The organism is Pseudanabaena sp. UWO310 (assembly GCF_006861605.1).
Taxonomy (GTDB): domain Bacteria; phylum Cyanobacteriota; class Cyanobacteriia; order Pseudanabaenales; family Pseudanabaenaceae; genus Pseudanabaena.
This window is the reverse complement of sequence record NZ_SELU01000033.1, coordinates 1-56643: the sequence shown is the minus strand read 5'-3', so window position 1 is coordinate 56643 and position 56643 is coordinate 1. Positions and strand designations below refer to the sequence as shown.

The window sequence follows — 56643 nt, the reverse complement described above, 5'->3', positions numbered from 1 at the left end:
TCTATAAGGCTTTTACTCATTTTCTACTTCATTTACTGATTTTGCTTCAATTATGCCTTGATTTCGGTTTATATGACTTAATTAATATCCTTAGTATCTACTTACTCTTTCTTGAAATAGCCCTGCCCTTAAAAAGGGGGGAGAATTAAATTCTTCCCCCTTTTTAAGGGGGATTGAGGGGGATCTCTTAGAGCTTTTGACCGCAGAAAGTAATTCTTAAATGGTTTCTTATATACCTCTAAATTTATATACCTCTAAATTTATATACCTCTAAATCTATATATCTCTAAATCTATATATCTCTAACAAGTTGCTAAACATCAGTAAGCTCAAAACCAATAAGAGATGACTACCCGCTACGTGGTCGGTACGCACTTATTCGTTTCTAATTATACTGGACTACTTATAATCACTTAATTCATCTAGTCTTTAAGATACGGTTGAGATACATTACTTGCAGCAGTATCTATAGCTATATAATATTCAAAAACATACTGAATTAACCCATGTCGATCGCGTTTAGTAAATATCACGGATTAGGTAACGATTTTATTTTAATTGATAATCGGCATAGTGCCGAACCAATTTTTACTGCCGAGCAGTCTATCAAATTGTGCGATCGCAATTTTGGTATTGGTGCAGATGGAGTGATTTTTTTGCTAACGGCGGTTGATGGCGGACATCAGATGCGGATTTTTAACTCCGATGGCTCCGAGCCAGAAATGTGTGGCAATGGAATTCGCTGCCTAGCTAAATTTATGGATGATTTAGGTATCCCTACCCTTGAGAGAAAGTATTCTATTCACACGGGAGCAGGGCTAATCGTACCGCAGATGGATGCGGATGGACAGGTCACTGTCGATATGGGTAAACCATTTTTGACTGCTGCCGAGATTCCTACTACTTTGGGAGAAGCAGGCGATCGCAAAGTGATTGATTTTCCTGTCGAAGTGGGCGGCAAGGCTTGGAATGTAACGACCGTAAGTATGGGCAATCCCCATTGCATGATCTTTGTAGATGACGTTGCTAGCATTCCTTTAGCAGAAATTGGTGTTCTCTTTGAACATCATCCCGCATTCCCAAATCGGACTAATACTGAGTTTGTGGAAGTAGTGAATCGTGGCTATGTGAAAATGCGAGTATGGGAACGCGGTGCAGGGGCAACCCTCGCCTGTGGTACTGGAGCCTGCGCGACGGTGGTTGCTGGAGTTCTAAACGATCGATGCGATCGCAATTGCACGGTTAATCTTCCTGGAGGAGATTTACAAATTCATTGGTTGGCAGAGAGCGATCGCGTTTTGATGACAGGTCCCGCTACCCTTGTATTTACAGGTTCCTTAAAACTTTAAAGACTTTAGCTGAAAATGGCTACGCCATTTTTAGCTTGGAAAACCCAGTAGGGTTTTGAGATTCCCAAAATGGCGTTACCATTTTGGGGATTGGTATAAGAATTGTGATTGAAAATCGCAATATTCCTTGCAATATTTATACCAAATCACAAAATGGCGTTACCATTTTGTGATTTTAAAACCCTTACGGGGTTTAGTTTTCAATTCCCAAAAGTGTAGCTACACTTTTGGGAATTGGTATTAGAGATCGATAAAAGCGATCGATAAAAACAAATTTAGAGGTTTAACCATGAGCGAAACTATTTTTAGCAAAATTATCAAACGGGAAATCCCTGCGACTATTCTCTACGAAGACGATCTGGCTCTTGCTTTTCGGGATGTCAATCCCCAAGCTCCCGTCCATTTCTTGGTAATTCCCAAAAAGCCCATTATTAAACTTTCGGAAGCAACTAGTGAGGACGAATCTTTACTTGGACATTTACTGCTAGTTGCCAGTAAGGTGGCAGCCCAAGAGGGACTAACAGGTTTCCGTCTAGTGACTAACAATGGTGCAGAGGCAGGACAAACTGTCTTTCATTTACATATTCACGTCTTAGGTGGACGATCGCTAGATTGGCCCCCAGGTTAATAAATTCAGAAGAGCGTACCGCCCGCTACGCGGGCGGTACGCTCTTCTGGGGTTAAGAAATGGCTACGCCATTTCTTAACTTGGGATAAAGCCTCAATAGGCTGAACTTGCAATAAAAATTCTGTAATTCTAGGGAGAATTATGACTGCGATCGCCATTGACTTTGGGACTAGTAATACCGCGATCGCTATTCTGGAAGTGGATAGCGATATTCATCCGCCAACTCCCAAAACTCTACACTTTGATGAGATTTCCCACGACTTTGCTACGATTGACGGACGGGCTTGGCTAGTGCCAAGTCTAGTTTATGTGCAGAATCAGTCACCTAAATTTTTATTGGGAGCGCAAGCCCGATCGCAGGGGGAATCCAAGCGTCTATTTAGAGGCTTCAAACGTGATATTGTCGCGAGCTTTCGATCGCCAGCCCGTGAGATTGATGGGGAATTTTATGATGCGGAAGCGATCGCTGAAATCTTTTTAACCGAAATTTGGGAACGCTTGCACTTAAAAAATCTGAATCCCAGCCAAATAATTTTTACTGCTCCCGTGGGGGCATTTGCGGGATATCTCCACTGGTTTGCTAATTTGGCGGAGAAACTGCAATTACCAAACTTCCAAGTTATCGATGAGTCCACAGCCGCCGCTTTGGGTTATGCCATTACGAGACCCAATGCCTTGGTATTGGTGATTGACTTTGGGGGCGGTACGTTAGATTTGAGCTTAGTCCGTACTGCGCCGATCGCCAATTCTCGATTGTCAAAATATGCCGCTAAAGCCGAAGTAATCGCCAAATCGGATGCTTATATTGGGGGGATCGATATCGATCGCTGGATTGCCGAACATTTCTTGCGTCAATTAGGAATCCTGCGATCGCAAATGCAGGAAAGTGCTTGGCAGAGCATTTTAGGAATTGCCGAGCAAATCAAGATTAAGTTATCCCTCATTCAAGAAGTCAGGGAAATCTGGGTAGACGAGCAGATGATTTCCCGTCCACTTCAACTCACACAAACCGAATTGACCGAGATTCTCGAACAGAACCAGATGATCGAGCAATTACGAGAAGCTATTGATGAAGTTCTTGCCATCGGACTCAAGCGAGGCATCAGTAAGGCGGCGATCGAACATATTCTGCTAGTTGGTGGTAGTTGTCAGATTGTGGCAATCCAGCAATTAATTACTTCCTATTTTGGGAAAACTAAAGTTAAGTTTGGCAAACCCTTTGAAGCCGTAGTCCATGGCGCGTTAACCCTTGGACAAGAGATGATCGTGGAAGATCATTTGCGTCACAGCTACGCAATTCGGCTGTGGGAACCCTATCTCCAGCAATATTCCTTTTATACTTTGTTTGAGCAGGGGACAAAATATCCCTGTCAGCGCACCGAGCCCTTAATCCTCCAAGCTGCGATCGCAGGGCAAGCAGAGATCTGGCTCGATATTGGCGAAGTTGCCGATATTGCCCAAGCTGAAGTCACCTACGATCGCTCTGGTCGGATGACTAGCAGTCAATTGCTTAAACAATCGGACTTTCGCTCGTTAGTACCGAGAAAGTCCGCCGATCCTGATGCCGATCGCCAATGCATTGCTCGCCTCGAACCCCTCGGTCAGTTAGGAATCGATCGCATTTCTGTAAAGTTTGAAATTGATGATCGGAGGGTGCTAATTGCTACAATTAGAGACTTGCTGACTGATCGGGTACTAATTGATCGCAAGGCAATTGTTAAATTAGAGTGATTTTTCATAGGATTACCAAAAACCAGAAAATGGGTGGCGGCGCAAAGCACCGCCACCCATCTTCTGGTTTTTTAAAGCTTGCATTGCTATATTTACCTTTAAGAAATAGATTTAACCCTCTGAAATTTTGTAGAATCTAGTAAGGAGTATTTCTATATTCTCATGCAAACATTCGGTTGATAGCAGGCTTAACTTGTGACTCATACTCGTTCAAAACATTCTCGACTGATGATTGCGGTCTTACCTGACGAATCCTCAGCATTTGAAGCATATCGCTTACTTCAATGTCATGGCATTTCACCAGAGCATCTGGCTCTAGTTGGCAAAGGCTATAGCAGTCCCGATAGTGTGGGTTTATTCAATCCTACCTACACTACATGGCGCTACGCTAAACGCGGGATGTTTTGGTTAGGTGTAATTAGTACGGTAACGGGGGTAATATTGTATCTAATTTTTAGTATTAAATTGCCAAATTTGGATTGGTATCAGGCTCTATTTACGATCGCCTCTACATCTGGACTGATCGGCTTGGTCATTGGTGGCGCGATCGGGACTTTGTATGGATGGTTTTTTAAAAGTAGTCTGTCAATTTCCTGTCGGGGCTGTTTGGAGCGCGGACAGTATTTACTAATGTTAGAAGGATCTGAAACTTTAACCCGTAAAGGAAGAGAAATTCTTGATAACTACACCGTAAAACCACATTAATTTAGCTAATTGAATTAGGGGAATCGTGATTAGTTGAACTGTAATTAGTTGAATTGTGATTAGTTGGATTGTAATAGTCGAGTTGTAGTTAGTCGAATTGTAAATATTATATAGCAGTCCTAAAATTCATGAGAAATAGGGCTTCGACTTCGCTTAGCCAAAGTATACCGCTCTTTCTACTCCTTTAGAATTGCTATAAATTTACAACATTTCTTATTTACTACCAAAATTTTGTAAAGATTCAGTTTATATCGAGCCATGTCTAACGCTAAAACTATTTTGATTGTTGATGATTCTGAAAGCGATCGCTTACTTTGTCGGAGACATCTTAAGGACGATCTCCAAATTAATTATCTTATTTTAGAAGCATCAACAGCTCAGGCAGGGCTAGAACTATGGCAATCCCAAAATCCTGATGTGGTGATCGTTGATTTAAATTTGCCTGGAGATAGTGGGTTAGATCTCCTAGAAGCTATTCGAGGAAATCTAGAAGCGGATAGCGATCGGGCAATGTCAGATTTGAAGTTGCCCGTAATCATTTTAACGGGGAGTGAAGATGTAAGAGATGCGGTATTTTCCATGAGATTAGGAGCTTTTGACTATTTAGTTAAAAGTGATATCACCAAATTCTCATTACAGCGAAGTATTCATAATTTGCTCGATAGCTTTGCCTTAAGTCACCAGCTAGAGATTGCCCGTAAAAGAGAATTATTGATTTCGCAAACGGCCCTCAATATTCGCCAATATTTAAATCTAAATGACATATGTCGAATAGTTGTTCGGGATGTTCGTAAGGCAATTAAAGCCGATCGCGTCCTGATCTATAAGTTTTCCGCAGATATGACCAGAGAAATTGTTGCCGAGGCAGTAATTCCTCCTTGGCAATCCTGTGTGGATCTCTCGCTTGAGCAAATCTGCACTCCTTCTTTTACCGAGCAAATGCAAGCCCATGCCGATGGACAGGTTTTTGCTCACCCTGATATCTCTAGCGCTAACCTATCCAAATGTCATCGGCAAATGTTATCAGGAGCTCAGGTTCGGGCTAATGTCATTGTCCCGATTTTATTGACAGATAATCCCCTCAGAAGTAGCACCAATCCCAATCATTCCGATCGCAATCATCCCGATCGCAATCATCCCGATCGCAATCCCCATCAGCAAATTCTATGGGGGCAGCTCATTGTGCATCAATGTGCGGCTCCGCGTAATTGGGAAGACCATGAAATTTTGCTCCTTCAGGAATTGTCAATCCAATTAGCGATCGCAATCCAGCAAGCGGAAATCTATCAGGATCTGCAAAATCTAAATATTTCCTTATCGCAGCAGGTGCAGGAACGCACGGCGGAAATAGAGGCGAGCGAGCAAAAGTTACGTTCTCTTGTCGAATCGATTCCTGACATTATTAATCTAGTTAATGTCGATGGCGTTTGTCTTGAGACTAAGTATTGTAAAACTCCATACGATCTTTTCCCAGAGCTTACGAACCCCATCGGCAAGAAATTGGATGAGTTATTACCGCAGCAAGCAGCCACTGAACAATTACGAGCAATTCGGCAGGCGGTCAGAACTGGGGAAATCCAGATTTTCGAGCAGGTAGCGATCGATAACGAACTGCGATACGAAGAGATTCGCGTAGTCCCGGCTCAAGCGGATGCAGCGATCGTCATCGCCCGTGATATCACTGAGCGCCGCCTTGCCGAACAAGCTCTTTTAGCCAGTGAGTCAAGATTTCAGAAAATAGACAGATCCTGTCCTGGAATTATTGAAATTTTTGTGCAGAGGGCAGATGGTTCTGCCTATTTTGAATATCTAAGCTCGGCATTTGAGGTGATTAAGGAACTCAAGGTAGAAGATGTTTTACAAAATCCGCAGCTTGCATTCAATCAAATTCATAATGATGATATCGCCGATCTATGGGAAGCGATCAGACTAAGTTTAGAAAATTCGACTCCCTTGCAGCATGAATGGCGGATCGTAACTCCTTCTGGGAAAATAAAATGGTTGAGATCTAATTTGAGTCCCGAACGGCGGCGTAATGGGGATACGGCTTGGTATGGAGTTGTTTACGATATTAGCGATCGCAAACAGATGGAAATCATATTACAGAAAGAAGTCATCCGCAATAAAACCCTATTGAATGCTTCTTTTGATGGGATTGTGATCCTTGATAGCAAGGGAAATGTAATTGAATCCAATCAGAGTTTTGCTACGATGTTGGGCTATACCCTCGAAGAGATGAGCCAACTCAGCATCTACGATATAGATGTGAAATGGAATCGTGAAGAACTGGAAAAAGGGCTTCAAGAATTTAAACTCAAAAAAAGTCATATGTTTGAGACTCTCCATCGTAGTAAAGATGGCAAGATTTATAATGTGGAAGTTAGTGCAAATTCACTGGAATGGGATAATGATGCCATTCAATTCTGTATTTGTCGTGATGTGACGGAACGCAAATTAGCCGAGCAAGCTTTACTCCGTCAAGAACAGGAGGTGAGAACCCTCATTGAAAATTCTCCAGATGTGATTGCCCGATACGATCGCGATTTTCATCTTACCTATGTCAATTCAGCAATTCGACAATTGTCGGGGAACTCTCCCCAATCATATATCGGTAAGTCTATGGGGGAAGTAAATCTACCCGAATATATCGTAGTACAGTGGGAAGACAGTCTAGAAAAAGTGTTTACCACGGGTTCACCCGTGGTAATAGATACAAAATTGAATGGAACTAACAGGGTTATATATTCGCAATCAAGATTTTTGCCAGAATTTGATGGTAATGGCAATATTGTGTCCGTAATGCTGATCTGGCGCGATTTTACCGAGCAGAAACTGGCGGAAGTAGCCTTAAAACAAAAAATCCAGCAGGAAAAGCTACTCAATCGCTTTATTCAAACAATTCGTGGTTCTCTAGATTTGCAGATGATCTTTGATTCCGCAACTTTTGCGATCGCGCATTTGCTCAATTTAGAACAGGCGACGATCGTTGAGTATATGCCCGAACGTCAAGTTTGGAAACATATTGCGGTATTTAAGGATAGTCCCGAATTATTGGATACATTAGGATTAGAAGTCCCCGATAGAGGTAATCCCTTTGCTGAGAAGCTAAAGGGTGCGGAGATTGTTCAAGTTAATGACTCCGAGCAGATCGAGGATGAAATTAATCGGGAACTAGCCAAAACTAAGTCAGGGGCTTGGTTAATGGTTCCGATCATTACCAACCAAACCGTATGGGGGAGTTTGAGTGTGCAGAGAGCCCACAAGGTTGTGGCTTGGGAGAGTCATGAAATTGACTTAACGAAAACTATCGCCAATCAAATTGCGATCGCCATCCAGCAGGTACATTTGTATCAAAAGCTTCAGTTAGAACTAGCCGAACATAAACAGACGGAAATTGCCCTTGCCCAAGCCAAGGAGCTAGCAGAAGCTGCTAATAAATCTAAGAGTGAATTTCTGGCTAACATGAGCCATGAAATTCGCACGCCGATGAATGGAATCGTTGGCATGGCGCAATTACTAGCTTCTACGCCTTTAAGAAACGATCAAAAAAACTTTATCCAAATTATCCTAGATAGCGGTGATGCCCTACTAAATATTATTAATGATATTCTCGATATATCAAAAATTGAATCTGGAAATTTGCAACTAGAACAAAAAGAATTTAACTTTGAGGATACGATCGCTTCCGTTTGTAAACTCCTAGGCAAACAGGCTTCTGATAAAAATATCAATCTCCAATGTCAAATTAGCAATCATGCTCTAACGACAGTTTTAGGTGACAGTTCACGATTGCGACAGATATTTATTAATTTAATTGGCAATGCGATTAAATTTACCGAACAAGGTCACATCAATATTAGCTATTACCGTAAACCCATTACTAATAACATCTATGAATTTAGATTCTCCATCGTAGATACGGGGATTGGTATCGATAGCGATCGCATTGATAAATTATTCACACCCTTTACTCAAGCTGATGCTTCGATCAATCGTCAGTATGGGGGCACTGGGCTAGGCTTAGCGATTTGCAAACGGATCGTGGAGTTGATGAATGGAACAATCTGGGTAGAAAGTCGGGGTCAAGTGGGCGGCAAGCCTCCATTAGATTGGATGATCGATCCTGCTAGCAGTAATAGGCAGGGTTCCATATTTTATTTTACGGTTGCCTTACCCTTAGCTTCAGACAGTCAGATTTCCACAGGTCAGGAGCATACGAGCCTAAGCAAGCCAGTAAATACCCTCGATCCAGTCCCTCTCAAAATTTTGGTGGTTGAAGATAATATTCTCAATCAAAAAATCGCCGTTCTCATGTTAGAAAAACTCGGATATAAAGTAGATGCGGTGAATAATGGACGCGATTGCCTAGATATGCTCCTCAATCAAGATGCCAAGCCAGCCTATGACATCATATTTATGGATGTAAAAATGCCTGTCATGGGTGGACTGGAAGCAACCCAGTTAATTCGCGAACGTTTATCATCAAGCACTCAGCCTTGGATTGTAGCAATTACTGCTGATGTTCTTCCCCATGATTATGAGGCTTGTATTAATGTGGGAATGAATGACTATATTAGTAAACCCATTACTATTAAAGATATTAAGCGAACTATCTCTCAATATATGAATCAAGTTCCTAAGTAGCTCAGAACCACAGAAATTTTTGAAAGTGTTGCTTCGCAACACTTTCAAAAATTTCTGTGTGGTTCGTTTGATCGATAATTGCTGTAAGTGAATATAGCTATAATATGTATTTCCCAATTCTTTATTCTTTTAGACGATGTCCCTATGCAATTCGCGCCAGAATGGCTCTCGCTTATGCAGGCATCAAGTATGAGTTAAGGGAAGTCTCTTTAAAAAATAAACCTCAGCCCATGCTTGATATTTCCCCAAAAGGAACTACGCCTGTAATGCAGGTGTTTACTGAGACAGGCTTTCAGGTTTTAGAAGAAAGCCTTGATATTATGAATTGGGCAATTCAAAAAAACGATCCCTTCCATTGGCGTGATTTAGCAGATGACGATGTGACGATCGCTAAATATTTAATTGCGACTAATGATCGCGAGTTTAAAATTGCCTTAGATCGCTACAAGTATCCCAATCGATTTCCTGAAAAACCGCAGGAGTTTTATCGCCTCCAAGCTGAGGAGTTTCTGCAAGTTTTAGAGCTGCAACTAAAAAAGCGATCGCCAGAACAAAATAGTAATTTTTTAATTAGCGATCGTCAGACCTTCGCCGATGTTGCCATCTTTCCCTTTATCAGACAATTCGCCTATGTCGATATCGCTTGGTTTCACTCAAGCCCCTATCAATACTTGCAGCGCTGGCTCCAATGGCATGAAACGAGTGCGCTGTTTGAGTTAGTGATGCAAAAGTATCCTGTTTGGATACCTGAGCAAGAAGCAGTCATAATTAATATGAATTAAGAGATAACCCCAAAGATGAGTGGTGGCGCTTTGCGCCGCCACTCATCTTTGATTTTGACAGCAGCTATAGGGTATAAAATGGTGTAGGGAGTTGACACAAATTGCCCTAGGGTAATGCCTTGACCAACTCCCATAATGAATATGGAGCTAATAGTATGAAATCCCTTGCCCTTTTGAGTGTTTCTGACAAAACAGGACTACTTGAGCTTGCCCGCGAACTATCAAATACTTATAATTTTCAGTTAATTAGTAGTGGTGGGACTGCTAAGGCACTCAAGGCGGCAGAACTTGAAGTTACAAAGGTTTCCGACTATACAGGCGCACCTGAAATTTTAGGCGGACGAGTAAAAACCTTACACCCACGTATTCACGGTGGTATTTTAGCCAGACTCGATCTACCTGAACACCAACAGGATCTGGCTGACAATGCGATCCAACCAATTCGGATTGTGGTTGTTAACCTCTATCCATTTGCAGAAACGATCGCTAAGCCCGATGTTACCCTTGAAGATGCGATTGAAAATATTGATATCGGTGGACCAACCTTAATCCGGGCCTCGGCAAAAAATTATCGCCATGTTGCCGTATTATCCAGCCCCAGCCAGTATGCAGAATTCCTTGCCGAACTGAAGGCAAATAATGGGGAAACAACCCTAGAGTTTCGTCAGAAATTAGCGATCGCAGCTTTTCAGCATACCCAGTCCTACGATCAAGCGATCGCCACATATTTAGCCAATCCCCAAAGTACTAATCCAGAACAGGAACCTGCAAATACCCTGTCCTCCTCCTACACCCTACTTTGCAATAATCCTAAGCCTTTGCGCTATGGTGAAAATCCCCACCAACCTGCCACATGGTATCAGGTTGGGGCGACCCCTAAGGGATGGTCAGCCGCACAACAGTTACAAGGCAAAGAACTTAGCTTCAATAATTTATTGGATCTAGAAGCAGCAAGGAGTATTATCGCTGAATTTAGCGATGATCGCCCCTGTGCTGTCATCATCAAACACAATAACCCCTGTGGTGTGGCGATCGCCTCTACTATTGCGGAAGCCTATCAAAAAGCTTTTGATGCGGATGCCACCTCCGCTTTTGGCGGAATTGTCGCTCTCAATCGTCCCATTGACGAAGAAACTGCGAATCTGCTCAATAAAACCTTTCTAGAATGTATTGTTGCTCCAGCCTGCGTCCCAAGCGTAGCAGCGATTTTGAGCAAAAAAACAAATTTACGGGTGCTAGTTCTGTCCGATTTCAAACAAGGTTCCCATGAAACCGTGAAGACGATCGCTGGCGGAATGCTCGTTCAGAGAGCGGATGATGAGCCAGTCAAACCTGAGACATGGCAAGTGGTTACCCAGAAGCAACCTACGTCCGATCAGTTACAAGAGTTGATTTTTGCTTGGAAAGTGAGTCGTCATGTCAAATCCAATGCGATCGCTATTACCAAAAACTTTGCCACCTTGGGTATCGGTGCAGGACAAACGAATCGGATCGCTTCTGCCAAAATTGCGATCGAGCAATCTGGTGAAAATGTAAAGGGAGCTTTCCTTGCTAGTGATGGCTTTTTTCCCTTTGATGACTCGGTACGGACGGCGGCGGCGGCAGGGATTGTCGCGATCGTTCAACCTGGAGGCAGTATGCGGGATGATAGTTCGATTAAAGCCGCTGACGAACTAGGATTGGTTATGGTATTCACTGGCGTTCGCCATTTTCTACATTAAGTAGTTTACGCAATAAAAAATGAGTGGCGGTGCAATGCGCCGCCACTCATTGACTTTAAAATTTTACAAAAAAGGACGCAATGCGCTTTTTTTACGTATAGCTTTGGTGTCAAACCCCAAGAATTGAATGGCGGCGCTTTGCGCCGCCATTCAATTCTTGGGGTTTGATTTTTCCTAAGTCAAATGACTGTAGCTATAATTTGCAATGGGATTTGAGAAAGGGTTTGCTACGCAAACCCTTTCTCAAATCCCAAAAGTAAAAGCCTTGCTTAGCAAGGCTTTTACTTTTGGGATTTTAAAATTTGCTAGCTTAACTAGAACTGATACCAATTCCCAAAATGGCAACGCCATTTTGGGAATCTCAAAACCTTACTGGGTTTGGTGTTTAATTCACAAAAGTGTTGTCACACTTTCGTGAATTGGTATGACGTTTTTTTATAGCTGTCGCCAGTTTTGTTATGACAAAATCAAAACCCGAAAGAGAGTTGCCGCGCTCCGCGCGGCAACTCTCTTTCGGGTTTTATGTCCTAATACAGTTAGCGGCAGTTATACTGACGCTTTTTTACTGTGCAGTTGTTGGTAAGACTGCTACTGATTTCGCGTTCGGTGCTTTAGCTTGGAGAAACTGGGTTTCTTTTACAGCCTGATTGGATAGAGAGAAGAGAGGATTAGAAGCAATACCCGCGATCGCTGTGAAGATCAGCGTAAAGACGATCGCCGCTTGCAGAGGCTTCATACCCACTTGAGTCCAAGTAATAGCTGGATAGTTTTTGACTGAATCAGACATTTCTTGAGGCTCCTTAACTACCATCATCTTGACGACGCGGATGTAGTAATAGAGAGAAACCACACTCATGACCAGCGCCAGCAAAACCAAGCCATAGGCATGGGCCTGCCAACCTGCCCAGAAAATGTAGAGCTTACCAAAGAAGCCTGCGAGGGGAGGAATACCACCGAGCGAAAGGAGGCAAATACTCAAAGCAAGGGTTAGTAAAGGATCTTTTTGGTATAAGCCACTATATTCACTGATCTGGTCAGTTCCCGTGCGTGAAGCAAACAGAATAATGCAAGCAAAGGCTCCCATATTCATAAACAGGTACAGAATCAGGTAAAACACCATACTGGAATAGCCTGCTTCTGAATCGATCGCCATGCCCAACATGACAAATCCCGCTTGTCCGATAGAGGAGTAAGCCAACATCCGCTTCATGCTGGTTTGGGCGATCGCCACCACATTACCCAAGACCATACTCAAAACGGTCAAGACCACGAACACGTAATGCCATTGCAGAGAAGCAAGAGGAAATGCAGTAATCAAAAATCTGAGCGCAAGCCCAAAACCAGCCACCTTAGAGCCGATCGACAAAAAGGCAACTACTGGTGTGGGCGAGCCTTCGTAAACGTCGGGTGTCCATTGGTGGAAAGGGACTGCTGAAAGCTTGAAGGAAATCCCCGCAATTACAAACACCATCGCAATAATCAGCGCCGTATTGCTAACGGTAATTTTTGAAGCGATCGCCGTTAGCGAGGTTTCGCCGCCAGAGAGCCCGTAAAGCAACGACATGCCATAGAGAAAAATTGCCGAACTTGCCGCACCAACCAATAAGTACTTCAGTGCAGCCTCGTTAGAGCGCGGATCGCGTTTGGTGTATCCCGAAAGCAAGTATGACGAAATACTCAAGGTTTCAAGGGCGACAAATACCATCACCATTTCGTCAGCACCCGTTAAGAACATCGCGCCTAACGTGGCACTAAGCAAAATTACCAGATACTCACCTACCACTACCCCCGACTGCTCTAAATAACGAATGGAAACGAGGATCGTTAATAGAGTGGACAGGACGATAACGGCACGAAAAATAATGCTGAGTTTGTCACTATTAAAACTGCCCAAAAAGGCGATCGGATTTTCTAAGCCCGTCCATTGCCATACAAGGGCAGCAGTGGATGCTATTAAACCAGCGATCGCAATATATGGGAGAACATTTGCCGATTTGCGCCCCGATGCAATCAGATCGACGATCAGTACGAGTACTAATGTCCCAATGACAATTAGTTCTGGCAAAATCGCGCCACTATTGAGCAGGGCATTGAGACTTGCTGTATCCATACTTAATTTATGTATTGTTGCTATGGCAATTGTACCTAGATTTTGGTAGCAATTAGTGCTCGTAGATTTTATGGCAAGCATAAATAAAAAGCATAAGTTGCTCAAATAAATCACCCAAATATAGCTGCCGCCAGTTTTGTTAGGACAAAATCAAAACCCCAAAGAGAGTTGCCGCGCTCCGCGCGGCAACTCTCTTTGGGGTTTAAAAACCCTTACTGGGTTTGGTTTTCAATTCCCCAAAGTGTAGCCACACTTTGGGGAATTGGTATTATGGCTCAATCACTTGCAAAACTGCTTTGGGCAAAAGCTTATCCTTAAACCACAATGTCATCCCCGTATTCTCGCTCACCTTTACGCCTGCCTTTTCGAGATTAAGCCGTTCGGAAATCGCCAAAATTAAGTTCTCGCAATTTGCCTGACTTACCTGTGAAAACTTTTTGCGTAAATATTCTGGTCGCCAATAGCCGACGATCTCCAATAAATAACTGCGCCCATCGGGATGGACTAACCGAAAATCAGGAATCATCACGCTTCCAGGAATGGGAATGAGATCGACCTCTCTTTCCAATTTCCATTCCGTTTTTAAATCGACCCACCGCTCCGCAAAGGACGATTCGATCGCACTGTCATACATTTTGCCCGCAGGGTAATGGCTGACTAAACCGCATTCCGAATCAAGGGTGAATAGTCCCGTCCGCTTCTTTTTAGAATAGGGATCTTTTTCCACCAATGTGGCTTGCAGGCTCCATTTCGTAACATGTAACAAGGCAGGAAGAAGTTTGGCGATCGCCAAACCATAGCGAGTACTCGTACCAAATAAACTCGTCGCCCCATCGACGGTAATCGTAAAGCCATAATCCACATCCCCCTCGATATAGGACATTAACTGAAATAGCTTGAGATAGCGAAACAGAAGCTTATACTCTCCTGGATCGTTGCGATGCACCTTGAGAATCATATGACTGGCTCGATAGAAAATTCCTTGCACTTGCGAGAGATTATAACGATGGATTAAATCTTCAGCCGTTGGCTTGTCAAATTGGGTCAGAATGCGGTTCTCGATCAGGTCAGCATAAAGCCCTTGAACGATCTGTGAAGGAAACACTTCCCGATTGAGTTCTTGAGTGAGTTGATCGGCAAGCTTTGCTAAAGTTTCTTCTGTCGCTTGTTGACTGGGAATGACTTGCGTTGCAAGTTCAAATACGCGGCGGCGCAATTCCTGCGGTTCCAAGGGACTAAGGATTTCAAAGGTGCTAAAGCTGGATTTGAGAATATGCGCTAATCCCCGCTTTACCCGATAATCGGGCGTATCTCCTTCCATTTCTTGCAATTGGCGATCGAGTTCGCCTTGTGATTGCCCATTACATGTTTCAAAAATAGCGATTAATTCTGTAGCGATCGCCTGAGTCTTATCATCTAATTTTAATCTCTTAGGAATGACAGTTTCGCCATTCAGCCGATGCATCAAGAGTTCGCTAGGCAACATAAATTTTGGATTTTGCTGGGCAATGCTAAAAGAACAGGATATCTAAGTAGTTCAGCATAATTGAAAAACAAAACTAGAGAGCGTACCGCCCGCGTAGCGGGCGGTACGCTCTGCAAGAGATGTTAAGTACCTCAGCATAATTAAAATCCAAATCTAAAACCTGCGGCGCACGCTGCGCGTGCGCTGCAGGTTTTAGGGTTTTATATTTAATTAAGCCCACTTACTTAGAGAAATATTAACCTTTGACTACTCCCTTCGCACCAAAGAAATAGACATCAAAAAACAATAATTTAGACGTTGCGGCGCGAAGCGCCGCAACGTCTAATTCTTCACTGAGAAGGGAGTAAGATTTCTAAGGTAGTTAGCACAGGAGTAAAAATGATTCGATACTTGCCCCTTGTGGTGGGGACATTGGGCGGAATTGGTTTGTTAGCCAACCGCATGGTGACTTTAAACCTCACCTCTAGCCAGTCTAGGGCTGATGCGTTGGGGGTTTTATTGAGTGCAGTTTTAATTTTGGTCGGACTGCTATGGCAACAGGTGCAGCCAAAGCCTGCCGATGCCGTGACCTTAGTTGGAGAAGAAGGCTTTGAGATGGCGGACTCGTTGACTGATGCGGTCAAAACCGAACTGGCTTGGTCATCGCATATTTTACTGACTAATACCGTGACTAAGACCGTGGTAGTTTATTACGATCGCCAAACCATATTGCGTAGGGGGATTTTGGGCAAGAGCGATCGCGTAAATATTGGCGCGATCGCTGAGCGCGTAATGAAAACCCAAAAGCCCGTTTATCTAGTCAAATTAGAACTTTATCCAGGACGGGTGGAGTTTGACTATCTGCCTGAAAATACGCAGGGAGCGATCGTGCAACCTCTCGGAGAAAAAGGAGTCATGGTTTTAGGCGCAAATATTCCCCGTAGTTATACCAAGCAAGATGAAAATTGGGTTGCGGCGATCGCCGATAAACTAACCTATAATCTCAGCCAACTTAAGTAAGTAACTTAACCAAATTATCGCTATTTACCGCTATTTACCGCTATGCTAAATCGCATTTTCCCGACTATTGCCCTCGCGTCACTGCTTAGCCTCGGCGTATTTACTTCAGCCTATGGGCTGACAGCGATCGCCCAAATTGCTCAGGAGAGCAGTGATAAAGCCCCAGATAAGGCTCCAGATAAAAATCTAGATAAAACTCCAGATAAAAATCCATCAATTCCACCAGACAAATCACCAGAGCTAATTTCATCGGAAAAACGTGCCTTAATTAAAGAATTGCTAGAAATTACCGAATCTAGCAAAACTGCTCAGCAGGTCATGGATAATATGGCGAGAGCGGAGTTGCCAAAACTCATATCCACAGTCATTAAAAAGATCCCCGCTCTCAATAGCGATAGTCCCGAAGTCCAGAAACAATTCAACGACACTGTGTCAAGGATAGCGATCAAATATCGCGATCGGGTGATCAAAAAAATTAATGTCGATCAATTAATTGAGCAGATTTCCTATCCCGTTTACGATAAATATTTTACCGAGTCGGAATTACGCGACATTATCGGTTTTTATAAATCGGAAACAGGCAAAAAAACGATCGGGCTGATGCCACAGATCTTTAGTGAGTCCATGCGCCGCACCAACGAAATTTTGTTGCCCAAAATGTCGAGCATCATGACCGAAATCATTGCGGAAGAGCTATTGAATGCAATACCGCAAAAATGATCGGCTAACTAATCAGGGAAATAATCGGGAAAAGGCAAGAAGGCTCTAGCTCTCTGGGTTTTATATTTTAATCGTCTTAACGGTTGCTATACTGTAATGCTGAGAGCTTTTGTCGCTTCATCACACCTTTAACAATATTTCAACTGTTATATCAGCAAATACGCATGGCAATTTTAGATCGGCAGGGTCGTTTATTTGGCAAACTAAGCATTCTTGACATCGGGGCGATCGCGACGATCCTGATTGTCCTGATCGGCTTACTCCTCGTTCCCGGCAATAGCGGCAACTCGATCGCCCAAATGTTATCTGCCGAAAATAAAACCGTTCAAGTAGATATGAATGTAAGGGGCTTAAGTGCAACCGATCCGCGCAATCTGATCAAAGTTGGCGATAAAGTTAACATTATTATCCGCAACCAACCTAGGGGCGAAGTCACGATCAAAAAAGTTGACATTTCTACGCCCAAAGTGGTCGCGGCGAAAGCCGATGGAACGGCGGTATTTTTTGACGATCCCCGTGCAGTATCCACATCTCAGTCAGATCTCGCCCTCACCCTTGAGGCAACTGCCAGAGTTACCAATGATGGCGTAGTATTTGGCAACGAAAAGGTTAAGGTTGGAACATCCATTGATATTGAAGGTTCTAAATACCTGATTCGTGGGAGTGCGATGGCAGTAAGGTATTAATTTTGTAAATCGTTTACCACCTATCACCAATTACCTATTACCAACAATGCAACCCTCATTTCCTCAAGGTTTTGTTCTTAAAGGTCGCTATGCTATTCGATCGACGATTGGGCAGGGTGGCATGGGGCGCACCTATTTGGCCCAAGACCTAGAGCGCTTTAATGAAACCTGTGTACTCAAAGAATTTATTCCGCCTCAAGATTCGCAAGAGGTAACGGAAAAAGCAAAGGAACTCTTTCGGCGCGAAGCCTCGGTACTTTATCAAATTCGTCATCCCCAAGTGCCAGAGTTTCGCGCTACCTTTGAGTCTGAGGGAAGGTTACTCTTGGTACAGGACTATGTAGAGGGTAAAAATTACCGTAATTTGCTGCTCGAACGGCTCAAGACGGGACAGACATTCTCAGAGAATGAGATATTCGCGCTGATGCAGCAGCTTTTGCCTGTATTGAGCTATTTACATAGCCACAATATTATCCACCGCGATATCTCTCCCGAAAACCTAATGTTGCGATCGCAGGATAATTTGCCCGTGCTGATTGATTTTGGCGTAGTTCAAGAAACCAATGCCAAACTTAACTCACAGATGGGAATTCCTGCCTCAACGGTGGCAGGCAAAGCTGGCTACGCACCGCCCGAACAATTACAGTCGGGGAATGCCTATGCCAATAGCGATCTTTATGCGCTTGCCGTAACTTCCATCGTTCTGATGACGGGACGTGAGCCATCGGAATTGTTTGACAGCATCAATCTGGCTTGGAATTGGCAACAATTTGCGAATGTCAATCCTGCCTTTGCAAGGGTAATTAACCAAATGTTGAGCTATAAACCCACGAATCGCTATCGTTCTGCTGACGAAGTGATACAGGCTCTACAGGTTGCACAAGCATCTTTTTCGGGGGCAAAGACCTATGCGGTGGGGCGACCAGTTCCATCCAAAGTGGCGGCGACCTTGCCCCAAAGAACGGTATTAGCTGGTGCAAATAACCGTAATCCTGACAATAGCTATGGCAACAGTAATACAAATATGTCGAATTCGGGAAATGGTGGTGGAGTTAACTGGTTTTTTGGCATTTTAATAATTCTCGTTGCGGGTATTGGTTCTTGGGCTGTTACCTCATTTTTCTTTGGTCGCAACCGCGTGACGACGACCAATCCCACCGAGTCGGCGATCGCTTCTCCTAATGCCACACCAAGCGCGGTAAATGTAACAAACATCAATACTAGTCTCGATCTTAAGTCGATTAATGACAGCCTCGAACAGGGATTTAGTAGCGAGAAGATCGCATCGGGACAAGTTGTTAATGTCCGTTTTAATGGCGGGAAAGATGAATTACTCACAGTCTCTTTATCGGGAGCCGATCTACAGATGACGATCCAGAGTGACGATCAAGTTGCTCTCGACCGTAAAGCGATCGATAATGCCTCTGGATATTGGCAAGGACGACTAAAAAAGGATGGAGTTTACTATGTCAAAATTAAAACCACGGGCACGAATGAAACTACCTATAGACTTGACGTTAAGTTAGAAGCTCCAGTAAAACCCCAACCAATTCCGACGCGAGTTTCAACTCCCAGCCCCTCAGTTACGCCCACGGATAAACCCACCGCTACACCTAGTACTTCTCCTACCGCCACTCCCATAGAACCAACGCGATCGCCCGAACCATCACCGAGTAGCAGTCCTACTCCATCACCAAAATCGCCCGAACCATCACCAGTGCCAAATCCCAATCAGCCTGCCCCCGAACCATCCAAAACTAATCCCACTCCTAATCTCACTTTCTAATTAATTTCTAATAAATGCAAAATATAAATGCAAAATATAAAAATCAATTTTCAAAAGCTGCATCCAGAGGCACAGATTCCTAGTTACGCTCATCTTGGCGATGCGGGGGCTGATGTTTATACGGTTGCTGAAGTTACGCTCCAACCCCTAGATCGTGCGGCTATTCCGACGGGATTGGCTGTGGATATTCCCCTTGGTTATGAGATCCAAGTGCGTCCTAAGAGTGGTTTGGCTTTGAAACATGGCATTACGGTTCTCAATTCTCCTGGTACCGTTGATGCTGGCTATCGCGGCGAGATTCAAGTGATAGTGGTTAATCTTGGTAAGGAACCTTACACCTTTACTAAAGGGCAAAAGATTGCTCAGTTAGTATTAAAAACGGTAGTACAAGCGCATTATGTTGAAGGTGTCTTAGGATCTAGCGATCGCGGTACTGGCGGTTTTGGCAGTACTGGATTGAAGTAAGCGATCAAAAGGATGGGTGGCGCTTCGCGTCACCCATCCTTTACCGTATGTGGTTCAATATATGAGGCTCATCATCAACTGTAGGAATATTTTTCATCGTGGCGATCGCAAACCAATACGGCTATTACACCAAAGATGATCGGTAGGTGATTATTCATAGTTAGCCAGAATATGGCGAATTTCTGCGGCTGGGATATTTGACTGCTCTGATTTTGAGTAAATCGTAACTAGAATCACCGATGTGGCTGTTTTGACGTAGTAAATGACTCTGTAACCCGCACTTTTACCTTTCTTGTTATCTCGATTCTTAATCCGCAATTTGAAAACTGTATAGCCAACGTTAGCAATTTGATCGCCTTGAAAGTTTCCTGCTTGGAGGTCGTCAAGAACTGGCTGTAAGTCTGCGCGAATATTACGATACTTTTTTGATAAATCGCGAAGTTTATTTTTAAACTCTTCTGAGAATTTAAGCTCAACTAATGGATCAATCGACATCAATCCCATCCCAAAGTTCTGAAATTGGTCTGGTTCTACCATTCATTACGTCATCCCAACCGCGCCGAAAACTTTCCATCGCAGGTTCTAGTTCCTGTGAGGTTTCTTGTGAAGATAGGTTTTGAGATTTTTGTTGAGTTATGGCAATATCTCGATCTAATAGTTCTCGTAGTTTTATTTTCTCTCGCAGTTCTAGGGAACTCATCATTTCTATGAGAGCTTTGAAAGGAAGAGATAGATTTACTTTTACTTGTGTGCGTTTCATATTTGGTTTAGATCCTCATTTTCAACAATTGCGATTTTCTGTTGCAATTTTGCTAACATCCATGCTTCTCCTAGCCATTCATCAAAGTCAAGTCTATGTTGTAGTTGATCGCTGGTAAAGAGATTGATAAATGTTTCAGTTGACCATTGATATTTTGCTTCAAATTGTTCTAGTCGTGTTTGAGTTTTTTGTAGCCCTAATTCAAGGCTTTGTAATCTTTTCGCAAAGTCACTTTGAATCATCTCTTTGATCAATTCTGGATGATTCGATCGCAGTTTGATGATGTTTGTAATTTTGGCATTCATAGACTATTTAGACTTAAACAATGAATAATTTTATAAATGATCTCTGACTCTAGGTTAACTCTAGTGCTGCCTTTAAACAGTCGTTGACTTTTTGGAGTAAGGAATTCGGTAGCCGTCCCAATTTTCTGAGAATTTTATCTTTGTCCAGTGTAAGTAGATTGACGCAATTAATGACAGAATCTTGTCTTAGTCCTGATTCTTGCCCCTCAGGGGGCGCCATTACGATTAATAATTGCGTTGGTTCTAAGGAACGTTGGGTTTGGCTTGTGATTTGGACTACGATTGTGTTTTTGAGCCGTTGGTTGTCGCGATCGTTCTGGATGACAAGGACTGGACGGACTTTAGTTTCACTACTTGAAGTGTAAGGATAATCGACTAGCACAATATCTCCGCGTTGAATATTCATGATTGTCTGCGGGGATCGAGATCGTTGTAGATATCCATCGCTGGATCGTCCCAGCCTTCTTTGCCGAAGGTTTCCATGACAGGAAGGTACATATCTTGCAAGAATTGATTATTTTGCTCTTCGATTAAAAGTGCTTTTATTTTTGCATATACTTCTTCGCGAATAAGTACATAGGTTATGGCTGTATCTGGATCAATCGCACGAGGAGGAGTTTCGACCTGTTTGATGACATCTTGCCTCTGCTCAAAAGTTAGTTCAATCATTGTTTGTTCTCCAGATTTTTAATTTATACTGATTGTCTGATCGCTGGTAAAAAGATTGATAAATGTTTCAGTTGACCATTGATATTTTGCTTCAAATTGTTCTAGTCGTGTTTGAGTTTTTTGTAGTCCTAATTCAAGACTTTGTAATCTTTTCGCAAAGTCACTTTGAATCATCTCTTTGATCGATGCTGGATGGTTTGATCGCAGTTTGATGATGTTTGTAATTTTGGTATTCATAGGCTGTGCTGTCATTCCCATTTCCTCCTTTAATCCACAAATTTTCCAGCCTTATCAATTGTCCGAGATCTTCTTGAAGAGAACCAATTTCCCATTGTTTCTACTTTTGCATATCCATTTTTAAATGGTTCTACTTGCCAGAATTTAGGCTTTATTACAACATTCCCAGACCAATCAACATAACCCCACCTAATATCTGTGTTCTTAAAAGCTGCCAAACCATCAGAAAAATCATTTAATTCATAACAGTCTTTAATTTGAAATATTACTTTTCCACTTTTGTCAATAAAGCCTTGATATATTTCATTTCCTATGTATCTACTAAACCTCGCTACTCCGTTCTTGAAATAACTAACGCCTTCAAAAATGGGATTGATAATAATTTTGCCATTTTTATCAATAAATCCATATTTTCCCGCAAAACTAGCAAATTCATCTAATTTATCTCCATATTTTCTATGCTCACCCACGCCGATTATAGCCATTCCTTCATGAAAAGAGAATGCGATATCGTATTGTGGATCAATAACCAGATCACCATTTGTGTTAATAAAACCATACTTGCCAACTAAATTTTCCCATATTTCATCAAATTCATTCTGAGAATCAAAATAATCAATAACACTAGTACCAAATTGGTAAAGACGCTTTTTTTCATATGGATTGATAGCAATTCTTGCGACTCCTTCTTTAAAGTCTCCAATAAATTTAAAATTAGGTCTAAGTGCTACATCACCTTTTTTATTAATAAAATAATACTTTTTTTTGACTTTTACTCTCGCCAAGCCATTGCCAAAGCTATAGGCTCTATCGAATTGTGGGTTAATTTCAAACTCTCCAGTTGCATTGACAAAACCCCACTTATCATTAAATAAGACTGCCGCCAGTCCCTCAGAAAAAGGTTTTGCATAATCAAATAGTAGTTTTGTAACAACCTGTCCTGATTCGTTCTCATATCCATACTTATTTCCAATTTGAACAGGAGTAAGTGATTGTATTTGTATCACATCTACTTTTTCAGAAGTAACCTGTGATTCGCTATATTTACTAACTACTATTTCTGACCTAACTCCCAAATCAGATAAGACCTTTGAAGCTGAGATATAGCGCTTCTTCATTGCTCTTACAACCATTTTATCTAGTAGAGCAGCAATTCCCGAACTCACAGAAGACAAATAATCTCGCCATACCCATTCACCTTCCGCATCATCAAACAAATTCAATGGGTCAACATCCGTAATAAGGTGAAGACAAGTTACACCCAAAGCATACAAATCACTACTACCATCCGCCTTACCCCTCAACTGTTCGGGAGACATATATCGCGGATCGCCAATTACAGTTCCAGTTCCCAATAGAGCAGTACCAGTCATCAACTTCACCGCCCCAAAATCAACCAAAAACAACATCCCATCATCACGCCGAATAATATTCTCTGGCTTAATATCCCGATGAATCACCTGATTGTCATGGATATATTGCAACACAGGCAACAACCCAACCAACAACTCCCGAATTTTCGGCTCACTAAAAGCCCCATCCTGCGCCAACTCCTCCGCCAAATTCCGCCCCTTCACATACTCCTGCACCAAATACAACCGCCCATCCTGTTCAAAATGCGCCAACAACTCAGGAATCTGCGGATGCTTACCCAAAATATTTAGCTGCACTGCCTCCTGCTCAAAAAGCTCAGTCGCCTTTTGTAAACCACTAGCACCTTGAATCTGCGGACTAAACTGCTTAATCACACAAGCAGGCTTATTAGGCAAATCTTGATCCACTGCCAAAAACGTCTTACCAAAACCACCCTGTCCAATCTGACGCACCGCCCGATAACGCTCCCGTAGCAACAACTTAGCGCCACAGGACTGACAAAAAGTTACATCTGAATTTTGAGGCTGAGTGCAAACAGGATTAAGGCAATAACTCATAATCGCGACTGATGCTGTTGAGATTTAGAGACAAGATGATTGTAGCTGACAAAAACTTCAGTTTTGGAGATTTGGTGATGGGCGATCGCCTTGAAATTATTTTTGGCGCTCGCTATTTTATGAGGGTTTTATGGGATTGTGGCTAATTTTAGCTAACTGTTTTCAACCCAGCAAAGCCAGTAAGATTTCCATCCATAGTCGCCAAAGTTAGATCATAGAAAATTGCGGTAGCCGCGATAAACCGATCCGCAGGATCTTGATGAGGTAAGGCAATTTCACGACTCAAAATCGCAATTTCATGATTTAACAGAGCTTCGCGAGTTTCTAATTTTTGAAGCGATAAGTTAATCCATTTACTCGTATTAGGCTGTAAAGATATTCGCCGTTTTTCCGCAAGAATGACTGTCTCCCAAATACTAATCGGACTTAACCAAATCTCAATAGCTGGATTTGCGATTAGTGATTTTAGTTCACTTGATAGGCGATCATCTGCGAGTAAATACCATAGCCAAATATGCGTATCGAGCAAAAGCTTCATTGCAATACTTCCCAAGCACTTTCAGATAATGCTGGGGCAACTATATCTCCCAAAATTTCGCCACTTCCTTTCATGACACCAAAAGCAGGACGTTGGGTTTGAATTGTCTTAGGTTCAAAATTAGCAGATATCTTCTGTGATTTTTGCAAAGATTGAGCGATCGCGCTTATTAGTTCGAGGCGATCGCTTGTTGATAATTTATAAGACTGTTCTTTAAGTTCTTGCAGTAACACGATCACGATATCCTTTTGAGCTAAAAGACAGAATGATTATAACAGTTAATTAATTGTGATGAGAACGCTTTATCTCCCTAAATAAACTGACAAAAAATTCAGTACTGGTAATTGGGATATATGAGATCGCCTTAAAATTAATTTTGGGGTGATCGCTTATAGATGCATATACAGTCTGTGGTTCAATGAGTAATAACTATCATCTATAGGAATATTTTTCATCGTGGCGATCGCAAACCAGTATGGCTATTACACCGAAGATTATCGGGAATTTGTGATTACAAATCCGCGCACTCCGCGCCCTTGGTTTAACTATATGTGGAATAGCCAATATGCAGGGCTAATTTCCCATACAGGTGGCGGCTTTAGCTTTTTGGAATCGCCACGGGATAACCGCATCAGCCGAATGCGCTATAACTGTCTGCCTTGGGATCGTCCTGGACGTTATGTAATGGTTAAAGATAGCGCCACGGGGAAATATTGGTCACTGAGTTGGGCTCCGACAATTGATTTAAAATATGATTCCTATGAATGTCGTCATGGGCAAGGCTACACCAAGATTACCACGGAGATAAATGGAATTCGTGGGGAAATTACTTACTTCGTTCCTACTGAAACCAATGCGGAAGTTTGGCGCGTGAAGTTAACGGAACTTTCAGGACAAGCCCGTGATTTAGAGATTTATTCATTCTTGGAATTATTGATGGGCAATGCTCTCAACGATCAGATCAATCAACCTAATGACAAACATTTCACGGATATTCATTTCGATCGAGAACTGCAAGCTTTAGTAGCTACGCGCCGCTATTGGGTTTTGAATAAGGGAGTTTCCGTTAAGCAACCAAATATTGATTGGAAGTATCAGGTTTATTTCTCGCAAAGTTTGCCAATTTCAGGCTTTGATAGCAGTCTCGATAAGTTTATTGGCAGATGGCGATCGGAATCTAATCCTGTGGCGGTAGAAACAGGGGTGATGCAGAATACCGAGATTACGGCGGGTGATCCTGTGGTGGCTTTGCAGTCGAAGATTAGCTTGGCAGCAAATGGCTCTGTGGATTTTGCCGTGACTTTGGAAATTGTGCCGAAAGAGATCCCCCCTACCCCCCTTAATAAGGAGGATAAATTTTCTTCTCCCCCCTTATTAAGGGGGGCTGGAGGGGATCTCCTAAAAACTATCGATCGCCAATTCCTTCAACTAAAACAAAAATGGGATCAGCATTTGTCCTGTGTACAGGTACAAACACCCGATGAAGCCTTTAATGCGATGATCAATGTCTGGAATCAGTATCAGGCGGCAGTAACTTTTGATATGGCACGAAATTCGGGCTACTATCACGGTGGATTGCTATTTGGGACAGGAATGCGCGATCGCTTTCAGGATATTCTCGGCGTAGTCATGGTCGATCCTGCGCGAGTCAGAGAAAGATTAATTAAAGCGCTGAACTTCCAATTTAAGGATGGTTCCACTTTACATAATTATTTTGTCCTGACCAATACAGGCGAGCGCACTAACCATTCTGATACGCCTTTGTGGATTCCCTTTGGGATTGTGGAATACCTCAAGGAAACGGGTGATTTTTCTATTCTTGAAGAAGTGGTTCCTTACCATGATGAGACTTCAGGCAATGTCTACGAGCATTTGGTGAGAGCGCTGGACTTTGCGATCGCCAATACAGGCGAGAGAGGAATGCCACGCATCTTTACAGGTGATTGGAACGACACCCTCGACCATGTGGGCTCACAGGGCAAAGGCGAAACCACTTGGGGCGCATTTTTCTTAGGTTATGTATTGAAAAAATCTTTACCAGTTTGCGAACAACAAGGCGATCGCGCAGCATTAGATCGATTTCAGAAGTTCTATGAGCATTTGCGCCAAGTAACCAATGATGTCTGTTGGGATGGTGAATGGTATTTACGCGCCTTCCGTGACAATGGCGAACCCATCGGCGTATCGAGTGCGTCGCAAGGCAAAATCTTTCTCAACGCTCAATCATGGGCGGTAATTTCCGAACTTGCGCCACAGGAACGTGCTGATAAAGCAATGGCAAGCAGCCGCGAATATTTGGCTACTCCCTTTGGAATGCAAATCGTCGCGCCATCCTTTACGGAAATTGATGACACCGTTGGGCTAATCAGTCGTTGCGTTCCGGGAAAGAAGGAAAATGGTGCAGTGTTTAATCATGCCTCCTCTTGGTTTGTATTAGCTTCGATTCTCAATGGTGATACGGAATTTGCTTGGGACATCTATCGCCGCATGATGCCGATTAATTCTTCACAGGCGACTGATGCAAAATGCGATCGCTTTGAAACCGAACCCTATGTCTATCCCGAATATGTGACCAGTCCCGATCATGAAACCCAAGGTCAGGCAAGTCATTCATGGCTCACAGGCACAGCCGTATGGATGCTTCGCATTGGTATCGATTACATCTTAGGATTCCAGCCCACATTTACAGGCATGATCATCGATCCTAAAATTCCAAGTGAGTGGTCTGGATTTACAGCAAAACGTAAGTTTCGAGGTAAGGTTATCGCGCTAACGGTAGTCAATCACAGCGACATCAAGCAGATGACCGCAAACGGCGAGATTGTAAAAGAGAAATTTATAGATTTGACTCGGTATAATGGAGATGAAATAGAGATCGTAGTTCATTTATAAATCCCTACCATAGGCAGTGCAAAGCACTGCCTGCGAACCATACTAAAAATCCCATGCAAATTCATCGTCTAGCCGTTCTTAGTGACAACTATGTGTTTGTCTTGTACGATCCTGCCAGTAATACTGCCGCAGTCGTCGATCCTGCGGTTGCCGAGCCAGTCTTAGATAAGTTAGAAGAACTAGGCGCAAATTTAGTTGCGATTTTTAATACCCATCACCATGGCGATCATGTTGGTGGTAATAATGCGCTAATTAAAAAATTTCCCGATGCAATTGTCTATGGTGGCGAAAAAGACCGCGATCGCATTCCCCACCAGCAAGTATTTCTCAAAGGCGGCGATCGCGTGACCTTTGGCGATCGCGAAGCGGAAGTATTTTTTGTTCCTGGACATACTTACGCGCATATTGCCTATTATTTCCCTGCGGTGGGCGATCAAGGTGGTGAATTATTCTGCGGGGATACTTTATTTGCAGGAGGCTGTGGCAGATTATTTGAAGGCACTCCCGCCCAGATGCTAGAATCCCTCGATCAATTGCGTCAATTGCCTGACGATACTCGCGTTTGGTGCGCCCATGAATATACCTTGGGTAATCTCAAGTTTGCCCTCACCGTTGATGGCGAGAATCCTGATTTACAAGAGAGGATGGTCACTGCAACAGCCATGCGGCAAAGGGGCGAATCTACAGTTCCCAGCACGATTGGTTTAGAAAAGCAGACTAATCCCTTTATGCGTTGGGATGCGCCCGCAATTCAGCGATCGGCGGGGCTTGATATTCCCGATCGCGTCTTTGCCAGAATTCGCGGACAAAAGGATAATTTCGCTGGTTAGAATTACACAATTGGCGGCGCGAAGCGCCGCCAATTCGGTTTTGGGAATAAAAAAGCTCCTCAAAGAGGAGCTTTTTTATTTTTTAACTTTATGTTCTAACTGGGGTGCAAGGATTCGAACCTCGGAATGGCTGGACCAAAACCAGCTGCCTTACCACTTGGCGACACCCCATTGTGTCTCTTACAGTATCGGTGCGTTTTTCAAATCTCTTTGATTGCGCGGTACTTACTATAGCAAAGGTATATGGGGTTTTGTCAACCCATTGCCCAAACTTTTTTATAGGACAATGCAAATTATACCAAATCACAAAATGGCTACGCCATTTTCTTCTACAAATCCAAAAGAATGATTGGTGGCGCGAAGCGCCACCAATCATTCTTTTGGATTTAGTTATCAAGCAGGACAGAATCTTTAGACAGAGCAATCTGTAACTTACAAAATCCTTCAATATGACTGCAAACATCTTGGAGGTGTTGCTCAGCCCATGCTTGTCCATTACTGAATGGGGTATCGAAACCATTGGCAAAAACATGGACGAGGGGATCGCTAGCATCGGGCAACACTAAAACCCAGTCAAAATCGCTATAAAAAACCTTTACCCCATCGATCAGTTCTACCTTTTCTCTCCCATAGGATTCGACTAGGTGGCGCATGAGCGTGCCTTTGATGCTCCAAGGGCAACGCACTATCTGCTTCCGAAAATGACAACGGGGTAAATGCAACCGTACCTGCGATAGCGATCGCTTTTGCAGCGTAATCCATTCCATAATTTTGGCAATGCTAAACATGGCATCAAAGCCTGGATGCAGTTGCGGGAAGATAAATCCCATTTCAGCCGAGCCTCCCAGCACTACCCCCTCATGGCTATGACAGGTTGCCATTAACGCTGTGGGATTAGCACGGGTACGGATCACTTTGCCTGCATGACGCTCCGCAATTAATTCCACCATGCCTGAGGCGGAGACAGGAACGACAATAGTGCCGCCATGTTGTGACATCAGAGCCATTTCCACCATTAAACCCGTCAAGAGCTCATCGCGGATAGGCTTACCCAATTCATCGATCAAGATAAACTTTTCGCCATTAGCAAAGACCTGTACCCCAAAGTTGGCTCTAACCGCCTTGACCACATCGGTTAGTTGGGTCAACATTTTTTCGCGATCCACGGGAGCGGGAGCCACCTCATTGAGGCTGGCATTGAGAACGACGACATCGGTGCTAAATTTGCCTAAAATCCTTGGTAAGACTGCCCCTGACACGGCATAGACGTAATCAATGACAATTTTTTTACAATCGCTAAAACGAATTGATTCTACATCAATGTTTTTGGCAAACCCAGTGTTGTAATAATCCAGTACGCGGGTGGGATAGCTAATTTCCCCAATTTCCTCAATACGGGCGCGGCGGAAGTCCTCTTTAAAAAAGGTTCCCTCGATCTTTTTCTCTGTCGCTTTGTTGATATTAATGCCATTACTATCCAAAAACTCGATCGTTACACAGTCACTGCGATCGGGATGGACGCGCACATGGATACCACCGACAACGCCTAAACTGGGTGCAATGAATCGCGAGATGGGAATTGCCGTGGCTTCGAGGTTCTCCACATTAATGCCGACGGACATTAACCCTGAAATTAGCGATCGCGTTAGCATTCGGCAGATCGTCCGCTGATCTCGCGATACCATCACATGGGAATTGGGGCGTAGGGTTGCACCATAGGCCGCCCCCAGCTTGACGGCAAATTCAGGCGTAATATCCACATTGGCGAGCCCAGATACACTATATTGCCCAAATAGGTTTCGTGATGCCATCGCCCCCCAAATTAAGTTTGTGGTAAGGGTTGCGCCTGCTTCCACATGCTTACTTGGCCAAATCCGCACATTGGGAAAAACTCTTGCCTCTTCCCCAATTACTGAGTTAGAGCCAACCACGGCTCCCTCCATCACATGGGCTCTTCTACTAACCCTCACGTTGCGCGAAATCGTGCAAGCCCAGAGATGACATTCCTCAGAAATCATGGCACTGTTGCCCACGATCGGTCGCTGGAGATCGCAATCAGCCCCAATGGTGACGCGATCGCCAATGATCGTTCCTGCGGAAATTTTAGTGCGATCGCCGATCGCGCAGTTGCTACCAATCAATACAGGGGGTTCGATCTGTACCGTAGGCGAGATGACCGTATGTTTGCCAATCCAGAGCCCTGTCCGTAGCTGCACGTAGTCCATATCTAGATGTACTCTTCCCCTGATGGCATCATATTGGGCTTGCCGATAGGCATCGAGGGAACCAATATCGCACCAATAGCCACTAGCGATATAGCCATACATAGGTACATTTTTGGCAAGCAACAGGGGAAATAGATCGTTAGAAAAGTCGCTGGGCTGATTTACGGGTAAAAAATTTAAAACTTCAGGTTCCAGAATGTAAATACCTGTATTTACCGTATCGGAAAAGACCTCACTCGTTGAGGGTTTCTCTAGAAACCTTTTAATACGATCTTCTTCATCGGTAATTACCACTCCAAAGGCCATCGGATCGGTTACTCGCCTTAAAATCAGGGTAGCTTGAGATTTTTTGGCGCGATGGAATTTGATGGCGGCGGTCAGATCGAAGTCAGTGATGCTATCGCCGCTGATTACCAGAAAAGTACTATTTAAAAGGCTTTCTACGTTTTTAACACAGCCAGCGGTTCCCAGCGGTTGATCCTCCTCAACCACATACATCATATTTACGCCAAAATCGGAGCCATCACCGAAATGTTCTCGAATTACATCAGGCAAGTAATGCAAAGTGGCGATTACTTCGCGAATGTCATGACGTTTTAATAAATTGAGAATATGCTCAGTAATCGGTCGATTTAGTACCGAGACCATCGGTTTTGGCATGTCACATGTGAGCGGACGTAGTCTTGTTCCCGACCCGCCTGCCATCAATACTGCGCGCATAGATCCTCCGAACGTCAATACGTAATAGGATTAGGCTCTAGTATCGTTCAAATTTGCGATAAAGCAATGAAAATAAACCTTAATCCTGAAGCTATCCCCACCAAAATCTCTACCAAAGTCTCTACCAAAATTATTGTGGCGCTAGATGTCCCATCAGCGACGGAAGCGATTAATTTATGCGATCGCTTACCACAGGTGGATTTCTGGAAAATAGGACTGGAGCTGTTTATAGCCGATGGCGTTACGGTTTTACGCGAACTAAAGACCCGTAACAAACGGATTTTTCTCGATTTAAAGCTCCATGACATCCCCAATACCGTTGCCTCAGCATGTCGAGTTGCTACTAAATATGGTGCAGATTTCTTAACAATTCACGCAGCAGGCGGTGGGGCAATGATGCAAGCTGCGCAAGCGGAGGTTCAAGACTCGTCAACGCAACTTTTAGCGGTTTCGCTCTTAACCAGTATTTCGGCGACAGCATTAGCCGACGATCTCAAGGTTGGTTTAGATATCCCTGAATATGTGTCCCAGATGGTTTTGTTGGCAAGGGCGAGCGGTTTGCAGGGAGCGGTTTGTTCTCCCCATGAGGCTGCCAAACTGCGATCGCTATTAGGTGATGATTTTTGCTTGGTGACTCCAGGAGTGCGCCCGAGCGGAGCCGCAGTGGGCGATCAAAGTCGTGTGATGACTCCTCGGCAGGCGATCGCCGCTGGTGCTAACTATTTAGTCATTGGTCGCCCAATTACAGCGGCAGTAGATCCCATCACAGCATGGGAACAAATTTGCCAAGAATGCATCTAAACTATAGCCAAGCTTACTGAATTTCCATAGCGATCGTTAATTCATTCGTTAATTCATTTAAATAAACATGAAAAAACTAAATTCCCTTATCCTCACTGCGCTTGTTATCTTGAGTTCGGGCTTTGCCCTAAGAGCTATGCCCGCTAATGCTGAGAGATGGACTGCAATCACGCAAACTAAGGGAGCTGTTAAAGCTGAAGATGATTCTGTAAAATCAGAGGTCTTAGCACAACTGAATCTAACAGCGGCTCAGAAGAAGAAACTAATTGCTATTACTACGGACACCTATAAGAAAGTTGCCCAAAATCTGACTCCCGAACAACGTCAAAAGCTGGAAACAGGTTTAAAAGCTAGACAAGGATTTGTGCCCGTCTTAAAAACATTAAATTTAACTGCCGATCAAAAGAAGACGATAGGGGCGCTTCTGGTCGATCACAGAAGGCAGTTGGTGGCGCTGTTGACACCCGAACAAAAGAAAAAATTTGAGGCATTAACTGCAAATAAAAGATAGCTAGGAAAAATAAAAACCCAAAATATGAGTGGCGGCGCGAAGCGCCGCCACTCATATTTTAGTCGCAAGGAGACGGCGCTTCGCGCCGTCTCCTTCTTTGCAGTTTTAACTTACTTTAGATACTTGTAAAAGTTTGTGATACTCAGCTTCCGAGGCGAGATCGAGGGAGCTTTCTACCCGATCTAAAAAGACCTTACCTTCTAAATGATCGTATTCATGTTGGAATATTCGAGCCACAAAATCCGTTAATTTAGCAACTTGCCGATCGCCATATCGATCCGTATAGGCAACTTCAATTTCACGGTAGCGGGGGACTAGCCCGCGAATCATGGGTACGGACAAACAACCTTCCCATCCTTTTTCAGTTTCCTCTGAATGCGAGATGATTTGGGGATTGATCATGGCTGTTGGTTCCATTTGGGGCGCATGAGGATAGCGTTGATTGGGATGGGAAGCCACAATTAATAATTGTAGCGATTTCCCGATTTGGGGAGCTGCCAAGCCAACACCTCTACTTTCTTTGAGAGTAACTAGCATGGCATCAATGAGCTGTTGGATCTCGCGATCGCTCGTATCAGCGATCGGTTGAGCGATTTGCCTCAAGATCGGATTACCGATCTGGTAAACCGATTGCTTAGGAGCTTTTTCAGTAAATAAATGAGTAAATAAAGTAAATATCTGATTAAAGGGTTTATTAAATTTTTTGTTAAGCGTTTGATTAATCAATTTAATTGGCTGGGTAAACATAGATGAATTACTTAGATGAATTACTTGAATGAATTACCTGAAAATCTATCTCTATGATAGTCTCCCTATAGAAAACATGGCTATCGCCAGAAACCCAAGAATAGAAGGTTGGCGCTGAGCGCCAACCTTCTATTCTTGGGTTTTGATTTTGTCCTAACGCAGATGGCGACAGCTAACAGCTATATCATTAAGGGCGCTATGCTTTAGGATTTGCTTCGTAGGCGAGAATATCGATCAAGGCATCAGCTTCAGTGACAGCTAAACGTGCTTTCTGATACTCATCTTCAAACTTAGCATTAGCCGTTGTGAGTCCTTGCATGATCATAATCGCAAAATATTCACGTTTTGTCATTCCTTCGACAAGGCTATCAGTATCTCGGTTATAACCAACAGGAAATGCGCTATCACTGCGTCTAGTGGACATATGTTGTTTTCCTAACAAAATATCAAGGCATATTTTAGCATTTCAGGAAAGTAGTTCGGGAAATTTACGAGCTAACTCAGCGATCGCAGGGCAAATTGGCGCATTTTCAGTGCGGTTTTCTAGAGTATTCCAACTGAAAGGGGCGGCTTTTGCCGCTGAAAGCCATAGTAATTTCTTGGCACGGGTCATGCCAACGTAAAGTAGCCGAAACTCCTCAGCCTGTTTGAGGTAGTTATATTGCGCCCAAGCTTCTTCAGCGTTAGGAAGGCGATCGCCGTGAACGATCGCCCGAATCTGAGCCCGCGTTACTTCGGGCAAGCCGAAATCCCCCAAGAACTTAACGGCTTCAGGAATATAGGCTTCTCCAGGACAAATACGTTTATGGAGAAAGGGCATGAAAACGACATCCCAGTCTAAACCCTTGGATTTGTGCAAACTAATAATCGTTACCTGTCCGCCTGCCATGTAACGTCCTTCTAAATTCTCATCTTCAACAGCTTCAAAACTCTCCGATTCCACAATTTCTCGTAGGGCTTCAATTACGGTTTGCATTGAGTAATTGCCGACGAGTTGCTGGTTGAGGCGATCGCCTAATTTATCCGCTGTTGCCAATAGTCCTGCCTCTTCGTCGTAGAGGGTAAAGGCAATAAAGGGAATCAGGTTGTATAGGGGGAGCGTTATTTTGGCACGGAGCAGCCCGATACATTTGGATTGAGTCTCTTGCGCAAGGGTTGATAGGCTCGGATCGAGGAGGGTGGGATAGAGAAATTTTTCGGGATTGCTGGCAAGCGCATTGAGATCCTGCTGTGATGAGATTTTTTGGCGATCTTTGAGAACTTCTAAGGCTGACTTGAGATTGTCAGGGGAATGGGGGCGTTCCATAAATTGTAAAATTGCCAACATATCCATCGGCACACGCGAACGGCGATCGCTCTGTTCCACATCATAGATTTTTATGTCATGCTCTTTGCTCAGCCCTGCCAAAGCATCCGCCACAAATCGTCCCTGATTATGTTGGCGCACCAAAATCGCCATACTGGTCTGGGGATTTTGGGCATAGAGTTGCAGAATGCGATCGCCAATCATTTCCATTTCCCGCTCGATATCATCGGGAGTATAAATCTCTACACCCTTGCCCATGGGTTCGGGGTTGGCATTTGCCTGCGGGTCATCAGCATCGACGGGGCGGATTTTTTGAGGACGAAAGGGCTTCTCGATTCGTGCATATTCGGAATGATTGACCCAATGTAGGACGTAATTAGCGGCGCGCATTATATTGCTGGTACTGCGTCCCGCCCGATCGAGGGTGGAGAGTTGGGCATTGAGGTGACAGCGATCGCAAAACTCATTAAAAAAACGCGGATCGGCGGGCGTAAAGGTAGAATTAATCGCTTGATTGGGATCGCCAACTCGCATGAGGTTTTTAACCTCCGCTCCCTCCGATGACAAGGGCGGCTGGGCGAGGGAATGCTGCGCCAGAATCTCTAATAACTTAGTCTGCAATGGAGAAGAGTCTTGAGCTTCATCTTCAAATACTGCAAAAATCCTTTCTTGCCAATATTTACGAACGTTATCATTTCTTAATACTCGCAAGGCTCCCAAAATCATATCGTCATAGTCGATAGCTCCTTCCTGTCGCAATAGACGCTCGTAGGTTTCATAAAGCCCCGCCGCAATTTCTAAAATATTCCCTCCATCAGGGGCTTTGGCATCGCGTAGCTCTAATGGACTCAAGCCAGAGCTTTTTGCGGTAGCGATCGCTTCTCTCGCTAAGCTCGGCAATACATCGGTACGCAATACGGTTTGTCGGCGCAAACGTTCGGTATCCTCACCATCAAAGTTTCTACCTTCGAGAAGTAGATCGTATAGTTTAGGATTCTCTTTCACCCAGAGATAGGTGGCATTGCGAATTAGCTTCTGTTTGAGCGATTCGGAAATAATCTTGGTTTCTCCCACACCAAATCCCGATAGTTCGCGATGGGTACTGGCAATGTTATAAGCCAAGCTATGGAGAGTACTGACCGTAAAAGCACTCTGGGGTAAGTGAAGATTTTTTAAATGCTCGGATACTTTTTTACGAATATTGCTGACTGCCGAGCGCGTAAAGGTAACGATTACCAGTTGCTTTTGCCGATGGAGTTGCAACTTAGCGATCGCGATCGCCGCCGCAACTGCCATTCCCGTCGATTTGCCTGCGCCTGGTACTGCGGATACAGCCAACTCTCCACCCTGCCAGTCTGCCATTGGTTGTTGTCCCTTACGGAGAGTTTGGCGCAATTCATGGAGAACTTCAGGAGAAACCATAGGGAATTTATCACAACTTAGTAAATCAATTAAGTAAATCAATTAAGTAAATCAATTAAGTAAGTAGTTCAGCATGATTAAAAATCAAAACCAGAGAGCATACCGCCCAGCGGGCGGTACTCTCTTCTAGATTTTCTGGATTTTCTAGACTTTGAGTTTACCTATGCTTAGCCACTTATTAGCTACTTATTAGCTACTTATTATTTTATAGCTGTCACCAGTCATCTTTGACCAAAAGCCAAAAGCCAAAAGCCAAAAGCCAAAAGCCAAAAGCCAAAAGCTAAAAGCTAAAAGCTAAAAGCTAAAAGCTAAAAGCTAAAAGCCAAAAGCTAAAAGCTAAAAGCCAGATGCTGTACAAAGCAGATCTCTCTTGATTTCCTTACGGTGATTACCCTCGGAAATTTATAGGGTTTCGCTTGCTATGATGGTTAATAAGTAGCTAGGCATAATTAAAACCTGAATTCACAAGCTATAGCGCACTTGCTGCGCTTGCGCTACCGATTTTGACAGTGGGTTTCAATTATGCCCAGCTACTTAGAAAAAATCAAAAAATAATTACTCAAAAGATAATTACAAGGATAATTACAAGGTCTATGTCATCAGCGCTTAGTGTAGAAAAATTAGTCTCCGATGCCAAAGATACCGCTAGCAAGCTAGGGATTAAAAAATTTGATATTTACGGTGCGATCGTTGATGAAACCAGTGCCGAAGTGGATAGCGGCGAGCCTAAACAAGTATCGGCATCTAATCGCGCTAGCGTCACCGTGAGGGTTTGGAATGAGGAAGGGACGGTTGGTGTTACTTCCACCACTAATACCGATCGCGTAGGATTAGAACTCGCCCTCCAAAGCGCCCATGAAGCGAGTTTTTTTGGAGCTAAGGAAAACATTCCCGATTTTAGTCCCGAAGCGATCGCGATTCTCCCTCAAGCATCTCAAACTGCTCCTCAAACTTCTCCTCAAACTGCGATCGAGCTGCTTGTCGCCACCCTCTTAGATGCTGAGAAAGAATTATTAGCAAAACATAGGGCGATCGCGGGAGTTCCCTATAATGGGCTCTCACAACGCGATATCAGTCGATTCTATCTTAATAGCGATGGCGCAATGCGGAATGAAAGTAGTTCCTATAGTTCCATTTATCTTTATACCAAAACTGAAGAAGAAGACAGAAAACCTCGCAGCGCAGGGGCTTATCGCGTGAGTCGGGATTTTGCGAGTTTAGATGTCAAGGGTTGTGTGGAAGAAACTGCGGAAAAAACCATCAGTCATTTGAATTACGACAAAATTAAATCTGGTAAATACTTAGTCGTATTTTCTCCTGAAGCCTTTTTAAGTTTAATTAGTGCCTTTTCGAGTCTCTTTAATGCCCAGAGTATTCTTGATAAAAACAGTCTCTCTAACCCCGATTCGATTGGTACTCAGATCGCTTCGCCCTTGCTAAATGTGAGCGATGACGAACTGCATATAGGTAATGTTGGTGCATCAACCTTTGATGGGGAGGGAACACCAACTCGCCGCACGCCCTTAATTACTGATGGTGTTTTAGTGAACTTTTTGCATAGCTCGGTCACGGCAAAGCGTCTGAATGCCAAGCCGACGGGCAATGGTAGTGTGGGGGCGAAGGTTTCTGTAAGCCCTAACTTTTTTCATGTAGAGCGTAGTAATGCAGCTAATGAGTCAAATGAGACAATTTATGACTTAGAAAAGGTGGATAATGTTATTTGGATTGACGAACTTCAAGCCCTTCATGCGGGAGTACAGGCATCACAGGGTTCTTTTTCTTTGCCTTTTGATGGTTGGTTGTTAAATAAAGGCGATCGCATCAGTATTGAGTCCGCCACTGTAGCAGGTGATATCTTGGAATTACTCAAGGCGATCGTTTATGTTGAACCAGAGGTAAAGATTACTCCTTCAGGGGTTGCACCCAAAATTTGGGTAGAGGGGCTGTCAATCACTGGCGAAGCATAGATAAATGGGTCGCTTTTGGGCTCATTTATCTATCTACCAATTCCCAAAATGGCAACGCCATTTTGGGAATTGGTATTAATTAGGGGTGCGCGGCTTTGCCGCGCACTCCTAATTATTTAATTTATAAGCCCTATTTTTTAGCATTGTAAAAATTAACATTTGTCATCTGTGCGCCCTCAAAAAGAGCATCCTGCATATTTGCCCAACTTAAATTAGCCCCACGTAAATCTGCCCCACGGAGATCGGCATTGCGTAAATCTGCTCCCTTAAGATTGGCATAGCGCAAATTGGCGCGATGAAGATCGGCGCTGTTTAGATTAGAGTAGCTCAGATCTGCCCCAGTGAGATTAGCACGGCAGAGCTTAGAATTGGCAAAGTTAGCCTTACTCATTAAGGCGTGGCTAAAGTCAATCTTGTGCAGATCGATCGCCTGTAGATCTGCACCTACGAGATTGATATTAGAAAATACTTTTCGCCCCGCTCGATAGACTTGTAAAAATTCTTTAGCATCCATTAATTGACTAGCCTAGGCAAAATTCTATTAGTTATTGTACAGACAAATTTTTAAAAGCTTTGCCAAGCGAGGCTTTTATAGTACCTTTTGCTTAAAGTTATAGCTATAGTTACTCAAGTCAGGACAAGCCGAATAGAGAGTTGCGGCGCGAAGCGCCGCAACTCTCTATTCGGCTTGATTTTCGTCCTAACATTACTGGTTACTGAATATAGATATAAAATAAAAGCGAGAAACTGATTTTTTGCTAAAGATATTGCAATGCAATGTCTTTAGCAAAAATCCTCAGATTCGGTGGATGGCTAGTGGCTATAAAAATTTGTCCCGTAATACTAACCCTCAAAAGAGTCTAGATCTAGTGCTGCTGAGCCACCTTTTTCTAACTCCACCAACATTTGTCCTAATTGCCGCCAAACGAGGAGAGCAATGCCTAAGGTAATGGGAATGGCGACGATATAGCCGAAAAGCGTCGGAAACCCAAATACTTCTAGTCCCGTGGACATAAATACGGCGATACTAATGGTCATGCCGAGATAGGGCACTTTGATGCTGGCGCTTTTTAGCTCTAGCATGGTGCGCGAAGATTTGCTTTTAGACCAAATATTGACAAGATTCCGCAAAGTTACTTCAAAGGAGCGTCCACAGGCAATTCCTGCGATGAGAGAAATAGCAAATAAAAAATAGGGAGGATCGGAAGGAAAATAGTAATTCACAGGTATATAAACTTTTGAGTATGTAGTTATATTACTCCCTTCCCAGTGAATAAATTAGTGGCGCGGAGTGAAGCCATGCGCCACTAATTTCGATTTAAAACCTAGAAGAGCGTAACGCTCGCGTAGCGGGCGGTACGCTCTCAACTGCTTAGTCCGAGAGCGGATAGTTGGGCTTGGGCTTTTTGTAGGGATTCGCGCCATTCTCGATCGCTCATACTATCAGCGACGATCCCTGCTCCGACCTGTCCCCAAATGTGATCGTTAGTTTTGAGCAAAGTCCGAATCAGAATATTCAGATCCATATTGCCCCGTCGATCGATATAGCCACAGGAACCATAAAATAAACTGCGGCGTTGGGGTTCTAATTTCTCGATAATTTCCATACAGCGTATTTTCGGGCAGCCCGTAATAGTCCCCCCCGGAAAAGTAGCGCGGATCAGATCGACTAAAGTGCGATCGCTTTGCAGTTTACCTACCACGTTACTAACAAGATGCATCACATGGCTATAGCGCTCGATCGCCAGTAACTCGTCCACTTGAATAGTCCCTGCTTCACAGACCCTTCCGAGGTCGTTACGTTCGAGATCGACGAGCATGATATGTTCGGCTTGTTCTTTGGTACAAGCGCGTAATTCGCGTTCAAACTCCTGATCTTGCTGCTCGGTTTTGCCGCGCGGTCTTGTCCCCGCAATGGGGCGAGTTTCGGCATGGCGATCGCGCAAACTGACTAACCGTTCGGGGGAAACGCTGATCACTTCACCCCAAGTTGTGCGCCAATAACTGGCAAAAGGAGAAGGGTTGATCCTTTGTAAATGTCGGTATAGTTGCCATCCATCGGCTTGCCAAGGATGACCAAAGCGCATCGAAAGATTAGCCTGAAAAATATCTCCCGCATAAATATGTTCTTTGACTTTGTCCACCATCATCTCATAGCCTTGCTGGGAGGGCGAATAGGAAGGCTGGGCTCCAAGGATCGATGCGGTTGACTGGAACGACAAAGAATTAGCTGGGGATTGTATCTGGGAAACACGATCGCTGAGGCGATCGCTTAACTCATGTAACTCTTGGCGATTGCTCGCGGCGATCCAGACTTCCTGTGTCTGATGATCCATGACCGCAAAACTAGATGGCTCATACCAAAATGCGATCGGAAAAGGTAGGGTATCGGTTTTGGTATAGGGCAATCGTTCGATTTCCCAAGCGAGATCGTAGCCTAACCAGCCCAGATAGCCCCCCGTAAATGGTAAATGCTGCGGAAGTTGATCGATGTGGGTGTTCTGAGCAGAGGCGACTAATTGCGATCGCAATTGTTCTAGACAGGGCAAAATTTTCCCAACTTCGGGAGTCCAAAAGCGTAGGGGTTTACCTGCGGCAATGGAATAGCGGGCTAGTTTTGAAGGGGCTGCGGCGGGGCTTTCCAGCAAAACCGTTACAGGATCATGCGCATAGAGCGATTCCCATAAATCTGCGCCTGTCATTTCTGTGGGTAGCGATCGCTGAAGCCACACCCAATCGGTCATAGAAGATTTTGTAAGGTACGGTTTTATTAAACCGCAATTTGGTCAACTGATATAACGCAAAAGATGGCGGCGCTTCGCGCCGCCATCTTTTGCGTTATATCAGAAACTATAGTGGTAGCCAATTATGTTAGGACAAACCCAAAACCCGCAAATAGAGTTGCGGCGCTTTGCGCCGCAACTCTATTTGCGGGTTTTAGGTCTTAATACCAATTCACGAAAGTGTGACAACACTTTTGTGAATTCAACACCAAACCCAGTAAGGTTTTGAGATTCTCAAAATGGCAACGCCATTTTGAGAATTGGTATAACTACAGTGGCTATAGCTATATATCTATAAAAATTGAAAAATTGCCAAAATTGCCGTTTCATAGTCGCGGTAGGATAGAAAAATCGGGAAATATCTCAAACGATCCGAACCGAAAAACTATCAACAGCCCCACAGGGAATAAACAACTCAATAAACAACTCAATAAACAACTATGAACCGCAGCTTATTTATTGGAATTCTTGCCGTAATTGGATTAATGGTACTTGCAAGTTCCTTGCCAAATAGGTTTTATGGCGCTAACGATCGCAAGTTTATCGTTATTACCATCATTACCTGTATCGTTTCCGCGCTTGGTTTAGCCGTATTCTTTAGCGTTCCTTTCCTAACCCATTAACCCCCTATTATTTTAGGGAAATTTTGATAAAATTCTCAATATTTTGCCATGGTGGGCTCAACGATATAGGCATAGGCATCAATGCCGCCATCGATATTTTTGACATTGGTAAACCCTCGCTCGATCAGCCATTGACACATTTGCGCCGATCGCATCCCGTGATGGCACAAGACTAGGGTTTCTGTGTGGGGATCGAATTTTTCTTTGAAATCAGCAGCCCATTCCTCATATTCGCTTAGGGGTAAGATCGTAAAATCAGCGATCGCGGCGATTTCCACCTCATGCCGTTCGCGCACATCAATCAGTTGCAAATCTTGATGTTCTCCAGCCAAACGTTCGGCTAGCTCTTGGACGGTAATTTGGATGATAGACATACTGACAAAATATCTCTTAGGTATGAGTTAAAAACCTAACACAAGTCCCGCTTTTAGTTCAAACTTTAGATGATAGAGCTTTAGCTTTCACTTTCACTTTCACAATAAGTTAAATGATTGGGAAAAAATCCTGCCAAGCTGGATGATTGCCCAATTATTGATTTATCAATGATTTACCCATAAATTTATTTGTCTAGACCAATGAGCCAGCCCATTGAAGAATTGTTGAGAGATCTCAAAAGTGCCGATGAGGAGATACGCGAGCGAGCCACTCAGGGGTTATGGGAAATGTGGTTTATGCAGAAGGGGATGCAGGGATTACAGGTATTGCGTCAGAGCCAAATGATGGCGGATAGCGGCAATATCAGACAAGCGGAGTTAATGCTCACCCAATTAATTCTTTCCCAGCCAGATTTTGTGGAGGCATGGAACCGACGAGCCGTTTTGTTTTATATGCAAGGCGATTACAAGCGATCGATCAAAGATTGTCTGAAAGCGATTTCGCTCAATCCCTATCACTTTGGGGCGATTCACGGGCTGGGTTTATGCTATGCCGCGATCGGCAACTATAGCGAAGCGATCGCCACTTTCCATAGGGCTTTGGAAATTCAACCTTTCTCCCTCACCAACCAAAAGTTGATTCTTGAATGTACGGCTATGTTGAATTAATACCAATTCACAAAAGTGTTGTCACACTTTCGTGAATTGGTATAAAACCCCAAAGAGAGTTGCCGCGCGGAGCGCGGCAACTCTCTTTGGGGTTTAATTGTTATGCCATAGCGGCGTGCGTCGGACAAAGGCAAGAAGGCAGATCCCCACGCTAATACATAACCATCCGCAAATAAGGTTGATGAGGGGGAGCGACTGCTGGAGAACACCTAGGGATAGAACCTTACCCATGGATTGAGAGGAGAGAAAAGCGCTGACGAGTAACATCGCTGAGCCGATTTCCCATGAATGCAATCGCGAATTAGGTTGGGGACGATCGCTTTGTAGGCTATTGGGCGCAACTAGCTGGAGAAAAAATCTCGCGATCGCAGGACTCACAAGGCAAACGCCCAACCAAGCGATCGCACTTTCCGATGTTAATTTTGAGGGCAAGGAGAAAATGAGTAAAAGTAAAATACCGACAAGGATAAATGCTGTCCCTGCTAAAATACCTGCCCCTTGTGGCAATAAAACATTGGCTAAACCTAAACTGTCCCGCTCCGTTTCCTGCTTAGCCAGATGAAACTCATCGCGGAGGGTTTTATCTAGTTGATCGTTTCGATCAACGTCTTTTTCCGCAGGTGACGGCAAATTTGTCATCACTAAGGGGATGGTAATATCGCGATTATTGCCCGTTAGCTGCATCCAACTCAATTCTCCGCCAGCTTCCTGTAATTTGACAATCGAAAGCATGGAGAACGATGTGATATCGATTAGATATTCGGCGGCAATTCCCCATAGCCCTGCAAACTTAATTTGTAAAATCTTTTCGGGAGAATGTAACTGGGCTTGCCAAGTAAAAAATCCCGTTAATCCAGAAGCGGTTAAGACGATTGCGGCGATCGCCCTCAGATTGCTCGATAAGTCGAGCATTGTCCAGCAGAAAAGCCCAAAAACTATTAGTACCAAACTATTAAACTGTCTCGGTTGCTGACCAATTGCCGAGGGACTAACTAAAACTGTGCGATCGGAATAGGTAACGACATTGAGGGACTCGGCATTAAATTTTTCTGGCGGTTGTTTGCGATCGGTAGTGGACTTAAATCTACTTGACTGTAAGGATAGGGAAGCCGCAATTCCTGTAAAAATAGCGGCTGGCAAAACCCACCAAATTGCCACAAATAACTTGCTGTTTTCGGGCGATCCCCCAAGGACTGCGATTAAAACTAGCCAATAGGTCGCAATCCCCAACAATTGCGATCGCGAAAAAAGGTAATTAGAATTTTGGCGGCATACCTCCACAACGGACTTAGCCGTATATATTCCAATTATTAAACCGCAGACCAAGACCATACTGGTAATTGCCAAAAGCTCTAACTCGCCTTTTGTTAATAGCCGAGCAATCGCAATAGCAAGGATCGCTAAACCTGCAAAGATAAAATTTACAGAAATAGGATAAGTTGCTTGTCGCCACCCCCACCCAATTCTGCCTGACACCAATTGTCGTTGTGTGTGGGAGGGCAAAACTTGCATAGGCAGTAAAAGTTATTAGTTAAGAATATAAATGATAAATGGGCAGCTAAATTAAACCGTGGCGATCGCTTCGTGACGGGCAAAAATCATCCGTCCTGCCGAAGTTTGCAAAGCACTCGTAACAATTACGATAATTTGCTTCCCAAGATACTCGCGCCCCTCTTCAATCACTACCATCGTGCCATCTTCTAGATAGCCGATACCTTGAGAAGCCTCTTTACCTTCCTTGAGTACCTTGATTTCGATCAGATCCCCTGGCAAGTAGGTTGGGCGGAGAGCTTGGGCGAGATCGTTAATATTTAAAACTTCCACCTGCTGTAAATTGGCAACCTTATTGAGGTTGTAATCATTGGTGATCAGAGTGCAGCTTAACTCTTGAGCTAAACGTACCAACTTAGCATCAACGGTATGTAAGTCCTCATAATCCGCAGAGTGAATGGTGATGCGATCACTAAACTGATCGCGCATATTATTGAGAATATCTAGCCCCCTTCTACCACGCACTCGTTTTTGATCGTTAGAGCTATCGGCGATCGTTTGTAACTCTTGAATCACAAAATGGGGAATCAATAATTGTCCTTCTAAAAACCCCGTCTCCATCAAAGTTTGAATGCGCCCATCAATTACCGTACTGGTATCGAGCACTTTCGCAGTAGCAGTACGCAAAGTACCATCAGCTAATAGGCTACTTTCGACATTGTTGGGATTGATCAAACGCAATAGGGCGCGTCCGTGGGTATCGGAGAGCGTCATTCCCGAATAAGCAAAGATAATGCTAACCAAGATGGCGGTAAGGGGTTTGATGAAATCAAAATTGTCAGGGATCGGAATCAGGAACAGGGGCGCTAGCATTAAATTCGCCACCAATAGTCCAAAGACCAAACCCACAGCTCGCCCTAAAATTGTCTCAATGGGCATCGAGCGAATATTTGACTCGATACGGCGATAGGTATTTTGCACGACCAATCCCGTGATTAGCCCGATCGCAGAGCCGACACCCAAGGTAACCCAGCGTAAATTTTGGATGTTGAGATGAGCGATCGAGTCCGATGGCAAGAAATCAATGCCGTGGAAGCCAGTACCCGCTCCCGCGAGGATGAAAGTAAAAATGATGATAGCGTCAATCATAGGGCGGAACTCCGCTGGGACGAATAAATATTTCAGGAAGGGAAATCAAATAATCTCTAGCCTAAAGCTTTAATTGATTTTAGGTAATACTTTTCCAACTTTCTCAATCCTTTGCATACAATTCTACACAAATCCAAACGAGGATTGTCTATTTTGGTGCTTTTGGACAGCCTTCAGCGGATTTCTGACCATCGGGCATAATCGCCCCGCATAAATTAGTTTCAGACATATAGGCTCCTGTCAAATCTGCCCCCGTGAGATCGGCTCCCCTGAGATCGGCTTTGTCAAGGATTGCGCCAATGAGATTGGCTTCACGCAAATCGGCAAGTTTGAGATCCGCTGAGAACAAATTCGCATTGCGTAAATTTGCGCCGCGCAGATTGGCAAAACTTAATTTTTCTCGCGAAAGATTGCATCCCGCACATTCTCTAGTCTGTAAAACTTGACGAATTTGATTGGGATCGGCAAGGGCTGATTCGATCGCACTAATGGAGGCGATCGCGGCAATTAACCCTGAAATGATTAAGGAAGAATGGATTGTCGGTTTCATAGTGGATCGCTCAGGTTGTAGCTGACCAACTCTCAAGCTTTGGAAGCTGGGAATTTGCATCCACCCTATCACTAAATCACTTGAGATTGCGATCGCAATCACAGGTGTATCTACCTGATGTCACTTGCCATTCTTCAATAAAGATTGATGATGTTGTTATTGAATTAATCGCTTACGGGTAATGTTCACCCACTCGGTTGGTTTGATAGCAGGAAGCAGCCTTAGCCGCTTTCATCAGAAGATTAAATCCATAGAAATTTAATTTTCTAATTCGTAGTCAGCAATTAGAGAACGCAGATTAGAGGCAGTCATGAAAAGTACAATTGTCGCCACATTTTTAGCCATTTCGGGTTTCGCCATTTCAGGATTCGCTCTCGCTACGCCAGTCAATGCCCAAACAGCGATCGTCGCCGCTCTATATCAAAATCCTACAACTCCTCATACCGAAGTCCGTTCTGAAAGTGCAAATATTAATTCCCATCAAATTATCCTTGCCGTTAATACCACTCCTGAAGTAGTTGCGATCGCGGACAATCTGCTCACAGGCAAAACCTACGATCGCATCGTTACCGTAAGTCACAAAGATAATCTCGCCTGTTTGGTGAGCGGTAAAGGTTCTATCGATGGAGCCGTCATGTGTGGTTTTATCGATCACGAATAATACCAAATCACAAAATGGCGTAGCCATTTTGTGATTTTAAAACCCTCACTGGGTTTGGTTTTCAATTTCAAAAAGTGTAGCCACACTTTTTGAAATTGGTATAATTACCGCAATTATCGATCAAACGAACCACAGGAAGATTTTGAAAGCTTTGCTTCGCAAAGCTTTCAAAATCTTCCTAGTTTGGGTTTGAGCGCAAAGCGCTGTATGAATAAAAGGTTTTTCCAGTTAAGAAATGGCGTAGCCATTTCTTAACTGGAAAAATTAGGGAAAAAGTTGCCATCGATGGAGATTCGGGATCAGGCGATATTAGATATATCAGGATTATTTTTAAATTCGTTCAGCTTTTGAAGTCCAAATTGAGCGCGTTTAATTTGCTTTTCGCATAGCTCTTCGATCTCAGAACGGACAATTTCAATCCCGTTTTGCGTATCCGTGGCGCGATCAAAAAACACGATACTATCTACCTGTTTCATACCAATTAAGCGGAAGAGCATATCGATTACATTGTATTCGCCGCATTCGAGCTGAGCGTCATTGAGTTTTAGGCGATCGATATTCGCAGGAGTGCGATCGCAATAGGCGTAAATAGTCGTCTTTTCGAGTTCGGGATTATCGTGATTGCTCAGGGGCGTAAGTAACCAGCCACCTTCAAGGTCTTGAATCACGATATAGGTTGTATGTCTGAGGTTTTGGGCGATCGCTTTAAGAACAGATGCAATTAAACTAACCGCGCTTGCCGTTTCTTCATCGGGCGTACTCTGAACTAGTAAGGCAACTTGGCGATCGAGGATTTGATCTTTAGTGAGCATGAATCTAAGAAATATGATGTGCTGAGCGTTTGAGAGCAGGTTTTGCCGTAATCGATTGCAATACTTCTAAGGTCTCAAATATCGCGTCCCGCATTGTCGTCTCGGTTTCTCGGTTGAGCAGGATTTGGCAGTAATCAGCGATCGCTCGCTCCTGCGCCGCAGGTAAGCGATTATCGCGAACGTACTGATTGATCTGTTTAATCGCAATTAGTCTAGCTAGGTCATCACTAACTGTAAGTTGGGCAATTAGTTGATCGAAATTATCTTGCTGACGTTGTAACCATTGTTTAAAAGCTTGGCGTACCAAAATCGCGAAAATCCCTAAGGTTGCGCCTAGTTGTAAAACGCTTGCCGCCGCCAACCAATGGTTTTCTTGATTTGACCAGACTGCCAAGATCGTATAGGTCAAGAAAACGGTACTCGTGCCACTAGCCACCGATAGGGGCAAATGCCGATAGGGACTTTGCAGAAATCTCTGAATGCGCCATAAAATTACATTCCAATTCCAGTCCTGCATCACATAGACGGCAATCATCGCGCCGATTCCCGTACCAGTGGCCGCGATTAATTGCCAGTTCCACAGAAGTAACATCACCAAAAAAACTGCCAACAAAGCCCATACTGGCAGCCCCTGTTCGCGAGCTAGCCCACGCCAAAGCGATCGCATTAGTAGATGAGCTTGCGAAGAAGATGTTGCCGATTCCTGTTCTTGATGATGTGAGTTTTTGACCACTGGTGAACCCAATTTGTCCCTAAGGAATTGTAATAGCTACTTTACAGGATTTTAGTTCAAAAAGGTGAGATGGGATAGAGCCGCATCTCACCTTTTTATACCAAGTTAAGAAATGGCTACGCCATTTCTTATAGCTACCGCCAGCCTTGTTAGGACAAAATTAAAACCCAAGATCTTGTTGTCGCACGGAGCGCGACAACAAGATCTTGGGTTTTATGTCCTGATATAGTTGGCGGTAGCTATAACTTGAGAATCCTTATACCAAAGCTCAAAATAGCGTAGCCATTGTGAGCTTTGAAAACCCTATATAGCTATAGCCAAATAACTTAAGACATAAAACCCAGAAGAGTGTTGCGGTCGCGCCGCAACACTCTTCTGGGTTTTGTTTTTGTCCTAACATAACTGGCTACTGCTATAAGATCCAGATCTCAAACCTGCGCCGCAGGTTTGAGATCTGGATCTTAATTATGCTCTGTTACTTGGCAGGTTTTTTATACATATTTTGTAAGCTGAGGAGTCCGACTCCACCTGTAACCAGAAACACCCCAAATAATTGGATGAAATCGAGCTTGTTGCCCAAAATTGTAAATGCTAAAAATGTCGTAAATACGGGACCGCTCGCACTAACAATCGAAGCTTGAGCCGCTCCCATCAACTTTGTGCCGAAACTAGTCAGCAGATATCCACCTAGGGTAGTTAAGGCGATCAGGAAACACATGAATATCAGCGAGCCATTGAAGGAGAGCGAAGCTAAGGTGAAGGGTAAAGTACCAAAACACAGTAGCAAGATAATGGCAAAGTTAATGGATGTAAACGAAACAGGATTTAGCTGTTTGAAGCAAGCCTGCGAAGTGATGATATATCCTGCAAAAGAGATGCCTGAGAGCATCGCGGCAGCTACTCCCCAAGTATCGGGCTTAGTCACGCCAAAAATGTTATAGGTCAGCATGATCCCCAGATAAATCACGCCGATTACAAACCAACGCTCTTTACTAGGGCGATCGCCAAAGAGTAACCAAGCCATTAGTACCGTAACGGTGGGGAAGATAAAAAATAAGGTGACGGCTAATCCTGGGTTCAAGATACCTAGGGCGACATAGATAAAGGCAAAGGAGGCAAATTGTAATAGCGCACTAAAGGCAACTCGCCAAAACAATAGTCGGCGACTAGGCGTTAGCAATTGCTGGAAGTCGCGCATGACATCTACTCTAAAAATAAACTTGGCGACTAGCCACATGATAGGCGTGGCAAATAGCATTCGCAACAGCAGCAACATAAAGGAGTTGGGGACGCTGGGCTTGATCAACCCGCCAAAGCTAAATAGTCCCAGAATGGTGGAGTTAGAGAAGATCACCTTGACCAGAATATTCTGGAAGGACAACACCACCGAAGCCCCCAATACTAAAATAAATCCAAACCACCAATCATTGAGGCGCTTTGTGGGCTTTACGATCGGAGGTTCTAAATCTAGGGCTTTGAAAGGCTCGGTCGGTTCGTCGTAGGGACGAGTGTCATACTGCCGAAATTGCCCACTATTGAAGGTGGGAATTTGAATTTGGTTGTAATTGCCATTGCCGTTAGGTGTCACAGGTGCGGTGGTATTGCTACCGATCGCCCCCGTAAGACCAGAAGATGTCCCCGTAAAGCTGCTTGTAGGTTGATTTCCCCCTAGATTGCCTAGACTGCCACCGCCACTGTAGCGATCGCTGGTGGATCGGCGTAAATATTCATCAATTCTCTCAACCAATGCCGAGAGCATCAATTCGCCCTGCTGTCTCTGGGCATACATACGCTGCATCTGATCATCAAGATCGCGCTGATAAGTATCGACATCCCGTTGCAAAGACTGAAAAGTAGCTCTAATCGCACTATCCAGATTCAGCATTAGCTGCTCGAAATTCTCAGAATGATCGTTGAGCACCTTGGAATTAGTGACGATCACATCATTTTTGAGGTGAAAGGTAATTGCTTGGGCGAGTTGTTCGATCCATTGCTGGCGTTGAATTTCCTGTTGATTCATGCCTTGCTGGGCGACAGTCAATACCTCTAGCTCTTTACGTTGAGACTGGAGCCGTTGAATATCGTCGGTAAGGGCATTTTTCTGGGCTTGTAAAATTAAAATTTCGCGGCTGAGCTTGCCCAAGATATTTGACCGCAGATCTGACAAGTCCTTGGTGACTCCTGCGAGGGTCTGCTCGTAAGAACTACTACGAATATTATTGCTCTCCATTGAAGAAATCACCTCGTAACAATGCCGTCTAAAATAATGCTGGGTTCTATGTTTGGCACTAATTTTTTAATTGGCTGAATTGGTTGCGTCTAGTTTGCGAACTTTATAACACTAATTTGAGCATCTGGCATATTTTGTTTTATTTGTTTGCTAGAAAATTTTCGCTAGAGCAAGAGAATCAACTTTTAGCTTTTAATACCAAATCACAAAATGGCTACACCATTTTGTGATTTTAAAACACTTGCTGGGTTTGGTTTTTAATTCCCAAAAGTGTAGCCACACTTTTGGGAATTGGTATAGGTAGTTCGGCATAAGTAAACTTAAAACCTAGAAGAGCATACCGCCCGCGCAGCGGGCGGTATGCTCTCTGTCTTTGGTTTTTAATCATGCCGAACTACTTATCAGGTTTCAGATTTTGCGAGGTGCATAGTATCTAGCCATTCAATTAAGTTGTCAAGCTGCTTGTCGTGGGAGAGCGTCCCTAATCCTCTAACCGTAACATTACCCTTGCTATAGACAAATCTCGGCTGTAAATGGCTGGGCAAATGCTGATGAAGTAATTTCCATGCTGGTTCTTCCATCTTAGACTCTAGAACGACATGTTGTTTGCCTTCGGGTTTAATACGGAAAAAGCCGATCCGTTTAGCGAGGAGTTTTAATTCCATGACTTTGATCAATTGCATGGCAGGGACGGGGACTTTGCCATAGCAGTCACGCCACTCTTCAATAATTTGCATTAATTCACGACGAGAACTGACGGAGGCGACGGTGCGATAGGCGCTCATCTTGCGATCGCCATCAGGGATATATTCGGTAGGGATAAAGGCGGTAATGGGCAGATCTACTTGCGTATCCTCGACTTCAGGAATTTCGGAACCACGTATTTCGGCGATCGCTTCTTGGAGCATTTCCATATAAAGGTCAAAGCCGATGGTATTAATTTGACCAGATTGTTCTGCGCCGAGGAGATTCCCCACCCCACGAATTTCCATATCGCGCATGGCTAACTGATAGCCCGAACCAAGATGGGTAAATTCTTGAATCGCCTTGAGTCGTTTGCGAGCAATATCGGTAAGCTCCCCTTTTTCTTGGTAAAACAACCATGCATGGGCTTGAATGCCTGCGCGTCCGACCCGACCGCGCAACTGATAGAGCTGCGCCAAGCCAAACCTTTGGGCATCTTCGATAATGATCGTATTAACCCGAGGAATATCTAGCCCCGATTCGATAATCGTGGTGCAGATCATCATGTCTGACTCGCCACTGCTGAAACTGAGCATGGTGGATTCTAGTTCCGATTCGGGCATTTGTCCATGGGCGATCGCCATTCTTACCGATGGCAACATTTCATGCACCCTTGCGGAAACCTCTTCAATATCGTCAATACGCGATACTACATAAAAAATTTGTCCCCCGCGATCGAGTTCCTGTCTGATGGCTGCTCTCACTAGTTCGGGGTTGTAGCGCGAAAGATGGGTCATAATTGATCGTCTTGAGGGTGGCGGCGTGGTGATTAGGCTCATCTCCCGAACTCCTGACATTGCCATATATAGAGTTCTGGGGATTGGCGTAGCGGAGAGTGTTAACACATCCACTTCTGTTTTCATGGTTTTAATTTTCTCCTTCTGCGCCACCCCAAAGCGCTGTTCCTCATCAATCACTAATAGCCCCAAATCCTTAAATTCAACATCCTTGGATAGCAGTTGATGCGTACCAACGACGATATCTAGTTCGCCTGTTTTTAGTTTGCGGCAGATTTCTTTTTTCTCGACATTGCTGCGAAAGCGGTTGAGCAAAGCAATATTGATGGGATAGGCGGCGTAGCGCTCTTGCAAACTGTGGTAATGCTGTTGCGCGAGAATGGTGGTGGGTACGAGTAGAGCCGCTTGCTTGCCTGTCGTCACTGCTTTAAAAATTGTGCGAATGGCAACTTCAGTTTTCCCAAAACCAACATCACCACAGACGAGGCGATCCATGGGGCGCGAACTTTCCATATCCTGCTTGACATCCTGAGTTGCCTTCAACTGATCGGGGGTGGCTTGATAGGGGAAGGAATCTTCCATTTCCTGCTGCCAAGGATTATCGGGGGGAAAAGCATAGCCGACCTGTTGCGATCGCTTAGCATAGAGTTCTAAAAGATCGAAGGCAATCTTCTTAATTGCTTTTTTGGCTTTATTCGTAGTATTTGTCCATGCCTTACCTGTCATTTTATGCAGTTCGGGCTTACCCTCATTCATGCCGCGATAGCGGGACAGGATCGACATTTGATCGACAACAACGCGCAGTAATCCATCGTCATATTTGAGAACTAGATATTCGCGAGTTTCATTGTTGACCGTTAACTTCTCTAATTTGAGGAACTGACCGACACCGTGATTTTTATGAACGACATAGTCCCCTGGTGCAAGCTTATTGAGATCGACTTGTTTGGATACGGCTCTTCTTCGCTTCCTGACATAGTTGGGCGTGCCGAGGGCGTGCTGACCAAAAAACTCGCGATCGCTAATTACTACAATTCGATAGGTAGGCAAAACGAACCCTTGAATTTCCGCCGTGCCTGAGTATTTAAATGCAACGGCGATGCGGAGGTTATGGGTCTTGTCGATCGCAGGAAAATCTTTGACATTGGGGATGAACTGAGCTTGACAATCATGCTCTTGCAGTAGGGCAACAGTTCGTGAAGGCTGTGCCGAAACAAGGATGATTTTATATTTCTGTTCACGATATTCGCGAATTGTTTGGGCAATTTTGGCAAATTGGTGGGGAATGGCGGGTACTGGACGGCTAGCCATATTTACGCCCCGATTTTCTTCTGCTAACTCAAACAGATCGAGACGATTAAATTTGGCGACATCGAGCAAACAATCCGCAAATGAGCGATGGAGTATCCCTGTTCCCCCTGTAAAAATTTCGGCGGCTGACTCATACCAGCGATCGCAATGGGCTTGACATTGTTCTAGTTCGTCTATAACCACCAGACATTGCTCTGGTGGTGGCAAATAATCTAAGAGCGAAGCACTGGATAAGGGATGGACTGCAAATCCTTTGCCGCTGAAATCATCTTCTAAATCCGTCTCGGACAAGGGAGCATCCCCAAAAATATGCCCATAGGTAATAGGAGTGAGCAATACCGAAGGAATGCTATCTAGCGCTCTTTGGGTAGTAGGCTCAAATTCACGAATCCGTTCGATTTCATCGCCGAACCAGTCGATCCGAACGGGCATTTCACTGGATACGGGAAAAATATCGATAATATCGCCCCGCCTTGCCCATTGTCCTTCGACTTCTACGGTGGAAGTGTTTTCGTAGCCCATGAGGGTTAAGTTTGTGGCTAGATCCCGTAGCTTAATCTCCGAGCCAACTTCCAACAGTACGCAATATTCGTTAAATTTTTGCGGGCTGGGCAAGTGCTTTTGTAAAGCGCGATCGGTTGCCACGATCGCCATTTTCTTCTTTTCTCCTGCTTGCTCCTGCCAATCCGCTAAATCTGCCAATACCTGCATTTGTCCCCAGATCACCTCTGACTCTGGCTGATAGGGCTCGTAGGGCAACATATCCGAAGTTGGGTAGTAATGAACGATATGCCAACCCATCGTTTCTAGCTGTACTGACCAGCGCCCCGCTTCCTCAATCGTCGAGGTAATGACTAACATTAAGCTTTCTTGCTTTTGGCTCAAAGTCGAGCTGACAATGCCTTTTCCCACTCTCGATAGCCCCGAAAGTGTCAGTTGATGCGATCGCATCAATTTATTTTCTAGTTCGTCAGTGAGAGGAGAGCGAGTTAATGAACGAATGACGGAGGAAAATGGCATGAGGGGAAAGGGAAAGTTAAACAATGGCAGTAACTATAATTTTACATTACGGTCAAAGCTTATCCAAAGTAGGAAAATGCAGGCTAGGATCGATTTATTCTGTAAGTAACTATTGCGGCTTTCATTTTGCCTTAGGCAAAATGAAAACTCAAAACCCTTATTTAAGTAGCTGGGCATAATTAAAAACCAGAGTCAAAAGCTGTAGCGCTCGCGCAGCGAGCGCTACAGCTTTTAGGATTTTATATTTAATTGCGCCTAACCTGTACCGCCCTTTTAACAGACGGTACAGGCTCTAGTTATATCTAGCCTTATATATCTAGCCTTATATATCTAGCCTTAGTAATATGACAAATCAAACTCGGCCCGATCGCCATAGCCCAACTAAATCGGAACGTAAAGAAGAACTAATACTCTGCTCGCATTGCTTGCGTACTGCTACCAATGGCATTAAATGCCAAGGTATTTGTGTCGCCGATAGTAACTATTAAGGAAGTCAAGTATGGGTGGCACTTTGTGCCGTCCATACTTGCTCGTTTGAGGATTTATATTTCCGCGATCGCTCGTTCGATCAATCGACGGGCAATGGTTTGTGTACCAGTATGTTCGTAGTAATTCGTCGCTACATCTAGAAACGCTGGAAGGTAATCTAACTTATCGTCTGAAAAATCAATAAAAGATTGCAAGTGCCCAGTAATCTTTGCTGGTGACAAGTTATGTGAGACAACTAGGTTATTCATCCAGCCTTTAACTGAGTTGAAGCTTTCGCCGATAAAGCTCAGTTTGCTGGCAGAGCCTTGACCTGGAATCTCATCTTTGATGGTTTGGAAGGTAGAGCTTTGCTCCAATTCATTCGGACTGATCCGACTAATCCAAGATAGGGTCTGTTGAATAAAATCGGTACCTAGGGGGAGCAATCCGTCAAAGCAGACCAAGGCAATCATCCTGATTAACGACTCACCACTGTATTCTTCTAACGATGAGACAAAATCCCCAAGGCTGTTTGGAGGAATACCGTTAATGTGACAGAAGGCGGTTGACTCTGCAACTAATTTCAGGCATAGATCGATCGCTTGTGATTTTTCGGGTTTGGGAGTTACTTTGTTTAAAAAACCCACAAGAGGAATGTTTTCACCAACTTTATTCGCCAAGATTGCTGCACCGAGTGCTTTATCCGTGTTATCGACGCTTTCATAGAGCCACAGGGCTCGCTGGTATCCTTGAGAACGGTCGTTGTACAGATAAATTGCTCGTTCGCCAATTTGCTGAATGAGGTCTTGGTCAGTTTCACCAGTCACGGTTTTAATGGTGTTGACAAAACCAACTACATTTTCCCACTCACTAGGAGCGATGAAATCGAGCGATTGTAAAGCATTAACGGTCAAACCATGATGGGGTAGTTCATCAACCAACTGTTGAATCGGTTTGCTCATAAAAATCCCTAAATATTAGTTATACTGAACCAAAATACCATCAAATAAGGAGCGTACCGCCCGCTAGGCGGATAGTACGCTCTTATTCAGTAATGTATAGAGAGTTGCGGCGCGAAGCGCCGCAACTCTCTATTGGATTTGATTTCCTGACTTAAGTGAATATAGCTATAAGACACTTTTAAGCAACTTTCGGAGTTCTAAACCCTGCTTATGATTGGGTTTCTCTTTGAGAACTTTTTCTACGGCAAAAGATGATTCTTTGTAGCGCCCCGCACCATATAAACTTGCCGCCAGACCATACTCAGTATTAATTCTCTCTACACCTCCCCAAAGAGTATTTGCTTTGAGAGAGCGATTGTAAGCATTAATAGCATCGGCATATTTACCCTGAGTATAAAAAATCAGCCCTTGATTATGCCAAACCTCAGCAAAGCCCCCAGACAAACTAATTGCCTTCTGATAAGACTGTAAGGCTTCTTCATACCGTTTAGATTCTCTTAAGACATTGCCCTTTTTATACCAGCCAGCATAGTCATCAGGCTCAATTGATGTAACGCGATCGAAAGCCTTAATGGCTTCGTCATAACGTTTGAGAGCGAATAAAGTATCAGCCTTGGCATACCATGCATTAGCATAATTAGGATTAGTTGCAATAATTTGATCGAACGTATTTAATGATTGGGAGTAGTTGCCTCGTTCGAGCGAGTAAACTCCTTCTATGTAGTTCTCATAAGTAATTTCGTCAATATTACTCTGAAATAATTTAATCTCAGGATTACCAAGCCTAATGCGCTTTCCGCGATCGAAAGCCCGAATTGCATCTTTATATCGACCTAATCTAGTCTTTGCTTCTGCTTCACCATAGTAAACTACATAGTCTTGAACGCTGAAAAAGTGCTTAGCTTTAATAATGTAGGATGAATTGGGAGATAGCAAAACAGAGCGCCGATAGGAGATGAGAGCTTCTTCGTAGCGTTCCAATCGGAATAGTGCTAATCCTCTAAAAAACCACACAAATCCATAGTCTGATTTGATCTTGAGAGACCGATCTAGATCGGCGATCGCCTCTTGATATCGTTTAAGATCGAGGAGTGCTGTCCCGCGATTAAACCACCATAAATAGTAATCTTCCTCTTGTACGAGGGGTTGTGAGCGATCTACGAATTTCCCCCCTGGTTTAATTTGTAAAGCCCTATCGTAGGATGCGATCGCTTCGTCAAATCTTTTTAATCCTGCGAGAGCCAAACCATGATTGTTCCAAAGTTCGGGATCCTTTCGCCCACGCTCATCTTGCAAGGCAATCTCAAAGCAATCTAGGGCTTCTCGAAAAAGTTCTTTTTTAAGAGAAATAGTACCTCGTATCTTGTAATTGCCAGGATGAGCGGGAAGCGAACCGATGTTACAAGTACGATTTTGACTATATGCCATTGGAGGATTGGAGAACTCTAAAATCCCTAAAATGCAACCTGACAAAATTAGCCCATAGGGTAATGAATGAAGAGCCCAAGATTTAGAAGTCATAATCTTTATTGTTGTTACTTTGAAGAAATTTAGGAGGAAATATAAGAGGAAATTTAGTAAGGAAAATATTTAATTTGCTGGGGGTGGGGGTGGTGCTTGTCTGGTTGGATTTGTTGGGGGCGGATCGTATGC

Annotated in this window: 50 protein-coding genes and 1 tRNA gene; 21 read left to right on the top strand and 30 right to left on the bottom strand. The window is 43.9% G+C overall.

What is annotated here, in order from left to right:
* Positions 1-506: 506 nt before the first annotated feature.
* Positions 507-1349, top strand: coding sequence for a diaminopimelate epimerase (gene dapF, locus PseudUWO310_RS12580; RefSeq protein ID WP_142601739.1), 843 nt, complete (start codon positions 507-509; stop codon positions 1347-1349).
* A 289-nt stretch (positions 1350-1638) separates the two neighbouring features.
* Positions 1639-1977 (top strand): histidine triad nucleotide-binding protein, encoded by a 339-nt coding sequence (locus PseudUWO310_RS12575; protein ID WP_009626380.1) that lies wholly within the window; start codon positions 1639-1641, stop codon positions 1975-1977.
* A gap of 5 nt (positions 1978-1982) precedes the next feature.
* Here PseudUWO310_RS12575 and PseudUWO310_RS22940 read toward each other — a convergent pair whose 3' ends face one another.
* Complete coding sequence (locus PseudUWO310_RS22940; RefSeq protein ID WP_190316007.1) at positions 1983-2135, bottom strand: hypothetical protein; 153 nt, start codon at positions 2133-2135, stop codon at positions 1983-1985.
* Between PseudUWO310_RS22940 and PseudUWO310_RS12570 the strand changes: the two genes are divergently transcribed.
* From PseudUWO310_RS12570 to purH, 5 genes are all read left to right on the top strand, one after another.
* Positions 2119-3708 (top strand): Hsp70 family protein, encoded by a 1590-nt coding sequence (locus PseudUWO310_RS12570; protein WP_142601737.1) that lies wholly within the window; start codon positions 2119-2121, stop codon positions 3706-3708. The two genes, PseudUWO310_RS22940 and PseudUWO310_RS12570, sit on opposite strands and share 17 nt — an antisense overlap.
* Positions 3709-3903: 195 nt before the next feature.
* Entirely contained in the window at positions 3904-4413 is a 510-nt protein-coding gene (locus PseudUWO310_RS12565) for a hypothetical protein (protein WP_100228902.1), read from the top strand.
* Between the two features lie 258 nt (positions 4414-4671).
* Positions 4672-9057, top strand: a complete 4386-nt coding sequence (locus PseudUWO310_RS12560) for a response regulator (protein WP_142601734.1) — start codon at positions 4672-4674, stop codon at positions 9055-9057.
* A gap of 104 nt (positions 9058-9161) precedes the next feature.
* Entirely contained in the window at positions 9162-9839 is a 678-nt protein-coding gene (locus PseudUWO310_RS12555) for a glutathione S-transferase (protein WP_142601732.1), read from the top strand.
* Between the two features lie 155 nt (positions 9840-9994).
* The gene (gene purH / locus PseudUWO310_RS12550; RefSeq protein WP_142601730.1) at positions 9995-11560 is read left to right on the top strand and encodes a bifunctional phosphoribosylaminoimidazolecarboxamide formyltransferase/IMP cyclohydrolase; all 1566 of its coding nucleotides are present in this window, start codon (positions 9995-9997) and stop codon (positions 11558-11560) included.
* 562 nt (positions 11561-12122) lie between these two features.
* On the opposite strand, the gene PseudUWO310_RS12545 is transcribed toward purH, so the two are convergent.
* Positions 12123-13670, bottom strand: coding sequence for an NAD(P)H-quinone oxidoreductase subunit N (locus PseudUWO310_RS12545; RefSeq protein WP_040690209.1), 1548 nt, complete (start codon positions 13668-13670; stop codon positions 12123-12125).
* A 268-nt stretch (positions 13671-13938) separates the two neighbouring features.
* Positions 13939-15156: a DUF790 family protein gene (locus PseudUWO310_RS12540; RefSeq protein WP_142601728.1), complete on the bottom strand. Its 1218-nt coding sequence runs from the start codon at positions 15154-15156 to the stop codon at positions 13939-13941.
* 378 nt (positions 15157-15534) lie between these two features.
* Here PseudUWO310_RS12540 and PseudUWO310_RS12535 point away from each other — a divergent pair, with 378 nt between their 5' ends.
* The 5 genes from PseudUWO310_RS12535 to dut all read left to right on the top strand — a co-directional run bounded on the left by PseudUWO310_RS12535 (position 15535) and on the right by dut (position 19812).
* Positions 15535-16155 (top strand): cofactor assembly of complex C subunit B, encoded by a 621-nt coding sequence (locus PseudUWO310_RS12535; RefSeq protein WP_142601726.1) that lies wholly within the window; start codon positions 15535-15537, stop codon positions 16153-16155.
* 42 nt (positions 16156-16197) lie between these two features.
* Complete coding sequence (locus PseudUWO310_RS12530; protein WP_142601724.1) at positions 16198-16875, top strand: DUF2059 domain-containing protein; 678 nt, start codon at positions 16198-16200, stop codon at positions 16873-16875.
* Positions 16876-17039: 164 nt separating this feature from the next.
* Entirely contained in the window at positions 17040-17561 is a 522-nt protein-coding gene (locus PseudUWO310_RS12525) for a DUF4330 domain-containing protein (protein ID WP_009627477.1), read from the top strand.
* A 46-nt stretch (positions 17562-17607) separates the two neighbouring features.
* Positions 17608-19347: a serine/threonine-protein kinase gene (locus PseudUWO310_RS12520; protein WP_142601721.1), complete on the top strand. Its 1740-nt coding sequence runs from the start codon at positions 17608-17610 to the stop codon at positions 19345-19347.
* A gap of 27 nt (positions 19348-19374) precedes the next feature.
* Positions 19375-19812, top strand: coding sequence for a dUTP diphosphatase (gene dut, locus PseudUWO310_RS12515; protein WP_142601718.1), 438 nt, complete (start codon positions 19375-19377; stop codon positions 19810-19812).
* A 150-nt stretch (positions 19813-19962) separates the two neighbouring features.
* Here dut and PseudUWO310_RS12510 read toward each other — a convergent pair whose 3' ends face one another.
* The 9 genes from PseudUWO310_RS12510 to PseudUWO310_RS12470 all read right to left on the bottom strand — a co-directional run bounded on the left by PseudUWO310_RS12510 (position 19963) and on the right by PseudUWO310_RS12470 (position 24491).
* Positions 19963-20307 carry a type II toxin-antitoxin system RelE/ParE family toxin gene (locus PseudUWO310_RS12510; protein WP_142601716.1) on the bottom strand — a complete coding sequence of 115 codons (345 nt, stop codon included), beginning with the start codon at positions 20305-20307 and terminating at the stop codon, positions 19963-19965.
* Positions 20297-20572, bottom strand: coding sequence for a hypothetical protein (locus PseudUWO310_RS12505; RefSeq protein ID WP_142601713.1), 276 nt, complete (start codon positions 20570-20572; stop codon positions 20297-20299). The genes PseudUWO310_RS12510 and PseudUWO310_RS12505 overlap by 11 nt, the downstream gene beginning before the upstream one ends.
* Entirely contained in the window at positions 20569-20877 is a 309-nt protein-coding gene (locus PseudUWO310_RS12500) for a hypothetical protein (protein ID WP_142601710.1), read from the bottom strand. The genes PseudUWO310_RS12505 and PseudUWO310_RS12500 overlap by 4 nt, the downstream gene beginning before the upstream one ends.
* Before the next feature lie 49 nt (positions 20878-20926).
* The gene (locus PseudUWO310_RS12495) at positions 20927-21283 is read right to left on the bottom strand and encodes a type II toxin-antitoxin system PemK/MazF family toxin (protein WP_142601708.1); all 357 of its coding nucleotides are present in this window, start codon (positions 21281-21283) and stop codon (positions 20927-20929) included.
* Entirely contained in the window at positions 21280-21546 is a 267-nt protein-coding gene (locus PseudUWO310_RS12490; protein WP_142601706.1) for a hypothetical protein, read from the bottom strand. The genes PseudUWO310_RS12495 and PseudUWO310_RS12490 overlap by 4 nt, the downstream gene beginning before the upstream one ends.
* An 18-nt stretch (positions 21547-21564) precedes the next feature.
* Positions 21565-21798 carry a hypothetical protein gene (locus tag PseudUWO310_RS12485; protein ID WP_190316006.1) on the bottom strand — a complete coding sequence of 78 codons (234 nt, stop codon included), beginning with the start codon at positions 21796-21798 and terminating at the stop codon, positions 21565-21567.
* A gap of 14 nt (positions 21799-21812) precedes the next feature.
* Entirely contained in the window at positions 21813-23714 is a 1902-nt protein-coding gene (locus PseudUWO310_RS12480) for a WG repeat-containing protein (RefSeq protein WP_142601703.1), read from the bottom strand.
* 148 nt (positions 23715-23862) lie between these two features.
* A complete protein-coding gene (locus PseudUWO310_RS12475; RefSeq protein ID WP_142601701.1) occupies positions 23863-24252 on the bottom strand; it encodes a type II toxin-antitoxin system VapC family toxin in 390 nt (129 codons plus the stop codon).
* Positions 24249-24491 carry a hypothetical protein gene (locus PseudUWO310_RS12470; RefSeq protein WP_190316008.1) on the bottom strand — a complete coding sequence of 81 codons (243 nt, stop codon included), beginning with the start codon at positions 24489-24491 and terminating at the stop codon, positions 24249-24251. The genes PseudUWO310_RS12475 and PseudUWO310_RS12470 overlap by 4 nt, the downstream gene beginning before the upstream one ends.
* 217 nt (positions 24492-24708) lie before the next feature.
* Between PseudUWO310_RS12470 and PseudUWO310_RS12465 the strand changes: the two genes are divergently transcribed.
* Positions 24709-27144 (top strand): GH36-type glycosyl hydrolase domain-containing protein, encoded by a 2436-nt coding sequence (locus PseudUWO310_RS12465; RefSeq protein ID WP_142601699.1) that lies wholly within the window; start codon positions 24709-24711, stop codon positions 27142-27144.
* 53 nt (positions 27145-27197) lie between these two features.
* Entirely contained in the window at positions 27198-27974 is a 777-nt protein-coding gene (gene gloB / locus PseudUWO310_RS12460) for a hydroxyacylglutathione hydrolase (protein ID WP_142601697.1), read from the top strand.
* Between the two features lie 99 nt (positions 27975-28073).
* Here gloB and PseudUWO310_RS12455 read toward each other — a convergent pair.
* Both PseudUWO310_RS12455 and PseudUWO310_RS12450 read right to left on the bottom strand, forming a co-directional pair.
* Positions 28074-28145 (bottom strand) — tRNA-Gln (locus PseudUWO310_RS12455).
* A 215-nt stretch (positions 28146-28360) separates the two neighbouring features.
* Positions 28361-30919, bottom strand: coding sequence for a mannose-1-phosphate guanyltransferase (locus PseudUWO310_RS12450; RefSeq protein WP_142601695.1), 2559 nt, complete (start codon positions 30917-30919; stop codon positions 28361-28363).
* Between the two features lie 66 nt (positions 30920-30985).
* Between PseudUWO310_RS12450 and pyrF the strand changes: the two genes are divergently transcribed.
* Positions 30986-31720, top strand: coding sequence for an orotidine-5'-phosphate decarboxylase (pyrF, locus tag PseudUWO310_RS12445; protein WP_142601693.1), 735 nt, complete (start codon positions 30986-30988; stop codon positions 31718-31720).
* A 67-nt stretch (positions 31721-31787) separates the two neighbouring features.
* Positions 31788-32231: a hypothetical protein gene (locus PseudUWO310_RS12440; protein WP_142601690.1), complete on the top strand. Its 444-nt coding sequence runs from the start codon at positions 31788-31790 to the stop codon at positions 32229-32231.
* 105 nt (positions 32232-32336) lie between these two features.
* Here the strand turns inward: PseudUWO310_RS12440 and def are convergent, their stop codons facing one another.
* From def to PseudUWO310_RS12425, 3 genes are all read right to left on the bottom strand, one after another.
* Positions 32337-32978, bottom strand: a complete 642-nt coding sequence (def, locus tag PseudUWO310_RS12435; RefSeq protein WP_223805642.1) for a peptide deformylase — start codon at positions 32976-32978, stop codon at positions 32337-32339.
* A gap of 196 nt (positions 32979-33174) precedes the next feature.
* Positions 33175-33402 (bottom strand): hypothetical protein, encoded by a 228-nt coding sequence (locus PseudUWO310_RS12430; protein ID WP_009627339.1) that lies wholly within the window; start codon positions 33400-33402, stop codon positions 33175-33177.
* Between the two features lie 42 nt (positions 33403-33444).
* The gene (locus PseudUWO310_RS12425) at positions 33445-35706 is read right to left on the bottom strand and encodes an ATP-dependent helicase (RefSeq protein WP_142601688.1); all 2262 of its coding nucleotides are present in this window, start codon (positions 35704-35706) and stop codon (positions 33445-33447) included.
* A gap of 593 nt (positions 35707-36299) precedes the next feature.
* On the opposite strand from PseudUWO310_RS12425, the gene PseudUWO310_RS12420 reads away from it, so the two are divergent.
* Complete coding sequence (locus PseudUWO310_RS12420; RefSeq protein ID WP_142601685.1) at positions 36300-37673, top strand: TldD/PmbA family protein; 1374 nt, start codon at positions 36300-36302, stop codon at positions 37671-37673.
* Between the two features lie 130 nt (positions 37674-37803).
* Here PseudUWO310_RS12420 and PseudUWO310_RS12415 read toward each other — a convergent pair whose 3' ends face one another.
* The 3 genes from PseudUWO310_RS12415 to PseudUWO310_RS12405 all read right to left on the bottom strand — a co-directional run bounded on the left by PseudUWO310_RS12415 (position 37804) and on the right by PseudUWO310_RS12405 (position 40417).
* Complete coding sequence (locus PseudUWO310_RS12415) at positions 37804-38187, bottom strand: pentapeptide repeat-containing protein (RefSeq protein ID WP_142601683.1); 384 nt, start codon at positions 38185-38187, stop codon at positions 37804-37806.
* Positions 38188-38516: 329 nt separating this feature from the next.
* Positions 38517-38897, bottom strand: a complete 381-nt coding sequence (locus tag PseudUWO310_RS12410; protein ID WP_055075154.1) for a hypothetical protein — start codon at positions 38895-38897, stop codon at positions 38517-38519.
* 140 nt (positions 38898-39037) lie between these two features.
* Positions 39038-40417: an anthranilate synthase component I gene (locus PseudUWO310_RS12405; RefSeq protein WP_142601681.1), complete on the bottom strand. Its 1380-nt coding sequence runs from the start codon at positions 40415-40417 to the stop codon at positions 39038-39040.
* Positions 40418-40896: 479 nt separating this feature from the next.
* On the opposite strand from PseudUWO310_RS12405, the gene PseudUWO310_RS12400 reads away from it, so the two are divergent.
* On the top strand, positions 40897-41079 hold the full coding sequence (locus PseudUWO310_RS12400) for a hypothetical protein (protein WP_009627333.1): 183 nt from the start codon (positions 40897-40899) through the stop codon (positions 41077-41079).
* Between the two features lie 35 nt (positions 41080-41114).
* Here PseudUWO310_RS12400 and PseudUWO310_RS12395 read toward each other — a convergent pair whose 3' ends face one another.
* Complete coding sequence (locus PseudUWO310_RS12395; protein ID WP_142601678.1) at positions 41115-41453, bottom strand: rhodanese-like domain-containing protein; 339 nt, start codon at positions 41451-41453, stop codon at positions 41115-41117.
* A 201-nt stretch (positions 41454-41654) separates the two neighbouring features.
* On the opposite strand from PseudUWO310_RS12395, the gene PseudUWO310_RS12390 reads away from it, so the two are divergent.
* Positions 41655-42122 carry a tetratricopeptide repeat protein gene (locus PseudUWO310_RS12390; RefSeq protein WP_009627331.1) on the top strand — a complete coding sequence of 156 codons (468 nt, stop codon included), beginning with the start codon at positions 41655-41657 and terminating at the stop codon, positions 42120-42122.
* Positions 42123-42215: 93 nt separating this feature from the next.
* Here the strand turns inward: PseudUWO310_RS12390 and PseudUWO310_RS12385 are convergent, their stop codons facing one another.
* From PseudUWO310_RS12385 to PseudUWO310_RS12375, 3 genes are all read right to left on the bottom strand, one after another.
* Entirely contained in the window at positions 42216-43634 is a 1419-nt protein-coding gene (locus tag PseudUWO310_RS12385) for a hypothetical protein (protein WP_142601676.1), read from the bottom strand.
* 51 nt (positions 43635-43685) lie between these two features.
* A complete protein-coding gene (locus PseudUWO310_RS12380) occupies positions 43686-44762 on the bottom strand; it encodes a PIN/TRAM domain-containing protein (RefSeq protein WP_009626530.1) in 1077 nt (358 codons plus the stop codon).
* Positions 44763-44910: 148 nt separating this feature from the next.
* On the bottom strand, positions 44911-45312 hold the full coding sequence (locus tag PseudUWO310_RS12375; protein WP_055074506.1) for a pentapeptide repeat-containing protein: 402 nt from the start codon (positions 45310-45312) through the stop codon (positions 44911-44913).
* A gap of 310 nt (positions 45313-45622) precedes the next feature.
* Here PseudUWO310_RS12375 and PseudUWO310_RS12370 point away from each other — a divergent pair, with 310 nt between their 5' ends.
* Positions 45623-45973, top strand: coding sequence for a hypothetical protein (locus PseudUWO310_RS12370; protein WP_142601673.1), 351 nt, complete (start codon positions 45623-45625; stop codon positions 45971-45973).
* A gap of 299 nt (positions 45974-46272) precedes the next feature.
* Here PseudUWO310_RS12370 and PseudUWO310_RS12365 read toward each other — a convergent pair whose 3' ends face one another.
* The 4 genes from PseudUWO310_RS12365 to mfd form a co-directional block, all read right to left on the bottom strand.
* Positions 46273-46785: a hypothetical protein gene (locus PseudUWO310_RS12365; protein ID WP_055074502.1), complete on the bottom strand. Its 513-nt coding sequence runs from the start codon at positions 46783-46785 to the stop codon at positions 46273-46275.
* A gap of 4 nt (positions 46786-46789) precedes the next feature.
* Positions 46790-47518 (bottom strand): hypothetical protein, encoded by a 729-nt coding sequence (locus tag PseudUWO310_RS12360; protein WP_142601671.1) that lies wholly within the window; start codon positions 47516-47518, stop codon positions 46790-46792.
* Positions 47519-47993: 475 nt separating this feature from the next.
* Complete coding sequence (locus PseudUWO310_RS12355) at positions 47994-49748, bottom strand: EamA family transporter (RefSeq protein ID WP_142601668.1); 1755 nt, start codon at positions 49746-49748, stop codon at positions 47994-47996.
* A 401-nt stretch (positions 49749-50149) separates the two neighbouring features.
* Positions 50150-53560 carry a transcription-repair coupling factor gene (gene mfd / locus PseudUWO310_RS12350; RefSeq protein ID WP_142601666.1) on the bottom strand — a complete coding sequence of 1137 codons (3411 nt, stop codon included), beginning with the start codon at positions 53558-53560 and terminating at the stop codon, positions 50150-50152.
* Between the two features lie 344 nt (positions 53561-53904).
* On the opposite strand from mfd, the gene PseudUWO310_RS22935 reads away from it, so the two are divergent.
* Positions 53905-54048 carry a hypothetical protein gene (locus PseudUWO310_RS22935; protein ID WP_190316005.1) on the top strand — a complete coding sequence of 48 codons (144 nt, stop codon included), beginning with the start codon at positions 53905-53907 and terminating at the stop codon, positions 54046-54048.
* Between the two features lie 54 nt (positions 54049-54102).
* On the opposite strand, the gene PseudUWO310_RS12345 is transcribed toward PseudUWO310_RS22935, so the two are convergent.
* Together PseudUWO310_RS12345 and PseudUWO310_RS12340 are read right to left on the bottom strand one after the other, a co-directional pair.
* Positions 54103-54990, bottom strand: a complete 888-nt coding sequence (locus tag PseudUWO310_RS12345; protein WP_142601664.1) for a hypothetical protein — start codon at positions 54988-54990, stop codon at positions 54103-54105.
* A 165-nt stretch (positions 54991-55155) separates the two neighbouring features.
* Positions 55156-56511, bottom strand: coding sequence for a tetratricopeptide repeat protein (locus PseudUWO310_RS12340; protein ID WP_142601662.1), 1356 nt, complete (start codon positions 56509-56511; stop codon positions 55156-55158).
* Positions 56512-56643 lie beyond the last annotated feature (132 nt).

Bases quoted from the DNA above. Each gene is read 5' to 3' on its own strand.
- dapF (WP_142601739.1), top strand. From the start codon at position 507: ATGTCGATCGCGTTTAGTAAATATCACGGATTAGGTAACGATTTTATT.
- PseudUWO310_RS12575 (WP_009626380.1), top strand. From the start codon at position 1,639: ATGAGCGAAACTATTTTTAGCAAAATTATCAAACGGGAAATCCCTGCG.
- PseudUWO310_RS12570 (WP_142601737.1), top strand. From the start codon at position 2,119: ATGACTGCGATCGCCATTGACTTTGGGACTAGTAATACCGCGATCGCT.
- PseudUWO310_RS22940 (WP_190316007.1), bottom strand. From the start codon at position 2,135: ATGGCGATCGCAGTCATAATTCTCCCTAGAATTACAGAATTTTTATTG.
- PseudUWO310_RS12560 (WP_142601734.1), top strand. From the start codon at position 4,672: ATGTCTAACGCTAAAACTATTTTGATTGTTGATGATTCTGAAAGCGAT.
- PseudUWO310_RS12555 (WP_142601732.1), top strand. From the start codon at position 9,162: ATGTATTTCCCAATTCTTTATTCTTTTAGACGATGTCCCTATGCAATT.
- purH (WP_142601730.1), top strand. From the start codon at position 9,995: ATGAAATCCCTTGCCCTTTTGAGTGTTTCTGACAAAACAGGACTACTT.
- PseudUWO310_RS12545 (WP_040690209.1), bottom strand. From the start codon at position 13,670: ATGGATACAGCAAGTCTCAATGCCCTGCTCAATAGTGGCGCGATTTTG.
- PseudUWO310_RS12540 (WP_142601728.1), bottom strand. From the start codon at position 15,156: ATGTTGCCTAGCGAACTCTTGATGCATCGGCTGAATGGCGAAACTGTC.
- PseudUWO310_RS12535 (WP_142601726.1), top strand. From the start codon at position 15,535: ATGATTCGATACTTGCCCCTTGTGGTGGGGACATTGGGCGGAATTGGT.
- PseudUWO310_RS12530 (WP_142601724.1), top strand. From the start codon at position 16,198: ATGCTAAATCGCATTTTCCCGACTATTGCCCTCGCGTCACTGCTTAGC.
- PseudUWO310_RS12525 (WP_009627477.1), top strand. From the start codon at position 17,040: ATGGCAATTTTAGATCGGCAGGGTCGTTTATTTGGCAAACTAAGCATT.
- PseudUWO310_RS12520 (WP_142601721.1), top strand. From the start codon at position 17,608: ATGCAACCCTCATTTCCTCAAGGTTTTGTTCTTAAAGGTCGCTATGCT.
- dut (WP_142601718.1), top strand. From the start codon at position 19,375: ATGCAAAATATAAAAATCAATTTTCAAAAGCTGCATCCAGAGGCACAG.
- PseudUWO310_RS12510 (WP_142601716.1), bottom strand. From the start codon at position 20,307: ATGTCGATTGATCCATTAGTTGAGCTTAAATTCTCAGAAGAGTTTAAA.
- PseudUWO310_RS12505 (WP_142601713.1), bottom strand. From the start codon at position 20,572: ATGAAACGCACACAAGTAAAAGTAAATCTATCTCTTCCTTTCAAAGCT.
- PseudUWO310_RS12500 (WP_142601710.1), bottom strand. From the start codon at position 20,877: ATGAATGCCAAAATTACAAACATCATCAAACTGCGATCGAATCATCCA.
- PseudUWO310_RS12495 (WP_142601708.1), bottom strand. From the start codon at position 21,283: ATGAATATTCAACGCGGAGATATTGTGCTAGTCGATTATCCTTACACT.
- PseudUWO310_RS12490 (WP_142601706.1), bottom strand. From the start codon at position 21,546: ATGATTGAACTAACTTTTGAGCAGAGGCAAGATGTCATCAAACAGGTC.
- PseudUWO310_RS12485 (WP_190316006.1), bottom strand. From the start codon at position 21,798: ATGACAGCACAGCCTATGAATACCAAAATTACAAACATCATCAAACTG.
- PseudUWO310_RS12480 (WP_142601703.1), bottom strand. From the start codon at position 23,714: ATGAGTTATTGCCTTAATCCTGTTTGCACTCAGCCTCAAAATTCAGAT.
- PseudUWO310_RS12475 (WP_142601701.1), bottom strand. From the start codon at position 24,252: ATGAAGCTTTTGCTCGATACGCATATTTGGCTATGGTATTTACTCGCA.
- gloB (WP_142601697.1), top strand. From the start codon at position 27,198: ATGCAAATTCATCGTCTAGCCGTTCTTAGTGACAACTATGTGTTTGTC.
- PseudUWO310_RS12450 (WP_142601695.1), bottom strand. From the start codon at position 30,919: ATGCGCGCAGTATTGATGGCAGGCGGGTCGGGAACAAGACTACGTCCG.
- pyrF (WP_142601693.1), top strand. From the start codon at position 30,986: ATGAAAATAAACCTTAATCCTGAAGCTATCCCCACCAAAATCTCTACC.
- PseudUWO310_RS12440 (WP_142601690.1), top strand. From the start codon at position 31,788: ATGAAAAAACTAAATTCCCTTATCCTCACTGCGCTTGTTATCTTGAGT.
- def (WP_223805642.1), bottom strand. From the start codon at position 32,978: ATGTTTACCCAGCCAATTAAATTGATTAATCAAACGCTTAACAAAAAA.
- PseudUWO310_RS12430 (WP_009627339.1), bottom strand. From the start codon at position 33,402: ATGTCCACTAGACGCAGTGATAGCGCATTTCCTGTTGGTTATAACCGA.
- PseudUWO310_RS12425 (WP_142601688.1), bottom strand. From the start codon at position 35,706: ATGGTTTCTCCTGAAGTTCTCCATGAATTGCGCCAAACTCTCCGTAAG.
- PseudUWO310_RS12420 (WP_142601685.1), top strand. From the start codon at position 36,300: ATGTCATCAGCGCTTAGTGTAGAAAAATTAGTCTCCGATGCCAAAGAT.
- PseudUWO310_RS12415 (WP_142601683.1), bottom strand. From the start codon at position 38,187: ATGGATGCTAAAGAATTTTTACAAGTCTATCGAGCGGGGCGAAAAGTA.
- PseudUWO310_RS12405 (WP_142601681.1), bottom strand. From the start codon at position 40,417: ATGACCGATTGGGTGTGGCTTCAGCGATCGCTACCCACAGAAATGACA.
- PseudUWO310_RS12400 (WP_009627333.1), top strand. From the start codon at position 40,897: ATGAACCGCAGCTTATTTATTGGAATTCTTGCCGTAATTGGATTAATG.
- PseudUWO310_RS12395 (WP_142601678.1), bottom strand. From the start codon at position 41,453: ATGTCTATCATCCAAATTACCGTCCAAGAGCTAGCCGAACGTTTGGCT.
- PseudUWO310_RS12390 (WP_009627331.1), top strand. From the start codon at position 41,655: ATGAGCCAGCCCATTGAAGAATTGTTGAGAGATCTCAAAAGTGCCGAT.
- PseudUWO310_RS12385 (WP_142601676.1), bottom strand. From the start codon at position 43,634: ATGCAAGTTTTGCCCTCCCACACACAACGACAATTGGTGTCAGGCAGA.
- PseudUWO310_RS12380 (WP_009626530.1), bottom strand. From the start codon at position 44,762: ATGATTGACGCTATCATCATTTTTACTTTCATCCTCGCGGGAGCGGGT.
- PseudUWO310_RS12375 (WP_055074506.1), bottom strand. From the start codon at position 45,312: ATGAAACCGACAATCCATTCTTCCTTAATCATTTCAGGGTTAATTGCC.
- PseudUWO310_RS12370 (WP_142601673.1), top strand. From the start codon at position 45,623: ATGAAAAGTACAATTGTCGCCACATTTTTAGCCATTTCGGGTTTCGCC.
- PseudUWO310_RS12365 (WP_055074502.1), bottom strand. From the start codon at position 46,785: ATGCTCACTAAAGATCAAATCCTCGATCGCCAAGTTGCCTTACTAGTT.
- PseudUWO310_RS12355 (WP_142601668.1), bottom strand. From the start codon at position 49,748: ATGGAGAGCAATAATATTCGTAGTAGTTCTTACGAGCAGACCCTCGCA.
- mfd (WP_142601666.1), bottom strand. From the start codon at position 53,560: ATGCCATTTTCCTCCGTCATTCGTTCATTAACTCGCTCTCCTCTCACT.
- PseudUWO310_RS22935 (WP_190316005.1), top strand. From the start codon at position 53,905: ATGACAAATCAAACTCGGCCCGATCGCCATAGCCCAACTAAATCGGAA.
- PseudUWO310_RS12345 (WP_142601664.1), bottom strand. From the start codon at position 54,990: ATGAGCAAACCGATTCAACAGTTGGTTGATGAACTACCCCATCATGGT.
- PseudUWO310_RS12340 (WP_142601662.1), bottom strand. From the start codon at position 56,511: ATGACTTCTAAATCTTGGGCTCTTCATTCATTACCCTATGGGCTAATT.